Here is a 45,428-nt window from a genome sequence, read left to right as displayed (position 1 = left end):
GGATAGGGTTCATCCGCAGGAATTATGTACTCGGAAACTAACGAACAACGATCCGCAAGACACTTTCGAGAGTTTAACCAATCTTTCCGTTCCGAGAGCGCGTAATTATAAACGCTTTTGCAAACATCAAGAATGTGGATTATCTCCCGTTCCTGTCGCCTGTTTACCTTTAGTTTGTACTGGTAGGTAAGCGTTATCACTGTCGTTCGTTTCGTGATGTACAATTAGATTATAACACTTACCGCCTAATATGTCAACTGATTACAATCATGAATTTCGCTCTGTTTATAAACTTACCGCTCACGTCGTATTCGTCATCAAATACCGGCCATTGCTATTAACAATGAAATCTTAGCCCGACTTAAAGAAATTTTTGTGTCAACGCTCACGAAATGGGACAGCACATTACTTGATTTCAACGGTGAATCGGATTACGTTCACCTGATTATCGATGACAAACCTGACATTGCTTTATCCAAACTAATCGCTAACCTTAAAACAGTTAGTAGTCGCTTAATTAGAAAAGAATTTCTGGATTTGGCGGCAAAGTATTTCGACAATAAACCTTATTTTTGGACGGGAGGTTATTTCGTGGCTAGTTGTGGCGGCGTTACCATCGAACAACTAAAAAAATACGTCGAGAACCAAAACTCCCCAAAAGTGGAAACGCTACCGCGTTAGTTTCATTCCGGTGGCGATTTATCTCCCGTTAACCGCTACGCGGTTTAACGGGAGTCCTCTCGCTCCATTGAGATAGAGCTTCTAGGATAAAAAACCATTGAAAAGACGTGATCAACGGTTTTTTTGAGCTTAAAGCTTATCCCTATATGGGTTTAAAGCTATTTTTGTTCTAGGTTTTGTTGAGGTTCCACTAAGAGGGATGTCTAATTATATCAATTCTCCAAAATCCGGCTACAAGAGTTCGATCCCCCTGCCTTCGTCTCCCTTAAAATGGGAAAAAGGGGAAATGGGAACTTAAATTCGATAATTCGATCTGTAGTTTTGATGGGTGAGAATTGGTATTAATTAACTTTTACCCAAATACTGCGGAAATATTTTTCGGGACTATTTTTATCGATAATATCTTTACAGGGAGTATTACCAACTCGCTCGATTGTACCATCATCGCTTAAAATCTGAAAGCGATCTGGGAAATGGGGATAAAACAACAAAGCTTCTGGACGAAAACCGTCAGGGAATTGCAGTGATTCTATCTTTTCCGGTGCATCTTCTTTTTTTCCTGACCAAGTATAGAAAACAAATTGATCGCCTCCATGAAATTCTCCGGCAATAATTAAATATACTTCTAAAGCTGGCCAAAATTCAATGCTACGAATTCCTAATCCTCCCAAATCTAACAGGATAGGATCACCAAAATCAGACCGAGCATTGCTGGAATTATTAACTAAACTGTAAGGATTTTTTAGAGTTAATAAAAGAGCTTTATCGTTGGGGACAGGATTACGAAAACCGATTAAGATATTTCCGTCTGGAGTTGCCGTTAAACCTTCAATATTTAATCCACCTTTAGCTTTGGGAGCTTTGGTTTCTGCTGTTTTGAAATCAAATATTTCAGCCAATTGAGAGTCTTCGATAATATCGCGCAAGACTAACTGAGTATAAGACTCACCCACTTGAACTATACTAGAGCCGTCATCGGTAATTTTACTAGCAAAAAATTGATGACGAGGGAGTTTTCGTTCAGCATTTTTATTGCGGCCATGGGAAGTAATCCAATAGATTATGTCATTGAGTACAGTTACCCCCTCCAAGTCGATTTCTTTATTTTTAGGATTGTTTTTCAGCCAACCATTAATGTCAATTGTTTCCAGTGCTTTTCCCGACTCTTGAGAGGAATAAATCCAGAGAATATTACCTAATTCTGGATCCGCCTCATCATTACCAACAACAAATTTATTTTCTCCTAAAGCAGTGGCTGCAGAAGCATCACAAATTCCTTGATGTTTGATTTCTTGGATAATAGAAAAGTTGAGAGATTGCATGATTGTATTCTCCTTGTTAATGAGAAAAGTGAGGAAAATTATAGGCAATAAAAGACAAAAAGACAAGAAATCACCAGAAATAATCTAATAAAGAACTGGTTTGAATAACTAATTTCTCCTAAGTTCAAAAGTTTGTCGCGTGTCATAATTTATGTTAGTCCCTCCAAGACCCGATGATTCCTCCCATTGACCTAACGTCAAGGCAAAAGGTTTTGAGATCAAAGATTGGTTAGTTGGGGAAATAATTGGGGAACACTTTAACTCATTCAATAATAACTATAGATAGGCAAAAAATACTTAAATGTAACAAAAAAATACATAAGTGGGGAGGTGTAATTAAATATCAGACTTATCGAGGTTGAATTGAGCCACGAACCCCACAACTGGCATAGGTGATCAACTAAAGATGAAGTGTAATACTAAATCCGGTTATTAAAGAATGATTATTTATTCCCCCTTTTGCCTATTGCAAGAGTGCATGAGTGCCTGTCCTCATAAGTAGCCTATGCTCAACGGATTTAGTGTAACCTAATTTGGTATCGACGACCGACTCCCCAAAACCAAAAATTCGTACCTCACCATTAAGATAACTGCTATAAAAACGCGGATATCACTGCCAATAGAGTTCGGTTTTACCGTTATGGGATGAGCATTAACGGGGGTAATATTCTAGGTAAGGAATTTGTATCTAGTCAGTGATGAAGACGATGTTAAAGGGGTCTTTACCGAAATTAAGCGATATTTTCCCGCCGACTGACCATCAGGACCGGGAAACTTTCACCCCCAATGCTTTTTATCCTAATTTATCGGAATGGCTCAAGCGAGCGCAACTGAAAGCGGAAAGTGAATGGTTCGCAGCGATCGCCGCTTTAGAAAATATCTTATTACAAAACCAAAATAATGCTGCCGCCGGTCGGGGTTTAATTCTCTCCGGTCCGACGGCTTTAGTTAGAGAAAGCAAGGCTTTAACGGGTTTTGAATTTGGTGTTTTTACTGTTAAAGCTTTAAAACATTTACAATGGCCGGGTTTTCAATTGCCTTCTCAGGAAAAATCCGCCGCCGATGTTTCCCCGACGGAGATTCATGAATTGCCTCTCTTGCCAACGGATCCGATTGCTAATGAAAGATTTTGTCTGGTTTTTAGCGAAAGTTTCGCTCTTTTGCTGGTTTTAGGCGAGGATCAGTGGGGTTTGTCCTCTTTTCAATTTTCCTTTGATCCCGTCCTCACTCAGCAAGCCTGGCAGCAGTTGCGGCAACGATTAGTTAATCTGCGTTATCCGCAAATCGGGACTTTAGAGGCAATTATCGAGGCTAATGGCAGTCCCTCGCCAGATTATCGTCTAGTTAGCCAATTTAGTCGCCAATTACTGCAAAATTTACCCAACCAGCCTAATTTAGACCTGAAAAAAACGAAATCGCCTATCAATGCCGAAATCACTCCGCCAAAGGAAGATAATTCTAATTTAGAATCGGGTTGTGATTTGGAATTATTGCGCGCTTTAACCCACGAAATTCGCACCCCTTTAACCACCATTCGCACCATTACCCGATTATTATTAAAACGGGCAAAAGTAACGGAAGATGTGCAGAAATATTTAGAAACAATCGATTTAGAATGTAGTGAACAAATTCAGCGCATGGAATTAATTTTCCGAGCCGCAGAATTGGGTATTAATCCTCTGGGGGATAAACCGATTCAATTAATTCCAATTGCTCTAGAAAAAGTCTTTCAAGATAGTATTCCCCGGTGGCAAAAACAAGCTAAAAGGCGCAATGTCAATTTAGAAGTTAATGTACCGAAAAAATTGCCTTCGGTAATTAGTGATCCGAATTTATTGGATCAAATGTTAAATGGAGTCGTGGAAAAATGTACTCGCAGTATGGCTAGTGGTGGCCTGTTGCAAGTACATATATCAACGGCAGGAAATCAATTAAAAATGCAGTTTCAAACTCAAATAAAATCACCTAATCTTACCCTCAAAGCTTTGGGAAAAGTCCTAATGTTTCAACCAGAAACCGGTAGTTTAAGTCTGAATATGAAGGTGACTAAAAACCTTTTTCAAGCTTTGGGAGGTAAATTGATTGTGCGTGAAAAACCCGAAGAAGGTGAGATTTTAACCATTTTCTTGCCCCTCGGACGCATTAAATAAGTTGTGATTATTCTCAATTTTTCATCTTGTAAAATAGGCAAAATTGCCAAGAGGATGCTATACTAGGGCAACAAATATTATTGATAGTTGCCATGGAAAAAACTGTTTTAATTTTAGGTGGCACTGGTCGCATTGGTCAAAGTGTAGCCCTAGATATTATTAATCATACTGCAGCTAAAATTATTATCACAGGACGCAAGGAAAAAGCCATTAAATTACTGCCAAGAATGCAGTTTTTGGCTTTAGATTTAGAAGAAATAGACAAGCTTAGACAGGCAATTAAAAATAGTGATTTAGTCGTTCATTGTGCCGGTCCCTTTCATTATCGCGATGGCAGGGTAGTAAAAATTTGCATCGAAGAAAAAGTCAATTATATTGATGTTAGTGATCATCGTTCTTTTTATCAAAAGTTAATCCCCTATCGAGAATTAGCGATAAAAGCGGGAATAACTGCCGTGGTTAATACGGGAATTTTTCCCGGTATTTCTAATAGTATAGTGCGAGAGGGAGTCGAACAGTTAGATAGGGTAGAAACGATCCGTTTAAATTATGCCGTAGCCGGTTCCGGAGGTGCGGGATTAACTGTGATGCGGACTACTTTTCTCGGCTTAAAAAAGCCTTTTTTAGCTTGGATTGAGGGACAATGGCAAGAGATTAAACCCTATACTGCTAGAGAAGTAATTGACTTTCCCGCTCCTTTGGGTAAAACTGGTGTTTATTGGTTTGATATGCCAGAAACCTATACTTTTGCTGAATCTTTTCAAGTGCAAAATGTGATCACAAAATTTGGTTCTATTCCCGATTTTTATAATCATTTAACTTGGATTACTGCCCATATTTTTCCCGATGCTTGGGTAGAAAGTTCTCGGGGAATTGAGTTTTTTTCCCAAGTTAGTTATCGCATGACAGAAGTAACCGATAAATTTTCGGGAATTGGGGTAGCAATGTTAGCCAAAGTGGCCGGATGGCAAGGGCAGCAAAAAGCAGTTTATCAAGCAACTATGCTTCACGAGAACACTGCCCAAGCAGCCGGCTGGGGAACTGGCAGCGTGGCAGAATTAATCTTAGCGGCAAAACTCCAAAAAGCCGGGATTTATCCCGTGGAACAGGTGTTATCCACAGAACTATTCCATGCTACGATGAAAAAAAGAGGTATTAAACTCGATCGCTCCTGTACAATTGTGGCTTAGAAGATGAAAAAAATCTGGCGTTACCTAGGACTGTTTTGTTTAGTTTTGTTACTGACTTTATCCCCCATCTTCATGATAGCAGCCCAGAATAATCCTGCTAAACAAGGACAGGAAACACCCCTGGAAACTTTGGGAGAAGTTTTTCCCGTCATGCTTGATAATCAAGAACTTTTTACGATTCGGCAGGGAATAGGTTCTTTTTCAGCGCAAGAAAGAGCGAAATCGATTACAGACAGAATTGAAAAAATTGCCGATGACGATGCTCTTTCTCCTGAAGATTTAACTATAAAAATTGATCCTGAAGACAAAAACCCTTCGATTATTTTGGGAGATACGGTTATTGCTACTATTACTTCTAAAGATGCCAAATTACACGCGGTCAGTCAAGAAGTATTGGCCGAACGAGCTTTGGCAAAGATGAAAGCAGCCATTGTCCGTTATCGTCAAGAACGTCAACCAGATAACCTCTTCAAAGATGCAGTTTTGACGGTAAGTGCTACCTTGGCCACGGTCTTAATTTTCTGGGTAATAATTTTTATATCTTCGCGGGTTTTTCCCCAGATTCAGAGATTAATCACCTCCCTAGTTCCTGGGGTCGTATTCCAAAATTTTGAGATTATTAGTTCCCAGACAATAGGAATTTTTTCCCTAAGAGTTTTGCAATTTATCCGAACTCTAATTATTTTAACTATTCTCTATTTTTATTTAACTTTTGTCCTTCGTCTTTTTCCCTGGACTAGAAAATTTGGTGATGGTTTTCTGCAATACTTTTTTAGTGCTTTAGAAGTTGTTTCCCAAGAGATAGCAAAATATTTACCCAGTATTTTTATTATACTGATAATTGTTTTTATAACTCACTATCTGTTGAGAGCAATTAAACCATTTTTCACTGGATTGGAAAGAGAAAATTTAGTAATTAATGGTTTCTATCCCGATTGGGCAAAACCAACCTATAATCTACTGTCACTGCTGATAATTGCCTTAGCTATAGTCATCGCTTTTCCCTATCTACCCGGATTTAATTCTCCTGCTTTTCAGGGGGTGTCGGTATTTTTAGGGGTACTATTTTCCTTGGGTTCCACCTCTGCTATCGCTAACGTGGTGGGGGGAATTATCCTCATCTATACCCGCTCTTTTCAACTAGGAGATAAAATTTCTATTGGTGATGTTATTGGAGATGTGATTGAAAAAGGATTATTAGTCACCCGTATTCGCACACCAGCTAATAGAATTATCACGATTCCTAATTCATCGCTGTTAAACACCAATGTGATTAACTTTAGCGTCTCTCAACGGGAATTCAAACAGCCTTTAATTTTGCAAACCACGGTCACTCTTGGTTATGATTTACCTTGGCGTAAAGTTCACACAACCCTGAAAGAAGCAGCCCTAGCAACTAAATTTATTGTCTCAGAACCTGCTCCTTTTGTCTTGCAAACCAGTCTCGATGATTTTTATGTCAGCTATCAGCTAAATGCCTACACTGATCATCCTAGCAAAATGGTGTATATTTATTCTGAATTACATCAAAATATTCAGGATAAATGTAACGAAGTCGGTATCGAAATTATGTCTCCTCACTACAAGGCTCTCCGGGATGGCAATCACAGCACTATTCCTGAAAATTATCTGCCGGAAGATTATCAAAGTCCGGCTTTTGGTATTCAGTCAAATCCTCAGAAGTAATAATTTTCCTAATAGCTTTAATCGCTTTTGTCAAGCCCTTTTGAGTTATTGTTGATAATTCTTCACCAAATTCACAATTAATAGCAGGAATAAATATTCCCCAGGCCCTGGGAGTTTGTTGATAAATTGCTTGAGTTAATGCTAATAAAGAAGCGGGACTTTCTGCATGACCGAAATTATTCCATTCGGTAACTGCCGCTAATTTTTCTATTCGGATATCGGTTTGATTAGATAATACCGCATCAACAAAAATAACTAGGGAAGCATCAGCTATATCGGCTGCTAACTCAGGAGTCAATTGATGGGTAGCGATGACTTGCACATTAGGCAAATTCTCCTCGGCAATAATTTCGGCTATTCTCACTCCCACTCCGTCATCATTTCTTAAAGTATTACCGTAACCGATGAGCAGTATTTTAAAATTATTCATGGTTATAGCAGTTATCTTAATGATGAGGTACAAAGTGTAATTAAATATAAGATGAACGTAGGTTGGGTTGAAGCGTGAAACCCAACGCCCGCTCATGTTACGCTACCGCTAACCCATCCTACAAATAATTGTGCCTCCCTACTTATAAAAATCTTCGAGATGTTGTTTTAGTTGCCGAATTGCCATACTACTATTGCGATTGTCGGCAATTTCTCCACAGAAAGAAACTAAATTTTGTAGGTTAAAGTTAGGAAAATATTGACTTTGATGGCGAGGGATATACTCTTGATTCTCTAGCCAATAAATATAGAGATTTTTCTGACGATACAACCAAATTTCAGGCACTTGATAAGGCAGATAATCATCCACATTCGAGTAACTGGTGACATCAATTTCTAATACTAAATCGGGGGGAGGATCATTTACCCAGTCAATTCTGGCTTTCCCTGCTATAGCCGGCCAATGGTCAATATAAAAACTATAATCTGGTTCAATACCACTTGTTTCTGGTAATTCCATGGTTACGGGAGTAAAAGCCTCGTACTCACGCCCCAGATAATCCAATAAGGTGATGATAATATTAGCAATTAAATGGGCATCCCGCCCATGCTTGGGAAGTGGAGACATAAGCAAGACTTCTCCATTGTGATATTTGATTTTAGGTCGAGAATTGTCGCCCCTTTGCCGAGACAAAGTTTGATAATCTAGCCAAGTGGCAGGTAATCTCACTAAGGATCCCGCTGGTAGATCGATTTTATCTGGTGAAACTAAGGCAAACATGGCGCAAGGTTCCAGGTAAATGATGAGAAACGCTGTAAAATAAGTATAGGATATCTTCGATGCTCTCGATACCCAGCTTAACCTAATCGATAAATTAACTGAGTCTGGTAAGAAAACTTAAGCCTTGATAGTAGTTTCTTGATGAGCCAAAAATTATGCTATCGACTAACACAGTTTCCCCCCATATTATTCCCCCTCTCGAAAATGGCGATAGATTAACCCGTCCCGAATTCGAGCGCCGTTATCAAGCAATGACACAGCTAAAAAAAGCTGAATTAATCGCAGGAGTTGTTTATATGGCATCCCCCGTCCGCATCAAAAATCATGGCAATCCTCACGCTCGTATTATCACTTGGTTAGGATACTATTGGTCTGTTACACCGGGGGTAGAATTAGCAGATAATACTACTGTGCGACTGGATGGGGATAATGAACCACAACCGGATGCTTTATTAAGAATAGAAACCGGTGGACAATCAAGCATTACCGAGGATGGTTATCTGGAAGGCGCGCCGGAATTAATCGTGGAAATTGCTGCTTCTACCGCTTCCTACGATTTACACGAAAAACTCAAAGTTTATCGTCGCCATGGAGTGCAAGAGTATATTATCTGGCGAGTAGATGACCAAGAATTGGATTGGTTTCGCTTAACTGATGGGGAATATTTGCCCCTAGAATCAAATCAAGATAAGATATTTTGCTCCCAAGTCTTCCCTGGATTATGGCTGGATAAAAATGCTTTATTATCGGGTAATTTAGCCGAAGTTTTAGAGGTGTTAAAGCAAGGAATAGCTAGTCAAGAATATCAAATATTTCGAGAAAATTTGCTCAATGCTAATTCCATCTAGCGAGGGAAAAATTTCAACTATCGGTAAACATTATGAGCTTATCTACTTCGATAATTTCCCCTGTATCTATTCCCCCTCTCGAAAATGGGGATAGATTAACTCGTCCCGAATTCGAGCGCCGTTATCAAGCAATGACACAGCTAAAAAAAGCTGAATTAATCGCAGGAGTTGTTTATATGGCAGCCGCGGTGAGAGCCAAAAACCACGGTAAACCCCACGCTAATATTATCGGTTGGTTAACTGCCTACGAAGTGGCGACACCGGGAGTAGAAACACTGGATAATACTACTGTGCGACTGGATGGGGATAGTCAACCACAACCAGATGCTTTATTAAGAATAGAAACCGGTGGACAATCAAGCATTAGTGAAGATGATTATGTAGAAGGCGCGCCGGAATTAATCGTAGAAATTGCCGCTTCTACTGCTTCCTACGATTTACACGAAAAACTCAAAGTTTATCGTCGCCAGGGAGTGCAAGAGTATATTATCTGGCGAGTTTATGATGTTCAATTGGATTGGTTTCGCTTAACTGATGGGGAATATTTGCCCCTAGAATCTAATCAAAATAACATCTTTTGCTCCCAAGTATTCCCTGGATTATGGCTGGATAAAAATGCTTTATTATCGGGTAATTTAGCCGAAGTTTTGGCAATGTTACAGCAAGGAATAGTTAGTCAAGAACACCAAGATTTTTGTCAAACTTTGGCTAATAAATAACCCAGATAAACTTGATTTTTTTCTGAGAACGTAGGTTGGGTTGAAGCAGGAAACCCAACGCTAATAAATAACCCAGATAAACTTAATTTTTTTCTTAGTTGCCTAGGGATAGACCAGAAAGATTAGCAGATTTTTCTTGCCAATCTTGACCGATTTTAATCGTCACATCAGAAGCGAGATTCCCCGTACTTTCCACCAAAACTTCCCCGACACCAAGGCTATTATGCAGGGCAGCAGCCAGGGAATTATCTCCTTTTTGAGCAATAATTTTGGTAGTTTCTAGAATTGGCGATGAAGACTTAGAGACAAAAACATTTTCATAACCCAATGAGCGCAGATAGCTGACTAGAGTTTGCACCGCTTCTGGATTATCGATGCTATCCTCCACAGCTATGCGAGTCGTTCGCATGGTTTCCTCAATGTCAGCCATAAAAAAGCCGTGGTTAAAATGTTGAGCCACTAGCTCTTGAATTTTACTTTGATTGGGTAGCCAATAACTGATCCCTTGCCGACCATCACCATTAAAGTCTCCGGGTAGTAGTAGCATTTGCACATCAGTGCGCTGAGTTTTGGAGGCAAAGCCAGCTAGGGCGAGTAACTCCTCTAAACTGAGATTAGTATCGATATTATTGCGGATAACCTCGATAATATCGGGAATTTTCAATAAAGTTGCTGGTTTTAGGGTTTGTTCCACTAAAGACCGCATTAATTGCTGTTGTCGTTGGATACGACCGATATCGCCGTTAGCATCGTGACGAAAACGGGCAAACTGGAGGAATTTCTCGCCGTTGAGGTGTTGTTCCCCTTTTTTCAGGTCAATGTAGAGGTGTTGACTAAAATCTTGATACTTCATGTCTTTGGGAACATATACCGTCACCCCCCCCAAAGCATCAATTAATTTTTCCACACCCTGCACATTAATGCGAATATAGCGATCGATAGCCACTCCGTCCAAAAGATGACTAACCGTTTCCGCCGTTAAAGCAGGTCCACCGAGGGCGTTAGCTTCATTGATTTTTTTCTCCCCGTAACCCTCGATATCGGTGCGGGTATCCCGGGGGATGGAAAGCATGGTTAACTTCTGTCTTTGGGGGTCAAAACGCAGTAACAGCATGGTATCGGTTAAACCATCCAAGGAATTAACCGGGGCATGATAACCCAGATCTGGGGTTTGTGCCTCCTTGACATCGGATGTCAACACTTTCGCGCCAACTACCAGAATATTAACGGGACGGTTGAGGGCGGGAAGTTGCAGATTTTGATAGGATATGGCCTGCTGATTGTTAAAAGCGGCGGCTTCTTCGGGACTAAGAGCAGCTTGTCGCAAGGGTGTGGAGGAGAGAGACACGGCCAACATAGCACCCGCCGTAGCGGAAACTAGGGCGCAGCCGGTTAAGCCTAGGGCTGTCAGGAACCATGTACTGGATAATCGCCGCTTTTTAACAGGTTTAGCCGCTAATTTCCCTGATTTTCCGCTTTTAAGTCTTGATTTTGTCTTATTAACCACAAATTGCCTCACACGGTCACTAAATATCTCCCTAAAACCATATTTAAAGAGATAAACTATTTGTTTTCTCAGATACCCGGAAAAGATTATTAAACTAATTGGGTTTTTTAGAGAGTTAGCAGATAATATAGCAGAATTTTTCCTTATCGTTGTTCTCCATCGCAATTTTGTCGAAATATCTATACTAGGGGTTGCTGGTGGGGAAGTGGGGTGTGGGGTGTGGGGTGTGGGGAGAAGGGAGAATAAATAAAAATAATCTCCTGACGACCGGCTCCTGACTCCTGAATCCTGACTCCTGAATCCTGTCTCCTATCTCCTCATTGGCTGATTTTTTTGTGCAGAAATAACTTTTGTGGTCGATTAAATAACCAATTGATCAACCAACCGTCGGTTTTTTGCAGACGATAACCGCTACTTAAGTACAGTGACTGGGCCGCTAGATTATTATCGAGAACATGGAGGGAAAGTTCCTCAAAACCCCATTCTCTAGCGATCTGATCACACTTGAGCAGCAATCTCCGGGCCAGACCGGCACGCCGGCGATCGGGACTAACGGCTAAATTAGAGATATAAGGAATGGGAACAGCTAAAAAAGAACTGGATTTTAAGCCGATTTCCGCCGTAGCAACAATAATTTCCTGAGGACCCGTGACGGTGACGCTGGTGTGACTGACTACCAGACAGTGATAGTAAGGGGTATCGGCGCGCAATCGTCCCCGTAAGTCCTCGTAAATGCCTAATTTAAAGATAGGACGCAGAAAAGACCAATAATTGGCCGTGGGGAAAAAACTATCGGTGAGAATTTCCGCCAAGCTTTTGAGATCTTGGCTTTGGGCCAAACGCACCTCGACGGCAATGGTGGCATTGTCACCGGTCGCTTCCGAGTCGGAGGGATTAGACAATAGGTATGAGATAAAACAGGAGTCCACTTTAATCACAGGAGTCGGCAGGGAAGGTGGGGATGGCAGTCCTTATCTGGGAAAGGTAAATAGGGGTAGGAGCTAGTTGGGAGAATCAAGCATCTATCTTAAGGAGAATACCGCAATTTTTCAAGACTACTGAATCAAAATCTCATCCATTCTACTGCCTATAGCCCCAGTTGGGGGAAAGACCGCTATTTTTCGGGAATTTTTTTTGATCGCCGGGCCATGGTTAAGATGGGACGATGCCGGTCAGAACTAATTTCTTTCTTTTTGGGTCAATTAACTATATTCTTTAATCTAATCTATCCTCCTATCCCCTCCATGATCAAAGAAATTTCCGCTTATTTGCAAGTGTTCCGCAGTCAAAAAATGGCGGCTTTGTTATTCTTAGGTTTCGCTTCTGGATTGCCCTTGTTGCTCACCAGTCGCACCCTGCAAGCTTGGATGACCACCGAAGGAGTTGATCTGAAATCGATCGGTTTATTTAGTTTAGTCGCTCTCCCCTACTCTCTCAAATTTCTTTGGTCTCCCTTACTCGATCGCTATGTTCCCCCGCTGCTTGGTCGTCGTCGCGGTTGGATTTTAATCGCTCAAATTTGTTTAACTTTAGCGATTGCAGCCATGGCTTTTCAACAACCGCAACGATCTTTAGAATTATTGGCAATTAATGCTTTACTGATTGCTTTTTTTAGTGCCAGCCAAGATATTGCCTACGATGCCTATCGCACAGATATTTTAGAAAAATGGGAGATGGGGGCTGGGGTAGCGATCGGGGTTTTAGGTTATCGTTTGGCTTTAATTTTAACTGGTTCGATCGCTTTAATTTTAGCCGATCACTTTCCCTGGCCTCTCGTCTATCTTTTCCTAGCTGGATTGATGGCTTTAACGATTATTTGGTCTTTTTTCGCCCCAGCTACTCCCCCTAGAGATGATACTCCTCAAACTCTTTTAGAGGCAGTTTGGTTGCCTTTCCAAGAGTTTTTTCAACGCTATCGATTAGGTCAAGGAATGGGCATTCTCGCCTTTATTGTTCTCTATCGTTTAGGGGATGCTTTAGTTAATAATATGGTGACTCCTTTTCTCTTAAAAACTGGTTTCAGTCAAACCGATATCGGAGCGATCCAAGGGGGCATGGGCATGATAGCAACTATGGTGGGAGTTTTATTAGGTGGTTCCCTGTTAAGTCGTTGGGGAATTAATCGATCGCTCTGGATATTTGGTCTGTTGCAAGCTGTTAGTAATTTAGCCTATTTTATTTTAGCAAATTTAGGGCAAAATTATCCTTTTATGGTCTTGGCTATTAATATTGAAAACTTCTGCGGTGGCTTAGTAACTGCCGCTTTTGTGGCTTTTTTAATGAGTCTTTGTAATGCTCGTTTTACCGCTACTCAGTTCGCCCTTTTATCGAGTTTAATGGCCTTTAGTCGCGATATTTTGGTGGCTCCCGCCGGAGTTTTAGCTGAGGCGATCGGTTGGCAGTGGTTCTTTTTAATCACGGTAATCGCCGCTTTACCCGGGTTAGCGTTATTGCCTTTATTCGCTCCTTGGCAAGAGCAGGATTAAGCTAATTTATGAGCTAGGAAGTGATGATTTATTCCTCCGATTTCACTCGCATAACTACTAAAGTCATATCGTCGCTACTGTCATTTCCCAACCCAGTAAAAGCGGCAACTTTCCCAAATAAATATTCTAGAATCTGTTCGGGATCGGTGTACTTTTGACAGGCTTCTTTAACTGCCGATAGCCAATTTTTCTGATCAAATCTTTCCCCTTTCGAGTTAACTGCATCGGTAAAGCCATCGGTGTAATAGATCAGCGTATCTCCCGCTTCTAATTGCACTTGGGCATCGTCATAGATAGAATCGGCCTCTAAACCAACTAATGTCCCTTCCGTGTCGAGAGACTCTAACTCTCCCCGTTTAGCTCGCCACCAGAGGGTGGGATAATGGGCAGCATTACTGTAGCCAAGACGGCGCGTCAGGGGATCATACTCGGAATAAAATAATGTCACGAAACGATGAGAATTATCGAGATCGGCATACATAACCCGATTGAGATGACGCAAAATCTGGGCCGGGGAGTGACGATTTAACACTTCCGCTCGCAACATTCCCCGGGTCATGGTCATCAATAATCCTGCTGGGACACCTTTTCCCATGACATCACCGATGACTATACTCCAAGGAGCGGCACTGGCTTCCCTTTCCGCCTCCCTTGCCGGTTTAAATTGATCGTAGTTGCAGGGGATAAAATCATAATAATCGCCACCAACGCGATTAGCCGTTTTGCAGTGGGCTGCTAATTCTACCCCCTGAATTTTCGGACATTGCCGGGGTAAAAGACGATTTTGGATTTCCGCAGCGATTTCTAACTCTCGATCCTGACGTTCCTTAGAACGTAATTCGATCGTTAATTCATTATTAGCTATAGCCACCGCCGTTTGATCGGCCACTAGCTGCAACAGTTTACGACGGGTGGGTGTCCAACCATAATCGGGATCGCGACTGAAAACGTATAAACGCCCCCGCTCACTATTTTTTACCAAAACAGGTGTACTATAAACCTGCGTACCCTGTCCGAGAGTTTGCCGGATTTTATGGTCGAGACTATCGAGAAGCGATCGACTATTTTTATTCTCAAGTGCCGCTTCTTGGTTTAATTGTCGGATAATTGCCTCTAATTGTCGGCGTAGTTCCCCATTAATTTGATTATCTTGGCAATGGAGTTGATCAAGCGCCACTTGACCGTTATTTTTGCTCAAAATCAATGCCCCTCCCTCCGCGTCTGCCACTCGTGCGGCCATCAAGGGGGTAAGATCGAGGAATTGGTTTAAATTATTGAAACTCCGCAGGGCAAAACCGAGGGAACTTAAGAGATTTTGAACTTTGTTTTGTTCGCGATATAAACTAGCGACCAACTCTTTTAAGGCTAAAATTGGCTTGATATCGGTACTTTGATCGCCCATATTGACTGTGGCAGTGGTGAGGGTGTCGCTCGGTTCCGGCTCAGAAAGCATAAAATGATCTTTGTGGCGGTGACATGATTATAGCTAGATGGTCATTGGGTTATGACCTGTTTAAGTCTAACAGTATAGTTGATCTTTTCCTGACCGCCACAATTTAATCCTGATGTTTTACTATTTCTGTGGGTGCATCTCATTTTTGTCAATCTACTAAGTTGGGATTTTTCAGGGGAAACTCTCTTTTAAAATTGGGCATTACTTGCGATTTTATCACTCAATCCCAGCTTTTGGTGGGTTCTACCCCCCAAAAGCTGGAGCGCATTAGTTTTTCGGTGGGATGCTTACAGACAGCTGCTGATACATTTGTCATCATTTAAGTCACTGATAATTGCTGATTGTCGGTATTTCTGCAAATGTGAGATGCACCCCATTTCTGTTTTGTCACACCGAAGTCTGAGGCTGATAGCTTGACCCTATAATAATTAGGAATATGTAACTCAATCCATTGACTTTATGACCTTGCCTCTCGATGTTCCCACGGCGATCAATCAACGTCGTTCTATTAAAAATTTTACCACCGATCCGATCGCCCCAGAACTGCTGAAAACCCTAGTAGAATTAACCGTTGCCGCACCTAGTAGTTTCAACATCCAAGATTGGCGAATTATTTTAGTACAAGATGAGGCACAAAAGGCCGCTTTAGCCGAGGCCGCTTGGGGACAAAAGCAAATTATCCAAGCGCCGGTTACTTTTGTTTTCGCTGCCGATGCTGCCGCAGGAGGAGGAGATCTAACTCCTATCTATGAACAGGCTCTCAGTACAGGTGCCTGGAACGAAGGCACGGTAAAATATTTTCAACAGGCAATCCCGGGATTTCACCAGGATTTGGGCGAAAAAACCCGGGAATACGCGATTAAAGATGCCATGATCGCCGCTACTCATCTGGTTTTGGCTGCCGAAAGTCTCGGTTTATCTAGTTGTTTTCTCAACGGTTGGATCGAGGACAAGGTAAAAGCTGTCATTGGTGCTGCCGATCATCCCCATCTGGCGATCGCTGTTGTCGTTCCCATCGGTTACGCGGCGGAACCACGGCTTAATCCGGGGCGTTTACCCTTAGATTACAATGTTTTTGTGGATCGCTTGGGTAATCCCTATCAAATCTAAACTTTAGCGATGACTTTCTCTCCCTCAGCTTGGTTAACGCCCTTTTTTAACACTCCCCTTTGGCGCGCTGGGGGTGTGTCCATCACTCTCGGTTGGATTATTGGTACTCTTATACTGTTTATTCTTGTCACCTGTCTGACGATCGCTTTTAAAAGTTTACTAAAAAATCGTCTGCTGAAAAGTATCGGTTTTGATGAAGGTAATCGAGAAGCGATCGCAACTCTGGCTAGTTTCGCTTTTGGGGCTTTTGGTTATATTATCGCCCTACAATTGACTGGATTCAATCTCGCTTCGATCGCTGTTTTAGCCGGTGGTTTGGGGGTGGGTATCGGTTTCGGTTTGCAGGAGTTAACCAAAAATCTCACCAGTGGTTTAACTTTGTTGGTGGAACGCAAGTTAAAAGTGGGCGATTTTATCGAATTTGAGCAAACAAAGGGTTATATCCAGGAAATATCGATTCGTTCCACCACCATTCGCACTGTGGATGGTGCAGAGTTAATCGTTCCTAACACAATCTTAACTAGCAATCGCGTCCAGAATTGGCATTATCCCGACTCGCGCATTCGAGTCATTGTGCCAGTGGGAGTTGCCTACGGTACAGATCCTTTGATAGTGACGGAAATTCTGCTGCAATCAGCCTATATGTCGGTAGAAATTGCCTTTAATCCGCTTCCCAAGGTGATTTTTAACGGTTTTGGTGATAGTGCTTTAAATTTTGAGTTGTGGGTATGGGTGGAAAAAGTCGAACGGGCCGTTTTTATGAGAAGTTCCCTACACTTCATTATCGAGCATAATCTGCGTCATCGGGGCATAACGATTCCTTTTCCCCAGCGAGAGTTATGGTTGCATAATACCGACAGTTTTGAGGCAGTTAAGGAACAGGATCAGGAGATAGTTAAACCTTCAAAACCGCTATCGTTAAAAGAAATGTTATTGGAGGTGAGTTACTTTAAACATTTTAACGATCTGCAATTGCGTGTATTAATTGAAATGGGTTGTCGTAAACATCTCCAGGACGGGGATATTTTAATTAGACAGGGAGAAAGAACTAATTATTTCTGTATTGTTTTGCAGGGACAAATGGATGCTTTTTATGAAAACGATAAAATCAGTCGTAAAATTTTTACTTTTAATAAAGGTCAATATTTTGGGGAATTACCGTTAATATTAGAGGTTCCCTATCCCACCACTATGCAAGCAGTGGGGGAAACCTTGTTATTTTTGCTCGATCGTCAGGGGTTTCAGCATCTTATCACTACTTATCCGGCTCTAGCGGAGGAATTCACTCAGGCACTCACCCAACGTCAAGAGGAATTGCGCGAATGTCAGCAGAAATTGCGAGAAATGGGGCTTTTAGACTCGGAAGACCTGAAAAATCCCGTCTCTTGGCTGCGACAACGGTTAAAGAGCTTTTTTGCGACTTAAAAGGGAATGACAACAGATTTACAGCCTTTTTTCTCTAGCAGTTATCTTAATGATGAGGTACGAAGCTGAGAATAGGGAGTCGCTACCTGCGGACAACTGATCAGATATCCCTGTTGTTTTCAGGGATGAGAAGATGTGGACTTCCAAACCCCCTCATACTCCCAGTCAAACCAAAATTTAAGTTATACTTCATCTATTTTAGCTTTTAATAGCAGGCTAGGGAAAAATCCTAAAATCCGAAAGAATAACCGATTTTTAACTTTAATTGACTTTGATCATTGCCATTAGTGGCAATATATCCCTCGATACCCCAATCGATCACACCTTGGCGATTAATTTGCTGACCAATTCCCATACCAGTGCGAATTAAAACCCCACCATTACTATTATCGCTGGTAATTACGCCCAATTCTGCTAAAAAAGTGCGATCAAAACGTTTCGGATAACCAATTGGTCGCGAGTAACCGAGAATTGCTGCCGGTAAAAAAGATTGATCGCCGTCATCGGGGTCAGTGTTTATGTTTAAATCGAGATTAAGATGCACGCGATGGAATTGACCAACAGTTTTACTGGCAATTCCCCGCAGACGAAAATCTAATCCCCTAGCATTATTTCCCGTCGGTAATCCTAAATCGGTACGAATGGCAAAAGCGGGAACATTATCGTATTCACGATTGAAATTATAGAAAAAACCTACAGATAAATTTCCCACATCAAAATCCGTATCATCACTATTAACTCGACCTCCCACCTGCGGATCGATGCCGATAATAATATGACCATTGCGAATAATACCGTTGAGGTATTCAAGATCAAACTCACCCCCAAGATTACTATTTTCAGGAAAGACTAGACTTCCTCCAAATTCTATCGATTGTTCCCCAAAACCAAGACTTTCAGCATCATCAAAAGAAAGGGGACGACCGGAATCAAGATTGTTATGATCGTTGGCAAAAACTGGATTAGTAAAACTGGCAACTAAACCCACAGCAATTAATAAAAATCTTCTCATTTTTTCAGTTCCTCTTGATCATTGCTGTCGTCAGGTTTTTTCTCCGTATTAGGAGGGTTTTCTGGAGAGTAATTTTCGTGGTTATGGTGTTGGTGATCTCCTCCCTCATCTACTTGAGAATCATCAGGTTTTTTCTCAGAATTATCATGATTATCGTGATTATGACCTTCGTGAGAAATATCTGTTGGCATTAATCCCATACCCGGAATTCCTGACTCAAAACGATGATCATGTAGTCCTTCACCACCATAATTTTTTCCCGCTGCCATTCCTTGATGATTAGCAGCCATTACTAACCAAATAGCGCGGGTAATTTGTTCGTCTTTTTGTTGGGGAGTTAGCCAATCTGATGCCAGAATATCATTAACCATATCGTGCAACATATGGAGGTTATCGAAGGTGTTAGATATTGCGGGAAAACGTCGGGCAAACTTGGGACTAAGTTCGGCAAACATCGGCATAAAAGCTCGATCGGTGCGATACAATTCCTGACTATGGTATTGTTTTCCTACCTGTTTATAAGCTTGTTTTTGTTCTTCTAGCGTCTTCTCATAGAGCAAGTCATACATTGTTCCTTGTAACCAATGGTAGCCCCAAAATAAGCCATTAACTTTCGGATATTTCTGGCGAAAGGCTTTAGAATAAGGCTGGGAATCCAGATAACCCATATTCATGGGTAATCCCGTAATCGCATAGGGAACTTTTGTCAAGTAAAATTGATATAATTTTTCAATTTCCGCCTCTTTTTCCTTGTTGGTTAATTTGCTGCTGGCTAAAACATCAACGGTTTGAGCATGGAAAATATGCGCCCACTCGAAAACCTGTTCTAAAACACCGTATTTTCTGCCAAAAGTTGGGGAAATATTACCCTCATCGGGCATAAATTTAGGCGGATTTTTTAAAACCCAATTAATTTTTTGGTATGTCTTAGTTTCTAAATCTTTCGCTTTTCCTGTTACGATATCTTCGTAGGCAAAGGCATGACCAACAGCGATCGCATTCAAGTCTAAAGCTAAATCTCTGACATTATAAATGGCATTGTTATAAACCCCTCTTTGGGGATAAATATGATTACGTTGCTTGTTATACATCCAAGCTGGTATATTATCAGGAATTGCTTGTAAAGTCTGAGTTTGAGGTGAATCAAGATGTAAATGTTGAGCAATGACAGGAGTAGAAATCATTGCTACAGTTACCAATAAAATTAACTTTTTCATGATAGTTAAACCTTGAGATTAGGGCAAATAAATTGATCGTCTTTTACTGGTGTATCCGTCCATCCTTGCAGGGTTTCGGTTAATTGTTGACGCAATAAAAGCAATTGTTCCACTTGTTGATCGATCTCAGCAATATGTTTAATTAATTTTTCTTGAATATCTCCACAGGGTAACTCACCATGGTCATGAATTACTAAACATTCGCGGATCTCTTGCAGACTTAAACCCAAAGATTGTAATCTTTTGACAAACAGCAAGCGATGGACAGTATCGGGAGTAAATAGGCGAAATTGTCCCTCTGTCCTCTCAGGGGACTGAATTAGTCCTAATTCCTCGTAATAACGAATCGTTTTAATTGAAACACCACTTTCTAGGGAAAGTTGACCGATTTTGAGCATTATTTTTGCTCCTTAATCCTATCGTTACCCTATTATAAAATCTCCCCCTGACTGGAGAATCAAGGGGGGGGAAAGAAATATTTTTTTAACTGACTTTACACTCAACTCCAAAACCGACCAAGAGAACTTTTTCCAAGGGTTCCCCCTCCTTGGGACGTTGATAGTTAATAATTTTGCGAATTCGCAGGTCTGGATTGATTAAAGTAATTGAATCCACGGAAACACTGCGAGTATAATTGGTGGTCATTAATAACTCTCTGGTAGTGGAATCAAAGCGAAAAGCGGAGATAATTGGTCTTGCTTCTTCGTAGGCGCGATCACGAAGATAATCCCCTTCTAAATAACCGTTATTTTCTGCTTTAACCACAAATAAAAGATTAAGATTTTGTCGCACTTCTTCCCCTTTTTCCGAGATGGTATAGAAACCTAAATTAAACCCGGGGATACTTTCTAAATCCGCAATATCAGGATAGTTATTATCTGTCAGAACTTTCTGTTTAATCTCCCTAGTCAGGGGTTGAATGAGGAATTCAGTACGGGAACGTTCCACTTCTTGATCGGCTAGATAATGATAGGTTCTTTCCGTTTGCCAACTACCGACACAATAGGCAAAAAATTGCTGAAAAACTTCGGTATTCATAGACTTCATTCTCCTCTTGTCAGTATTTTAATTTTGAGTTATTTTATCAGTAACTTGTTCCCGATTTTCAAAACCATAACAATCTCGAACCAGATAAAGTGGTCGGCCCTTTACTTCCTCATAAACCCTGCCAATATATTCGCCAATAATACCAAGAGTCAGTAATTGAATTCCTCCTAAAAATAAGATAGCAACCATCAGAGAAGCGTACCCGGGTACATCGATTCCTAAAATGATAGTCCTAAGAATTAAAAAACTAGCATAAACAAGACTAACAAGTGCAATGATAAATCCTACATAGGTCCAGACTTTCAGAGGTAAAAAACTAAAAGAGGTAATACCATCGATGGCAAAATTCCATAATTTCCAGTAATTCCATTTAGTTTGTCCTTGATACCGGGGTTCTCGATCGAATAAAATTGATGTCTGTTTATATCCCACCCAAGCAAATATTCCTTTCATAAATCTTTGACGTTCGGGCATCTTTTTAATTGATTCTACCACTCGGCGATCAATCAAGCGAAAATCTCCCGTATTAGGGGGAATAGGAACCCGACTTAATTTATTAATGACTTGATAGAAACCTTCTGCGGTGAAACGTTTCAACCAACTTTCGCCAATTCTAACCCGACGGGACGCATAAACCACATCATAACCCTGCTGCCATTTTTCGATCATTTCGGCAATTAATTCGGGGGGATCTTGTAAATCAGCATCAATAGGAATGACTGCCATTCCTTGACTGTAATCAATTCCTGCTGACATGGCAATATCTTTACCAAAATTCCGGGATAAATTAACCACTTTAATTTGTGGGTAACGTTGATGATATTCCAGGAGATTTTTGAGAGTATTGTCACGACTACCATCATTGACGCAAACGATCTCATAACTGGTATTTAGTGCCTCTAAAACCGCTAAAAGTCGCCTAAAGAGAGCATCGATGTTTTCTTCTTCGTTATAAAGAGGAACAACAACAGATATTTTCACGGGTATTTGATTTGATAGCATATTAATTTACAAAAAAATTAGAGAAATTTTCTAACAAATGTCAGCAATCAAAACTTGTTCGTACTTAGCTGCCGCTTGCTGCCAAGTATAATTATCTTCGATTAATTTGCGAGCATTTCTAGATAATTTTTCTCGCAACTCTGCCGATTCAAAAAGACTACTAACCGCCGTACAATATTCCTCAATACTATTAGCCCTTAAGGCTGCTAAAGGAACATTATTTCCTTCAACTGTTAATCCTTCTAAACCTCGATCGCTGGCTACCACTGGCACCCCCGCAGCCATAGATTCTAGGGTTTTAAACTTCATTCCAAAACCTGTTCTTAGGGGAATAACTGCCACAGTTGCCTGATGAAGATAGGTAGTCATTGATGGTACTCGTCCCGTCACAATTACTCCTTTTAACTTAGTTAATTCTTGCACTTCTAGGGATGGATTAGCACCGACTAGAGTTAAAGTAGTCTCGGGATAAGTAATTTGAATACGAGGTAAAATTTCCCTAGCTAAAAAACAGGCCGCATCGATATTAACCCAATAATCTAACCCACCGATAAAAACTAAATTATGTCCAGCAGGCTCCTCGGGACGATAGGGAAATAAATCTAAATCGACTGCATTAGGAATTAAATAAATCTCTCCATTGGGGGCAAATTCTTCCATTTGTTTTTGATCATCATCGGTAGTGACGACAATTTTTGAGAATTTCTGCACAGTTTTTTGTTCGTAGCGACCCATGAGAGGAAGGTAGAGACGATCCCGTAATTCTTGACTAGAAACCCCAATTTCTAATTGACTTTTGCAGGTTTGATAGAGGGAACTATGCACATCAATTACTGTCCTAATTTGCTGTTGCCATTGGGGACGAATATAAATTTCATTAACACTATGTTCACTGGTAATTACTGAGAATTTTTGACTATTAACTGCCCTATCTATCCAGTTCTGCATCTCTTGAGAATAGCCAAAAAGTACATTGGGAGGGGTTCCCGTTTGCAGGAATTGAGCTAATCTTTGCAGTTTAGCAATTATTCCAGTTTTGGCATCTCGAGGACGGGGAAAAACTACCAATTCACTAACAAAGTTACCTAACTTTTCTACCTCCTCATCGCTGACATCAGCAGTACGCTGAACGATGAGAGTAATATCATGATTTTTGCTGAGATACTTGAGTAAATTAAAAGTTCTGCCCTGAGTTCCCCCTCTGGTTGGTGGATAGGGGAAGGCGGAACTAATCATTAAGATATTCATAGCTATTCCTCTAAACGATTTTCTACCATCATGCGGACAATATCGGTCATTTTGTATCGTGCTTGCCAACCTAATTTTTCCTTAGCTTTGTTGGGATTGCCGCGACTAATGGCTAAATCTGTTGGTCTTAATAAACTTTGATCGGAAATTACATGATCTGGCCAATTTAAGCCCACAGTAGCAAAAGCTGTGGCGACAAAATCCTCCAGTTTTGAACTTTCTCCCGTGGCAATGACGTAATCATCGGGTTGCTCCTGTTGCAGCATTAAATACATCGCTTCAACGTACTCCGGTGCCCAACCCCAATCCCTTTGAATATCCATATTTCCTAAGTGTAAAGTCTCGATACTTCCCCGGGCAATTTTAGCCACGGCAGCGATAATTTTTTGGGTAACAAAGCGCTCGGGACGCAGGGGAGATTCATGATTGAAAAGTATGCCTGAACAGGCAAAAATTCCGTAGGCTTCTCGATAATTAGCCACTTCCCAAAAAGCCGCCGATTTGGCCACAGCGTAGGGACTGCGAGGACGAAAAGGGGTATTTTCGTCGGCAGAATTATCGCCGATATCCCCGAAACATTCACTCGATCCTGCATTATATAATTTAATTTTTGCTCCGGTAAATCGAATTGCTTCTAAGAGATTTAAGGTTCCCGTGGCAATACTTTCTAAGGTTTCCACCGGCTGCTCGAAGGATAAACCCACAGAACTTTGTCCAGCCAAATTATAGACCTCATCGGGCTGAATTTTAATTAAGACTTGTAGGACACTGCGAAAGTCGTTCAGTGCCATCGATTCTAGTTTTACCTGTTCCTTGATTCCCAAACGTTTCAGGTTACTAAAAGAGGACATTTGGGCATCCCGGGAGGTGCCACAAACTGTATAGCCAGCTTTTAACAGTAATTCGGCTAGGTAGGCTCCATCCTGGCCCGATATACCACAAATTAACGCTTTTTTACCCATTTATTTACAATAATTTACTTTTGAGGGGTTAACATCGCCTTGGCGGCCTCGCTTAAATAACCGATTTGTCCGTAGGCATAGAGAAGATTCTCAAACCTTTTAGCGGGATCATTGATAAATTTGACAGATTTAACCAATCCTCTCACCAAACGCTCACCTCCTCGCCTAAATTGAGCCAATCCCGTTCTTCCTGCCACTTCTTCCCGGTAGTGTTCGCTGATGCCTTGCCACCAACTACGACGCATAAACCATTGACGATTGATTCTTTCCGGGGCAACATTGTGTTCCACCAATGCTGCGGGAAAATAGCCTACTTGCCATCCCTGGGCGAGTGCTAGTTCTGTAGTGTATAATTCCTCGTTAGAAAGAAGTTTTTTACCAATTCTTCCCAAATTAGGGTCAAAACCGCCAATCTTCTCCCAGAAATCTCGCCGGATTGAGTAATTAACCCCTCGCGGAGTTAAATCCGCTTGGCTGATGTATACCACATTGTCGCCCAAATCGAAAGCCCCTAAACCCGCTGCTAACTCATCGGATAACCAATTGGGTTGACTGTAGCCTTGCGGCCAAATTAAGGTGACTTTTCCCCCCGCTACTGCCAGTTTGTCGTTATTTTCGTAGGCATTTAACAGAATTTGCAACCATTGAGGACTAGCGATCGCATCGTCATCCAAATAGGCTAAAATCGGCGCTCTAGTTTCCTTCGCCCCGCGATTTCTGGCGGTAGATAGCCCTAAAATAGGTTCGTAAACGTATTTTAGCCGCCCATCTCCCAGACGCGACTGGGCCACTTGACGGGTTTTATCGGTAGATGCGTTATCAACCACTAAAATCTCACAATCTGGGCAGGTTTGCCCTAAAAGACTATCGATCGCTCCTTCTAGGTAGTGATCGCGGTTGTGGGTACAGATAATCCCTGCTATTTTAGGAGCCATGGCTATCAAGGTTACTCATTCAATACCCTAAAACTTAACATTCCTTTGCAAAAATGTAAAAATACTTTTTTAACCTGGAGACAGGAGACAGGAGACTCCGAGACTCCGAGATTGCTTTTTACTTATAGCGTTTCTCGTAAAGATGAAGTATAACCTAATTTGGTATTGACGACCGACTCCCCAAAAGGAAAACTTCCTATCTCACCATGAAGATAACTGCTATAACACTCTCCACTCGACCAATCTAAAACCTAATTTGTTAAGCTAAAAGCTTTGATGTACTTAGTTTATAACCTTCTTTTTAGGTAGGAGAATTGCCAGATACTGTCTTGTGCCTTTTGCCTGTTGCCTCTTGCCTTCAGAAGCTGATTACTGATTACTGATTACTGATTACTGAAAATATTATGCCGAAAGTAACTGTTTGTATTCCCACCTATAACCGCGCCGATTATCTCAGCTATTCGATTAATAGTGTCTTGCGGCAGACTTATGAAGATTTTGAGTTAATTGTTTGTGATGATGGTTCTTCTGATCATACCCCAGAAGTGGTGGCAGCATTTCAGGATTCGAGAATAATTTATCTGCGTCATCCCCAAAATCTTGGTAGAAGTTTAAATATGCGATCGGGTTTTACGGCTGCTCGGGGAGAATATTTTATTAAATTCGATGATGACGATGGACTAACTCCTGAATTTTTAGCGAAAACTGTCCCTATTTTAGATCAAGAAAAAAACGTTGATTTTGTCTGTACAGATCACTGGATTATTGATAGATTTGGACAAAGAGTTGCATCAGCAACAAAAAAAAATTCAGCGAAATGGGGCAAAGATAGATTACAACAAGGGATTATTCCTGATTTAGAAAGACAAACTTTTTCCTGTAAAAGTTTACAGGTGGGTTCGACTCTTTTTCGTTATCAATCTTTAGCCGATGTGGATTATATGCGCCCTCAGGCGGATGGTTGTGAAGATTTTGATTTATTAGTGCGTTTAGCTTTAGCGGGAAAACAAGCTTATTTTCTGCCAGAATTATTAATGGAATATCGTTTCCATGGGGGGCAAACTAGCTTAAAACAAGCGGTTCACTTTTTGCAAGCAAACTTGTTTTGTACAGAAGGTTATCACTTTAATGATGTAAAATTAGAAGAAGAAAGAGTGAAAAGGACGGCTTTTTTACAGGAATGTTTGGGGATAAAATTAATTGAAAAGGGAGAAACCGAAGCCGGGCGAGTTTTAATAGAAAAAGCCTCGAAATTGTCAGGAAAATCCCGACGGGCCAGACTGGGTTTACTGCTTTCCTATTTACCTCTAAACTTGAGACAATTGGCTTTTCAAGGTTTCCGTCAACTACGTCCCAAAGATTACGCCGAACAGGTGAGAGCCGTGTAAACGATAACTTATAAGTAGGTAGGTGTTAAAAATTGTCAGACACCCCCCTTATCAAGGGGGGATTAAGGGGGTATCGAAGGCAAAATCTATCTTCTATTTAATTAGAACCACTTACTTAGCAGTTATCTTAATGGTGACAAGATAGGAAGTTTTCCTTTTGGGGAGTGGGTCGTCGATACCAAATTAGGTTACACTTCATCTTTGTGGGAAAAGCCGCCAGTTTTTTAATTTAACTATCTATGGATACTATTCACGTTACAGGAATTCGGGCCTACGGTTACACAGGATATCTGGCCGAAGAACAGGTTTTAGGTCAATGGTTTGAGGTGGATTTATCCCTAGAAGTTGATATCAGCATTGCTGGCAAAAGTGACGCGATTGAAGATACTCTAGATTATCGACAGGCGATCAAAATTGTCAAACACCAGATTGAAACCGGCAAATTTGCCCTAGTGGAAAAATTGGCCACGGTTATCGCTGAGGATATCCTAGAACTCGATCGAGTGCGACAGGTAAGAGTACAATTATCGAAACCTGCCGCCCCAATTCCCCATTTCACCGGTAAAATCACCATCGATATTACTAGATCCCGTTGAGTTTACGGGTATTATCGACTAAACTTCGCGCAAAAGCGTCAAAACGTTGGGAAAGCTTCTCGTCAAGGATTTTTCCGTCTTCGTTGAAGACTTTCCACGCTTGTCCTAAGCTAATTTGTTCGGGAATTACCCAAGCATGAACCCAACGGAGAATGATTCTTAAGTCATTTAGGGCGTTACTATTGGATTGGCCGCCTAAAACACTGATTAATCCAGCAACCTTTCCCGATAACTCCTCAAAACTCATTAAATCTAGGGCATTCTTCATCACACCACTGACACTGCCATGATACTCCGGTGTCGCCAAAATTAATCCCGCTGCCGATTTAACCGTTTGCTGCATTTTGGCCACATCGGGATAGTCAGAATAGTCATCTCCCCCGTTACAGAAGGGTAAAGAGAGTTTTCTCAGGTCAATTATCTCCGTTTCTACTCCTAACGCCTGTACTCGACTGATAAGCTAAACGGCGCTTAACCTGCATGATCCAACAGCTATAACCCTTTTGGAGTCTATATCGGTGATCCGAAGTAAAAGCCGTTTAGCTTAGCAACTTCTAACGCCATCGCACTATAGGATCCTGGGCGTAAACTGCCATTAATACCAACAATTTTGATCATAGAACTTATACAAACTCATAACGACTACATATAAGCTAACAAAAAAAGAGACAATTGGGGAAGCTTAGTTAAAAAAATATGTCGATGGGGCGGAGGGGGCGATCGATCTAAGTTTTAATAGGAGTAGAAAGAAAGATTTATTCCATTTCCCCTCATTGCCATGCCAGAATTTCTCGATTTTCTCAAACATAAATATGCCTATGTGGCTATTGGTGAATTTAAACCGGGGTGTTTTTCCGAAGCCCAAAAACTCTACGAAAAAGCCGTTTCCACCTATTCCACGGGATTCCAGGGAGCTTTTCTGTTGCAAAAACCCGGAACCGACGAAGGAATTGCCGTGATCATCTGGGATAAAATCGATGATATGGAGGCAAATAAAAGCGAAGCCCACGAATTATTGCTGAAATCCATGGCTCCTCTGTTTGCGAAACCGCCTGTCACCGATTTTTATGAAGTATGTAGCGAGATAGAAGGTTCCCCCATTTAGGGATAATGTTTCTTTTCGGTGGCGATTAATTTGGCGGCTAAAACCCCGCCTAGGAAACCAAATAAATGTCCTTGCCAAGAAATCCCCGGACGGGAAGGCAAAACGCCCCAAATTGTGCCACCGTAGAGTAAGAAGACTAGAATTGACAAGAGTATAGAAGGAATATTTCTCTGGAAATAGCCCCGCAGTAATAAAAAACCTAAATAGCCAAAAATCAAGATACTTGCTCCGATATGGATGGATCCGGGAGCAGCAAATAACCAGACTCCTAACCCCCCCACCAGCATAGTTAACCCAGTCACAATAAAAAAGTCACTGGTTTCCTGTAACATCACCAACCAACCAAGAATCAGGAAAGGAACGGTATTAGCGATAAGATGGGGAAAGTCACCGTGTAGGAAAGGTGCGAAAAGAATACCCCGCAATCCGATGACTTGATGCGGAATAATCCCGAAAATGTCTAAACTGCCCCGAAAAACAAATTGATCTAAAATCTCTAACAGCCAAAAAATCGCCACAAAGGTAGCGAGGATTATTGCTTGGGTTTTTATTTCTTGCCGAGATCCTTGACTCATAAGATTGATGGATGAGTTATTTTTTCCCATTATAGCCCCCCACATCAGTTATCAGTTATCAGTTATCAGTTATCAGTGATTCAGTTACCAGTGATTCAGTTACCAGTTAAGTAGGTGGGTGGAATTAAATATAAGATGAACGTAGGTTGGGTTGAAGCATGAAACCCAACGCCCGATTGTGTTACGCTACCGCTAACCCATCCTACAAATAATTTTGCCTCCCTACTTATCAGGTGTGAGTTATCAGTTTACTGTTTACTGTTTGCTGCGGGACAAAGAGGGGCTAATTGACAGGAAAAACAAGCGGGATTTCTTGCTTTACAAACTGCCCGGCCGTGGTAAATAATACTAATAGAAAAAGTTTCCCAATCTGGTTGAGGTAGTAAAGCCATTAAATCCCGTTCAATTTTCACTGGATCGTTATTAGTAGTTAAACCCAAACGATTACTTAAGCGCTTAACGTGGGTATCTACTGTCACCCCCTCAATAATCCCGTAAGCGTGAGCAAGTACCACATTAGCCGTTTTTCTAGCTACCCCGGGTAACGTTAATAATTCCGCCATTGTCTTGGGTACTTCCCCCTGAAAATCCTTGAGGATTTTTTGACAAGCACCCTGAATATTTTTAGCTTTATTGCGATAGAATCCCGTGGAACGAATGAGAGTTTCTAACTCCTCTCGCTCGGCAAAAGCTAAGGATTTAGCATCGGGAAAACGAGCGAATAAAGCAGGAGTTACCTTATTTACCCGCTCATCAGTGCATTGTGCCGAGAGAATCACTGCCACCAATAACTGCACGGGAGTTTGATAATTTAAGCTACAGGTTGCCTCTGGATATAATCGCTTTAAGTTGCTTAAAATTTCTAGGGCGCGCAGTTGAGGTTCAGTTTTTTTTCGAGAGTCCATCACTGGAATAAATCCTGAAAAACTGCTAGGTTAGCCGTGTCGCGCACGATTAAGAAAACTCCTAATCCTAAGAGTAAAACTAGACCTGTTTGCATGATGTTATCTTGCAGTTTAGTCGGGAGAGGTTTACCTACCAAAGCCTCGATTAATAAAAATACCAACTGACCACCATCAAGAGCAGGTAAAGGCAGAATATTAATCACCGCTAAGTTAATACTAATTAGGGCGGCAAATTGAAAAAGATTACCCGCATCATTACGAGCGATTGCGGCTCCGTATTCGACAATTTTAACCGGTCCTGCTACCTGTTGAACACTGTCTTTAAAGTTACTAACTAACTGCCCAAAACCTTGCACGGTTAATAGGGTTAATCGTTGAAATTCACCCGCACCTAAGCTAAAAGCTTGGCCAAAACTATCGGCTTTCAGGCGAGTTTCTTGACCGTTGGGAGCCAATCTAACCCCAATTTTACCCTGACCATCACTTCCCAATTCAGGAGTAACAATTAAATCGAGAGTTTCTGTCGGGCGTTTGATGGTTAATTTTAGGGGTTGATTGGGGGAAGATTGAATAATGTCACGGAAGTCAATAATGGCATTTTGAGAAGCACCAAGGGGCTGATCATTGATAGCGAGGACGATATCACCCGCTTGTATTCCCGCTTGTTTAGCGACGGAATTTTCAGCCGTAAAAACCTCTGGAATAATTACCCCTTCTTGATAGTTAATTTGGGGAAAACCCACCGTAGCGACTTGGGTAACAAGCAAAAAATAGGCAAAAATTAAATTAGCAATTACTCCCGCACTAATGACGATAGCTCGATCGAAAACAGGACGATTGCGTAATAAATCAGGATCGTTATTGGGAATTTGACTATCGGGATCGTCATCGGGAAAACCAACGTAACCCCCTAAAGGAATGGCGCGGAGGGCGTATTCCGTTTCTTTACCTTGATATTTAGCTAAAGCTGGACCAAAACCGATGGAAAAGCGATTAACATGGATAGATTGCCAACGAGCAGCGGCAAAATGACCCAATTCGTGAACGACAATTAATAGGGCAAGTACACCGATCGCTATTAAAACTGACATGATGATCAAATTATAATGACTTAGCTTTTGTTTATTGTAAGCGATCCTCTTGGACAGATTTCAAAAAATCTGGAGTTATCGCTAATTTTTCGATCATTTATGATAGAAGTGATCTTAACTGCCTAATCTGACCTAACGGAGAGCGATCGATGCCTTTGAGTGAGCGCACCCAGCAATTGATCCCAAAAGCGAGAATCATCAGTTTCGCTAATTGGCCCTATCAGCAATCAGCGATCGCTATTTGGCAACAAGCGGATGATCAAACTTGCTATCTCAGCGATAGCGATTTAGATACTATCGTCAATTTAGAGCCTGATTTACTTGTTTATAGTCAACAAGCTCGAAAACTGCGGGATAATTCTAATAGTATCGTTGATAACGATCGGGCGATTATTTCGGGGTTAGAAGCTTTAAAATAATACAGCTTAGAGTATTTTAGCGACTCAGAAAAAAACGCAATTACTTCCTATTTCGATCATTTAATTACGGTTATGAAAAAGTTTTAAAACCGAGGCATTTAATCTGTGTTAAAATAATCAAGTCAACAGTTGAAAATGCCGCTCACCGAGGTTAAAACCCCGTTGAAACTCTCAAATCATCGGCGCAGGTGAGCCTCTTGGGATCAGCAAAAACCTTGAGCGAGTACCTAGCGGGTCGAGGCAGTTTATAAAAGTAAGGGAGATTAAACCTCTTGCATAATTAGTTTTGAGGGTTCAAAAACGGCACAAATAACGATTAAATTGTATAAAATCTGTAAATAGACTATTTAATTGATTATTATTCATTCTTAATTCTCCTAGCTACTGATTCCTAACCCTAACAACAATTTTTGATTTTTACAGGAGGTCTATTCTATGGATGCCAAAGCGAAATTATTAGAATTGATCGCTGGTAGAAATCGCGGACTCCTGGCGACAGAAAGCGACCGCGTGCGGATTTTAGCGGCGATCGAACAATTGGAGGATCACAATCCCCATCCCCATCCCCTCGAAGTTAAACAACTATTAGGGGGCAATTGGCGTTTGCTATTCACCAGCAGCCGCAACATTCTGGGAATAGATCGCCTACCTTTTTTTCAATTAGGGCAAATTTATCAATATCTCGACCTGAACAAGGCCAAACTCTACAATATCGCCGAAATTATCGGACTACCTTGGCTAGAAGGGGTAGTAATCGTCTCCGCTACCTTTGAACCCACATCCGAGCGCCGGGTAATGGTCAAATTTGAGCGCTCGATCCTCGGTCTGCAACGTCTTCTCAATTATCATTCTCCCCAAGAATTTATCGATGCGATCGAGAGTGGCAAAAAATTTCCTCCCCTCGATTTTTCTTTCAATAATCGCCAACAAACAGGTTGGCTCGATATCACCTATCTCGATGAAGATCTCCGCATCGGCCGCGGCAGCGAGGGCAGCGTCTTTATTCTCGCTAAGGAAAAAACCTAACTTACAGAGCTATTCAGGAGACTCCGAGACTCCGAGACAGCTTTTATGTATTCTCCCCACTACCCCACTACCCCACTACCCCACCTCCCCACTACCCCACACCCGACACCCCACTACCCCACTACCCCACCTCCCCACTTGCTCCCCCAGATGAATGCCCCGATCGGTTAGAATCAAAATATGGGAAAAAAATTATTTATTTTCGGGAACCTTTACTGAATTCTCCCGTCCTCAAGCTCTGAGTGAGGAGTTTATATCCTTAGAGGAAATCCCATGAGTCAATCGATTCCAGCATCTTGGTCACTTGAGGCCAAAAAGTCTCAAAACCCCGTGTCCCCTGACAAACTCTCCAACTACGATCTAATTGCACGCTGTCAGGAAGGGTGCCAGCCCGATCGAGCAGCTTTTGCGGAACTGCTGCGGCGCTATCAAGCTCATATTGATAAATTACTCTATCATTTGGCTCCCGATTGGCAAGATCGCGCTGATTTGGCTCAAGAGGTCTGGATTCGCGTCTATCGCAATATTAACCGTCTCCATGAACCCCTCAAGTTCCGCGGTTGGTTAAGTCGCATTGCCACTAATCTTTTTTACGACGAATTGCGGAAACGCAAGCGGGTTAATCACCCCATTTCCCTCGATGCTCCCCGGCGCGTGGAAGATGGCGAAATCGATTGGGATATCGAGTCCGATTACCCCAGTCCCGATGAACATCTCACCACCCACGAATTCTACGATCAATTACAGGCGGCGATCGCTGATTTACCAGAAGCTTTTCGGACAACTATTATTCTGCGAGAAATTGAAGGCATGGCCTACGAAGAAATTGCCGAGATGACGGGAGTTTCTTTAGGAACTGTTAAATCCCGCATTGCTCGCGCTCGCGCTAAATTACAATCTGTTTTACAGCCCTATTTTACGGAAGGCTAAATAAAATTGTGGTGATTCGGCACTAACGGCCGAAGTGAGGAGTCGTTAAATTTAACTAGCTCCGTGCTGGTGAAAAGTGATTGCATACCGATCGCTTCTGGTCGAGGTCAACCATGAATAATTATCAACCCGAAGACGTTCAATGGATCAAGTCTTTGTTACGTCACGATGACAGCGATGGCAACTCCGCAACCGAGGATATTTTATTCTTAGATGAGGATAACGAAGAAGCTCATCGTTTCGATTTAATTAGCGCCTATATTGATAACGAAGTAACGGTAGAGGAACGGAAGCTAGTTCAGCATTGGTTAGACCATGATGCTGCCGCTAAAAAACTCTATCAGCAGCTCTTGGGATTACAAACTAATTTAAAGCAAATTCCCGTACCGGCTACTATGGCCAGCGACCGATTGGCAGAACAGGTGTTCAGAAAAGTCGATGGTCAGCGTCGTCGGCAATATTATGTTTATGGTGGCGCAATTTTCACCGCTATGGCGATCGCTGTTGGCTCCTACTTCGTCTCGGGACGCAATGATCCCCTCTCCCAAATGGCGAGCAGTCCGAGCAGTATTAGCCAAGAGGGAGACCATTTGATGATTGCTCTTAACCATCCGATTATGGAGATTCCCGCAACGGAACAGCCAAAAGAGAATGGCCAAAGGTAAGGTCTATGGAGATAAATGCCAGCATTCTCGTGCGATCGCCCAATCTTCCGCCGTAGCAATTACCATCACTCGCACTTTAGATGTCTCGCTGGCGATATCCTCATCCCGGGGACGAGCGGCATTTTTAGCTAAATCTAACTCTAAACCCAAAAAAGGCCAGCCTTGACTGGCTTTTTCCCGTACTAAAGCTGAATTTTCGCCGATTCCTGCCGTAAATACCAACACATCCAACCCCTCTAGAGAAGCGATCATCGATCCGATTAAACCTTTCAGACGATGAATATACATCTCAAATGCTAATTTTGCCCTCTCGTTGCCTTCGGCCATCGCCGTCGTAATTGCCCGCATATCCCCAGAAATACCCGAAATTCCCTTTAAACCCGATTCTTTATTGAGTAAACTATTTAAACTATCGGGATTATATTGATATTCTCGCTCTAGATAAATCAGAATCCCTGGATCGATCGAACCGCTGCGGGTTCCCATCATCAATCCCTCTAGGGGAGTAAATCCCATAGTAGTATCGATACTTTTACCCCCCTTGACTGCCGATAGGGAAGCACCATTGCCCAGATGACAGATCACCATTTTCAAGGATTCCAGGGGTTTTCCTAACAATTCGGCGGCTCGTTGGGAGCAGTACTGATGACTGGTGCCATGAAAACCATAGCGACGGATTCCCAGTTCACTCCATTGGTAGGGAATGGGATAAAGAGAAGATTCGGGAGGGATAGAACGATGAAAAGCGGTGTCAAACACTGCTACTTGAGGAACATCGCCGAAAACTTGCTCGATCGCTTCAATTCCTTCTAAATGAGCGGGATTATGACTAGGAGCCAGGGGAATCAGCTTTTTAATCGTTTCTTTGACTTGGGGAGTGATCATAGTTGCCTGGGAATATTCCGTGCCACCATGGACAACTCGATGACCGACTATACTAATGTCTGCGAGGTTGGCTACTACCTTAGTTTCGCCAGTGACTAAGGTATCTAACATCCGAGCAATTCCTGCCGGACGATCCTGACTAGAAAGATTAATTTCCTGTTTAATTCCCTGAGCTTTTACCGTTAAAACCGCGTAATCAGGGTTAACTGTCCAATCGATCCCCGCTGCCCAAATTGGTTGGGGAGGATGGGAGGGGAGAATATCTAAATCGTATAAACAACTTTTTTGACTGCTCGATCCCGCATTTAAGACCAGAATTTTCATAGAAAAGCTCAATTAGGAGGTGGCCTATGGCGATCATAATCAAACTCAGGTTAAGTCTAGATAAAATCGCTGACTTTTCGGGTTTTTCTTCAAGAAAATTTTATCCGGCTGTGATCACCCATCCCTGACTCGGGCAATATTACAAAACTTTATCAAAAAAAAGTCAAAATAGAGCCTCTAGGGTTATAAAATAGAAGAATACCCCTTGTGAAATTAATCCAAGAAGCTACCTCTGATGCAAGTTAAGGCCTCTATAGTGGATTTAGAGCTAGTTCTCGTCCTTTTCACCAGTGGAATGTCAACATCGCACCACGAATCTCTAGAACGGAATTTTTGCGTATTCTAGATAACCGTGATTACTAGAGGATTTCTTAAGTATGTCAGAGGTTACTGCCGTTACAGATGCCACCTTTAAAGATGAAGTTTTAGATAGTGCCGACCTTGTCCTAGTGGATTTCTGGGCTCCTTGGTGCGGCCCCTGTCGAATGGTGGCTCCCGTTGTGGGAGAAATTGCCGCACAGTTCGAAGGGCAAGTCAAGGTGGTGAAACTCAACACCGACGAAAACCCCATTATCGCTAGTCAGTATGGGATTCGCAGTATTCCCACTCTGATGATCTTCAAAGGAGGTCAAAAAGTTGATATGGTGGTCGGGGCTGTACCGAAAACCACTTTAGCTACCACCATAGATAAACACCTGTAGAGGAGTTGACTAGGTTTTCTGGTAACGCATACCGGGTAACTGAGTCACTAAACCGATTAATTCTAATTCCAATAAGATCCCCGCCACTTCTGAGGTGGGGATTTGCATTTTTTGAACAATAATGTCAAACAACAGGGCATCTCTGTCAAATAACTGATAGACTTGTGCTAGTCTAGGTTCTAGATTGACTGGAGGAGCAGCATTAACGACCGGGGATGTCTCTAGAGGGAGTGAAGGGGAGAGATTAACCGGTGCGGATTGGTTCGTGGTGGGAATTGCCCCCAACATTTCTAATAATTTCTCCTCAGAAACGATAATTTCTGCCCCCTGATGAATCAGTTGTAAACAGCCCCTAGCGGCGGCAATATCGGGAGAATTGGGTAAAGCATAGATATCGCCGCCGAATTCGTTAGCATAACTGGCCGTAATCAGGGAGCCAGACCTTTCGGGGGCCTCGATAACAATAGTCGCGCGACTTAAACCGGCGATAATGCGATTACGACTGGGAAAATGGGCTTTATTCGGTTGAGTTGCCGCAGGATGTTCACTAATGACTAAACCCTGCTTTTGGATGTCCGCGTGTAGCTGCCGATGACGACTAGGATAAACCACATCGACCCCCGTTCCCAAGACGGCAATCGTCCTTCCCCCCGCTTTTAAACAGCTTTGGTGTGCCTCGCCATCAATTCCTTCGGCCATACCAGAAACAATAGTAAATCCCTGTTGGGCCAAAAGGGTACTTAAGCGCCGCGCCCAGCGCCGGCCGTGATCCGTGGGGTTACGAGTACCCACAATGGCGACGGTGGGGATATTTCCCTGATTTTCCTCTAAATTGACCTTTCCTTGATAGTAAAGTAAGGGGGGAGGACTGGGAATTTCCCAGAGAAAGCGGGGATATTCTGGGTCGCTAGGAGTCCAAAAAAGGGGGTTTTTCTGGATATGTTCGGCGAAAAGAGCTTCTGGGTCAATTTGCGATCGCCCTTCCCGTACCGCTACCATTAACTTTTTGCCAAATCCCGCCACTTCTGCGATCGCAGTATCGGTGGCATTCCAGGCCACAGCGACACTGCCAAAATGCTGATAGAGTCGCTTCAGGGAAATTGGCCCAACTCCAGCAATACTTGACCATGCTAACCAATAAACGCGATCGTCTGTCAATTTGAAAAAGCTCCTCAGACCAAGTAATATTTTCAGTCGGTTAAAACTGACTGCGGCCAGATGACCTTAATTTATTTTAATCTTGCCGGAATCCCTTCCATTAGTTGTTGAGGTATTGTTGAGCCTCGTCAATGTCTTTCACTTTTTTAAAATGTGAATAAGTTGTTCTTGATCTTTTCGGGGAAGTTGTTCAGTTGCTTCTAGTATTTCTGCAAAAGTGGCTTGAGTCATGGTTTTAGTTGGTTATAGTGGTCTTTGGAGCCAATTGTAGCAGTAACGGTAGAATATTTTAGTATAGCGTAACGGATAATAATATGAAAATGTCTAAAATGTTTCACATTAAAAGGCACGTTAGGTAACGTATCCTAAAAGATCGGTGGTTGCGTTTTTTCAAGAAAAATGCTAGGATATCTAGAAGTAGAGTAAATGAGTTATTATGTCATCTTTAGTGCTTAAACAGCATATTGAAGTAACACCCGGTGTTTGTGGCGGTAAACCTCGTATTGCTGGACATCGTATTAAGGTACAAGACATTGTTATTTGGCATGAAAGAATGGCGATGTGTCCTGATGAAATTGTTTATAATTATCCAACGATTACTTTAGCTGATGTTTATGCAGCTTTAGCTTATTACCATGATCATCGAGAAGAAATTCGCCAAGATATTGAATCCAGCGAAAATTTTGCTAAACAGTTACAAGGGGATAAACCTTCATTGGTCGAAAAACTTTTAAAGGGAAATAATGGCCAATAAGCTTAAGTTTCACCTAGATGAAAGCGTCTCTAATGCGATCGCTAAAGGTTTAAGAATGCGAGGGATTGATGTTACAACTTCTCCAGAAAAAGGACTGATGGGGTCTTCCGATGAGGAACAATTAGCTTATGCTTTATCGCAAGGCCGAGTCATTTTTACTTTTGATGATGATTTTCTGGTTTTGTCTTCAATGGGATTAGAGCATTGGGGGATTATTTATTCACATCAACGTCAATCTATTGGCAAAATTATTAGTGATTTAGTTTTAATTTGGGAATGTTTAGAGCCTGATTATATGTATAAAAATGTTGAGTTTTTATAAAAATCATAATTCAGAGAAAAAAGGTAGGTTGGGTAACGCAATTTACAAGATTGAATCTTTACACTGTGATTATATTCATTACAATCCTGTGCGGCATGGGTTATGTTTAAAACCGTAGTATTGGCCTTTTCCTGGTGTTTATCGTTTCATTGATTGAGGGCTTTATCCGACCGATTGGGGAGTGACGGAAATACCCATTATTCCTGATAATATGGCCGATGAGTAACCGTAGAATGGGTTAGCATAGCGTAACGTATAAAGCGGATAAATTTATCGTAATTTAAAGCTAAAAACTGCGTTAAATAATGCCCCCGAAGAAATCAGTGATCGTATTTTTTTTAAGAACGTAGAATATCGGACAAAATATCTACAATTAAGGTTTGTGTTTTTAATGATAATGAGCCTAGTTCACGCTGAATCAGTGAAGAGCGAAGTGTTACTAAATGATCGAGTCTGATGGCTGACGATTGGCGAAGACCACTGATCATAAAATCTGGATTTTCTGGTCTCAGAATAATATCTGTATGAAGGGGATTTTCTGGAATACGACTGGTAATTAGGGCAAAGATAATGTGTTGATAGCCTCCAATTTGATTGGTTAGGCAATAAGCAGGACGAACCTTACTGGAAGATAAATCGTCGAAGGGAAATTGAATTAATACAATTTTACCCTTCATTAGTTACAGGTTGTCCATCGTTAAGGGTATAAATATCTTCTTCGGGATCTTGCAGAAAAGCAAAGCTAGGGTTATGGGAAACGGCATCTAGCCAGTTTTTTTCGTTCAGTTCATCCTCCGACATCAAAAGAATGACGCGCACAAACCGATCTTTTTCTTGGGGAATAGGATGATCAAGTTGAATTTGCCCTTGGGTATTGAGGATACCAGTGGTTTCAATCGCACGCATAGCAAAACCTAAAAGAAGTGATTCGATTCTAACATTAAAGTAACCTTGAAAAGCGGTGACGGGCAACTACAGCGATCTCCATTCTCAGGCTCGCCCTATGGCTCTCCTCGACTTTGTGTGATAATCAGTGCTGATTATTCCTTGTAGTTTTGCCAGACAAGGGTTTAAAGACTATATTTCCAGAAAATTATCGGCTGCATCTCCTATTTGTGACTTTCCCTCACCTATAGGTGAGCAGTAGAAGTTATTCAAAGAGGGCGAATGCAATTCGCCCCTACAATATTATTGCGCCAATGGTGGCTCCCAACTGATAACAGTTAACAGTTAACTGTTAACTGATTGGGGGAGATCGCACACAACACGAAAACCGATATCGTTGCGAATATCGGCAACGCTTTTGCCTCGATACGCTGAGCTATAGGCCAAAGGGTCGCGGCACCACGAACCGCCACGCCGTATTATTGATGACTTATTAGTTATATTGTTATCTCTCCATGCAAGACTGCCATTTTCTCTAATATTGTCTGGTTTGCGAGCATAACTTTCATGATTTTGATCAGCACACCATTCCCAAACATTGCCGTGCATATCATAGATTCCCCAAGGATTAGGCCGCTTTTCCCCAACAGGATGGGTTGTATTATTTGAATTACCATCAACCCAGGCATAATCTCCTAGTTGCTCTTTATCATCGCCAAAACTAAATCGGGTTTTTGTACCAGCGCGACAGGCATATTCCCATTCTGCTTCTGTAGGCAAACGGTAGTTTTTTCCGGTTAACTGGCTCAATTTTTCACAAAACTCTTGAGCATCAAACCAATTAATGGTTTCTACCGGGTTCTGGGGATTTCCTGAAAACCTGGAAGGATTATATCCCATCACCGCTTGATACTGTGCTTGGGTGATAGGATATTTGCCTATCTGAAATGCTGGCACAATTACTTCATGTATCGGTTTTTCATTCTCATTCTCATTAGAACCCATGTTAAATTTACCAGCGGGTATATCCACCATTTCTGGGTTAAAGTTTGGTAAAATTACAGTTTCAGGTTGCCGAATTATCTTGGGCGATACTTGTAATAATTTATCAACATTTATCTCTGCCAAGCTAAATTTAGAGTTAGCTGCCGATTTTTCATGACCGTAAGCCATTAAAGCTTTAAGCTTAGTATGACTAGCCCAATAGCGAATCGACTCTTCATATTCTTGGGTTTTTTCTTCATCTAGTGCAAATTTTTCTAATTTTGCTAAAATTTGCTTATCATTTTCCAAATCTGACAATAACAATGGCCATTTTAAACTAATGGCAGTAAATTTACCTAACTGTTCAAAAGTCAAAGAAGGCTCTAACAAATTATCATCCTTGTCTCGCTCCTCAAAAAATAAACCAGTTTCATTAGCGATATAAACCTTGAGACGAAAGACATTGATAAAGTGTTTAATCCGTCGCGGATTGTAATCCAATGCGGGAGCTACCATCATAATGACATTCCGCACTGTTTGGGAATCTCTATTATCAGATTTGTTGACTTGAATCGCTTCTAATCGCTTAATTACAGATGCTCGTGCTTTCTCTTTTTCGGTTTGTTCAGATTCTATCGAAGGATTATCTAGAGACAAGTTTTTTAAATCACTTGTCTGATTACTTGTTGGGGAAGTGAGATGCTTTTGCGAATTATTTCTCCAGGGTAAAGCTAACTTAAACTTACCCCAGAATGACTGAAAAAATGTAAAACGAGGTTTAGCTGGCTGTAAATTGGGAGGAGTTGAAGTAGCAAGCTGAATCAAAAAACGCTCAAAATCTGACCGGGATGGTTGGGGAACTAAAAAGGGAAGCTGGACAAACTTTTCAATAAAGGTATAACCATAAGCTAACCCTTTATTAGCACTACGTCTGGCCAAAATATCAGGATCAATTTCTGTGATTTCCGACGGTAAATACTTGAGAATGTTTTCGTATTTGACAGCTAAACTAGCGGCTACTTTTTCTCTGTCCATTCCTAAAATAAACACCACTGAAGGATCATCAGCAATCATCAAGTTAATCGCTTGCATCAAGTCCGCTGATTTTGGATGTTCACAACGATCTAAATCGTCAATAAATACATATACCCGATCATTGCCAATATAAGCATCGACAATTTTAGCAAAATCTTCATGAAATTCTTCTACAAATGCCGATTGTTTTTTATAATCTGGGGCTTCTATGTATTTAATTAGGTTGTTTTTAGGGTTTTGGAGTAACCTTTGAAAATTTCTCAATAAACTCTTAATACCAGCGAAAATCCCCGCTCCTGATAAGGTGACACCGACCGCAGTAAATAATAACTTAAAAACTGAATTAATTTTGCTCCAAAAAACATCTTGAGAGGTTGCTGCTCTGATTAATTCGTTAATTCCTTCAACTCCATAAATGATTAAAATAAAAGGAATGGCAATTGAGGCACAAATCACAAAAATTATTACTGGTAAAGCTTTAATTAATTCAAATAAGCCTTTTTCTAGGTTAAAACGCAATAATTGTAATTTAAAGTGTCCTAGGATAATTCGAGGCAAATCTCGCCAATTTTTGGGCGTAGAAATCTGCTTAATAAAAGACAGCGCAAAAGCTGCCCATACCGACTCCGCTTTATCGTGTCGCCAAGCATTAAACCAAACCGTCCGACCTCCCTTTTCTCGTAAATATTCCTCTAACATTTTCATAAAAGAAGACTTGCCACTACCCCACTCTCCCTCAACCGATAAAGTTAGGGGTGGTTGTGTCTGCTGATGCAACAAAAATTCAGCGATCGCTATTACATAAGGCTCAAATCCGAGAGCATCATTATTAGTCGCTTGATCGCTGACGCTAGTATTGCGGATAGATTCAGGAAAATCGGACATGGTAGTTATTTTTAGGTGACAGAGAACGGAGAAGAAAATAGATTACCTTAAGTAGCTGGTTATAATTAAATTAAAAATAGATTTTAGGTTCGATCCCCCCTGCCCCCCTTGATAAGGGGGGTGCCGATCCCCCCTTAGTCCCCCCTTTAATCCCCCCTTGATAAGGGGGGCATCTGATAATTTTTAACGCCTACCTACTTATCAATCCGAGAAACGCTGTATATAGCCTCCTATGCAACAAAAAAAGCAACGAAGAAAAGACATTTTTATAACATTATCTAAACCCTATAGGTTCTGTCAGGTAGGGGATAGAAGATTTAACTTAGTGTCTATAGAGTTATTGGGGTTTAGTTTTACTAGGAATCAGAATTAATGACCAGTAAGTAGCAGCCTCTGGATCGACTTCTGTAATCGGAATAATTTGCTGATTGGGTAAGGTTGCTCGTTCGATGTAGAGGGCGCGTTCTAATAATCCTAATTCATCGAGAATATCGCGAACTTTAGCGAAATGTCTGCCTAATTTAATAATCGCCGCTGCATCAATAAATACTAGGCGATCCCGCAATATTTCCGCCTCTAAAGTAGCGGGCATGATACTAAATACGTCATTTCGATAAGTGATAGGTACACCCAGCATTGCTGCACTTGCCATCACTGAAGAAATACCCGGCACGACTTCAATTGAAAAGCGATCACACAAGCGATTAAAGATATACATAAACGTGCCATACAACATCGGATCGCCCACACATAGCACCGCCACATCTAGACCTAAGTTTAACTGTTCGGCGATATTTTCGGCGGCAATATCATAATGAGGTTGAGAACTGCGCTCGACACTAAAAGGTAAAGGCATGGGAATTTCTATCTGCTCGGGACGGATAAAATCCGACACAATTGCCCGTGCCAAAACTTTGCCACTTTCTAAGGTAGGATAGGCAATTACCGGAACAGTTGTGAGAATCCGGTGTGCTTTTAGCGTCAACAATTCGGGATCGCCGGGCCCGATTCCTAATCCATAAAGTTTGCCTAATTTATTCATAATTCGTTCTCTTTTGCTAAAGCATTGACTGCTGCTGCCGCGATTGCGCTGCCTCCCCTACGTCCGTGCAGGGTAATAAATGGCACACCACGACTATTAGTTGCTAATTCTATTTTCGACTCTGCCGCTCCCACAAATCCCACGGGAAAGCCTAAAATCAAAGCTGGTTTATCTACATTTTGATCGAGCAATTCTAGTAGGCGAAAAAGTGCGGTTGGTGCATTACCAATGGCTACCACCGCTCCAGCTAAATGAGGTCGCCAAAGTTCTAAAGCGGCAGCGGATCGGGTATTATTAATTTGTCGTGCTAACTCGGTCACTTCTGGATGATTGAGGGTACAAATAATCGGATTATTTTTAGGTAAACGGGCTTTGGTAATGCCATTAGCGACCATTTGAGAATCACAGAGAATTGCTGCACCCCCAGCGAGGGCATTTCGTCCGATTTTAACCGCGTCCGGTGATGCTTCTAAATCTTTTGTTATGTCTGTCATCCCACAGGAATGAATTAGACGAACCGCCACATGAGCTAAATCATCGGGGAGATTTTTCCAGTTAGTTTCAGCCCGAATAATAGCAAAAGATTTGCGGTAAATTTCCTCACCATTCTTAATGTATTCCATTCTATTCATCTAAATTTTTCGATTTTTGGGAGCTTAAAATTTGGGCTATGAGCGGGGGAATCTTGGTAAATTCTCCCTCAAATATGGGTGTTTTTAAGAATTTTTGACTATCACCCACATAGACTTGATAAGCTTCCATTATTTGGCCATTTTCCTCGATGGTAGTTCCTAAAAGGGTAATTTCGGCTAGACCTGGTTGAGCGCAGGATTTAGCACAACCTGTCAAATGAATATTAACAGGAGAATTGCAGGTTAAGCGTTCTTTCAAATAATCTGCCAGGAGAGAAGCATGAATTTGAGTTGCAGTGGCCGCTGCTGCACAACCGGGTTTACCGCTACAGGCAACTATCCCCGCATCCCATCCGGGAGAAGCGGATAATCCTAGTGATGCCAGTTTTGGCAACAATTCTGACACTTTTTCATCGGGAATATCGGGTAATATAACAGTCTGCCAAGGGGTTAATCGTAACTGACCACTGCCAAAAGTTTCTGATAGTGCCGCTAATCCCCATAGTTGATTAGCCGTCAATTGTCCTAATCTTAATGATAGACCAATATAAGACAATCCGGGTTGCTTTTGAGGATGAATTCCTAGATGAAAATAGGGTTGAGTAGAATGGGCAGCCTGCTGGTATTCTTGCCCTTTTATTATGCCGGTAGAAGTCCGATGTAATTGGGAGTTAACTTGTTCGAGATATTTGGCCAATCCCCAATCTTTGAGCAGGTGTTTCATCCGAGGTTTTTTACCCTTGATATTGGGGGTTTGTTGAACATAATCGACATAAACCTTTACTAGAGCTTTGACCACAGCTAAACAGTTTTCTGGCTCAATTAATAAGTCCGTGTCATAGAATTGTTTATCTCCTCCGAGGGCTAATCGAAAGCAAACAAGAGAAGTTAAATTTGTCGGATTATTGACGGTAATTGCCGATAGCTGAATCTCGTTATAGCGGTGTTGCCAGGCCATAGTTGAACCAGTGCCAATTCCCACTGCACCACCGCCATCGATGCCGATACTAAATTTAGGACTTAGTTGGGCAATTGATGGATAATTTTGGATAAAATTATCTAATTCTTGGACTAATGGACGAGTATCGATCGATTCTTGACAGTCAATTCCAGCCGTGGGACTAGACATTATATTACGCAGATGATCGATACTGGGATTATGGGCAGCTAACCCTAATTTTTGCAGGGTTTGAAATTCTTCTAAACTGGGGGATTTTTGCAGTCCGCGAATTTGCAGATTTGCCCGATTGGTAACTTGTATTGTCGTCTGCCATTGTTCGAGCCAAGTGGCGATCGCTTTTCCCTGTGGAGAATTGAGCCATCCACCGGGGGTGCGGAGACGAATTAAAAACCCATCCTGGGCAGCAGTTCCATAAAATAAACCGGGACAAGCATTTGCTTCAACTAACCAATTCACCGTTGTTTGTTCTCCATGCGACGCAGAGAAGTAGTTAGAAAATTATTTGTCTATCTACCGATTAAAAACTTGTAATTGGCATTCTGACTCGCAAGGAAAAAGGGAAGATGTACTCTTTTTACTTTTTACTTGATTACAGCTGCGGCACAGTACCAGAATTGCACTGGACTTTCCCAAAGACAAGCTTAAATATTATACCACGTTTTCGGTTGAAACTCAGTATCGTTAAGAATCGCTACATTTTCACCCCTTTGTGCCAAGACAAATAAACCTTGACGATAAGCATATTTATCCGCTCCTTCTTCGATTTCAATGCCGGCTACTGCCCCATATAATTGTTTGTGGTTATATTCTGGGAAAAATTGCCTAAATTCGGTTAGATTCTTGATTAATTCTTTGACATCATCTACACTTAAACTACTTTTGACTTCCACTACTAGCACATGATTCTCATTAGTTACTAACACATCAATTTCTAGGGTTTTACCGTCGAG

At 41.6% G+C, this 45,428-nt stretch carries 46 protein-coding genes, 2 pseudogenes and 1 riboswitch; of the genes and pseudogenes, 20 read left to right on the top strand and 28 right to left on the bottom strand.

Going from position 1 to position 45,428, the window contains the following annotated elements; translation table 11 throughout:
- The coding region (locus PX482_RS01035) for a helix-turn-helix domain-containing protein (protein ID WP_288121966.1) at positions 1–200 on the bottom strand (200 nt) is incomplete at its 3' end.
- Positions 201–309: 109 nt separating this feature from the next.
- On the opposite strand from PX482_RS01035, the gene tnpA reads away from it, so the two are divergent.
- Entirely contained in the window at positions 310–681 is a 372-nt protein-coding gene (gene tnpA / locus PX482_RS01030; RefSeq protein WP_502888548.1) for an IS200/IS605 family transposase, read from the top strand.
- A 341-nt stretch (positions 682–1,022) separates the two neighbouring features.
- On the opposite strand, the gene PX482_RS01025 is transcribed toward tnpA, so the two are convergent.
- Entirely contained in the window at positions 1,023–2,003 is a 981-nt protein-coding gene (locus PX482_RS01025) for a DUF3616 domain-containing protein (protein ID WP_288026999.1), read from the bottom strand.
- Between the two features lie 707 nt (positions 2,004–2,710).
- Between PX482_RS01025 and PX482_RS01020 the strand changes: the two genes are divergently transcribed.
- From PX482_RS01020 to PX482_RS01010, 3 genes are all read left to right on the top strand, one after another.
- Positions 2,711–4,153 carry a sensor histidine kinase gene (locus tag PX482_RS01020; protein ID WP_002759833.1) on the top strand — a complete coding sequence of 481 codons (1,443 nt, stop codon included), beginning with the start codon at positions 2,711–2,713 and terminating at the stop codon, positions 4,151–4,153.
- A 92-nt stretch (positions 4,154–4,245) separates the two neighbouring features.
- Complete coding sequence (locus tag PX482_RS01015) at positions 4,246–5,343, top strand: saccharopine dehydrogenase family protein (RefSeq protein WP_002759832.1); 1,098 nt, start codon at positions 4,246–4,248, stop codon at positions 5,341–5,343.
- 3 nt (positions 5,344–5,346) lie between these two features.
- Positions 5,347–7,029 (top strand): mechanosensitive ion channel family protein, encoded by a 1,683-nt coding sequence (locus PX482_RS01010; RefSeq protein WP_288121963.1) that lies wholly within the window; start codon positions 5,347–5,349, stop codon positions 7,027–7,029.
- Here PX482_RS01010 and PX482_RS01005 read toward each other — a convergent pair.
- Together PX482_RS01005 and PX482_RS01000 are read right to left on the bottom strand one after the other, a co-directional pair.
- Positions 6,956–7,459, bottom strand: coding sequence for a hydrogenase maturation protease (locus PX482_RS01005; RefSeq protein ID WP_002759830.1), 504 nt, complete (start codon positions 7,457–7,459; stop codon positions 6,956–6,958). The two genes, PX482_RS01010 and PX482_RS01005, sit on opposite strands and share 74 nt — an antisense overlap.
- A 138-nt stretch (positions 7,460–7,597) precedes the next feature.
- Complete coding sequence (locus PX482_RS01000) at positions 7,598–8,239, bottom strand: Uma2 family endonuclease (protein WP_002759827.1); 642 nt, start codon at positions 8,237–8,239, stop codon at positions 7,598–7,600.
- Between the two features lie 155 nt (positions 8,240–8,394).
- Here PX482_RS01000 and PX482_RS00995 point away from each other — a divergent pair, with 155 nt between their 5' ends.
- On the top strand, positions 8,395–9,087 hold the full coding sequence (locus PX482_RS00995) for a Uma2 family endonuclease (RefSeq protein WP_002759825.1): 693 nt from the start codon (positions 8,395–8,397) through the stop codon (positions 9,085–9,087).
- A 32-nt stretch (positions 9,088–9,119) separates the two neighbouring features.
- Positions 9,120–9,806, top strand: a complete 687-nt coding sequence (locus PX482_RS00990) for a Uma2 family endonuclease (RefSeq protein ID WP_288027005.1) — start codon at positions 9,120–9,122, stop codon at positions 9,804–9,806.
- A gap of 94 nt (positions 9,807–9,900) precedes the next feature.
- Here the strand turns inward: PX482_RS00990 and PX482_RS00985 are convergent, their stop codons facing one another.
- Positions 9,901–11,313: an LCP family protein gene (locus PX482_RS00985; RefSeq protein WP_288027007.1), complete on the bottom strand. Its 1,413-nt coding sequence runs from the start codon at positions 11,311–11,313 to the stop codon at positions 9,901–9,903.
- A gap of 317 nt (positions 11,314–11,630) precedes the next feature.
- Complete coding sequence (locus PX482_RS00980; protein ID WP_002759819.1) at positions 11,631–12,251, bottom strand: GNAT family N-acetyltransferase; 621 nt, start codon at positions 12,249–12,251, stop codon at positions 11,631–11,633.
- A 306-nt stretch (positions 12,252–12,557) separates the two neighbouring features.
- Between PX482_RS00980 and PX482_RS00975 the strand changes: the two genes are divergently transcribed.
- Positions 12,558–13,799 (top strand): AmpG family muropeptide MFS transporter, encoded by a 1,242-nt coding sequence (locus PX482_RS00975; protein WP_223213006.1) that lies wholly within the window; start codon positions 12,558–12,560, stop codon positions 13,797–13,799.
- 28 nt (positions 13,800–13,827) lie between these two features.
- On the opposite strand, the gene PX482_RS00970 is transcribed toward PX482_RS00975, so the two are convergent.
- Positions 13,828–15,252, bottom strand: a complete 1,425-nt coding sequence (locus PX482_RS00970; protein WP_002759815.1) for a PP2C family protein-serine/threonine phosphatase — start codon at positions 15,250–15,252, stop codon at positions 13,828–13,830.
- 459 nt (positions 15,253–15,711) lie between these two features.
- On the opposite strand from PX482_RS00970, the gene PX482_RS00965 reads away from it, so the two are divergent.
- Positions 15,712–16,362, top strand: a complete 651-nt coding sequence (locus tag PX482_RS00965) for a nitroreductase family protein (protein WP_002759814.1) — start codon at positions 15,712–15,714, stop codon at positions 16,360–16,362.
- A 9-nt stretch (positions 16,363–16,371) separates the two neighbouring features.
- A complete protein-coding gene (locus PX482_RS00960; protein WP_288121961.1) occupies positions 16,372–17,787 on the top strand; it encodes a mechanosensitive ion channel domain-containing protein in 1,416 nt (471 codons plus the stop codon).
- Between the two features lie 229 nt (positions 17,788–18,016).
- Here PX482_RS00960 and PX482_RS00955 read toward each other — a convergent pair whose 3' ends face one another.
- From PX482_RS00955 to PX482_RS00920, 8 genes are all read right to left on the bottom strand, one after another.
- A complete protein-coding gene (locus tag PX482_RS00955; protein ID WP_288094540.1) occupies positions 18,017–18,799 on the bottom strand; it encodes a transporter in 783 nt (260 codons plus the stop codon).
- Positions 18,796–20,016 carry a hypothetical protein gene (locus PX482_RS00950; protein ID WP_190719413.1) on the bottom strand — a complete coding sequence of 407 codons (1,221 nt, stop codon included), beginning with the start codon at positions 20,014–20,016 and terminating at the stop codon, positions 18,796–18,798. Before PX482_RS00950 ends, PX482_RS00955 begins: the two co-directional genes overlap by 4 nt.
- A gap of 5 nt (positions 20,017–20,021) precedes the next feature.
- Complete coding sequence (locus PX482_RS00945; RefSeq protein ID WP_052275484.1) at positions 20,022–20,414, bottom strand: MerR family transcriptional regulator; 393 nt, start codon at positions 20,412–20,414, stop codon at positions 20,022–20,024.
- Positions 20,415–20,499: 85 nt separating this feature from the next.
- Positions 20,500–21,054 (bottom strand): phycobiliprotein lyase, encoded by a 555-nt coding sequence (locus PX482_RS00940; RefSeq protein ID WP_002759809.1) that lies wholly within the window; start codon positions 21,052–21,054, stop codon positions 20,500–20,502.
- Between the two features lie 27 nt (positions 21,055–21,081).
- Positions 21,082–22,065, bottom strand: a complete 984-nt coding sequence (locus tag PX482_RS00935; protein WP_002759808.1) for a glycosyltransferase family 2 protein — start codon at positions 22,063–22,065, stop codon at positions 21,082–21,084.
- A gap of 30 nt (positions 22,066–22,095) precedes the next feature.
- Complete coding sequence (locus tag PX482_RS00930; RefSeq protein WP_002759807.1) at positions 22,096–23,313, bottom strand: glycosyltransferase family 4 protein; 1,218 nt, start codon at positions 23,311–23,313, stop codon at positions 22,096–22,098.
- 2 nt (positions 23,314–23,315) lie between these two features.
- Entirely contained in the window at positions 23,316–24,275 is a 960-nt protein-coding gene (locus PX482_RS00925) for a GDP-mannose 4,6-dehydratase (RefSeq protein ID WP_002759805.1), read from the bottom strand.
- Between the two features lie 14 nt (positions 24,276–24,289).
- The gene (locus PX482_RS00920; protein WP_043999111.1) at positions 24,290–25,210 is read right to left on the bottom strand and encodes a glycosyltransferase family 2 protein; all 921 of its coding nucleotides are present in this window, start codon (positions 25,208–25,210) and stop codon (positions 24,290–24,292) included.
- Between the two features lie 404 nt (positions 25,211–25,614).
- On the opposite strand from PX482_RS00920, the gene PX482_RS00915 reads away from it, so the two are divergent.
- Together PX482_RS00915 and folB are read left to right on the top strand one after the other, a co-directional pair.
- The gene (locus PX482_RS00915) at positions 25,615–26,598 is read left to right on the top strand and encodes a glycosyltransferase family 2 protein (protein WP_002759797.1); all 984 of its coding nucleotides are present in this window, start codon (positions 25,615–25,617) and stop codon (positions 26,596–26,598) included.
- Between the two features lie 239 nt (positions 26,599–26,837).
- On the top strand, positions 26,838–27,194 hold the full coding sequence (gene folB / locus PX482_RS00910) for a dihydroneopterin aldolase (protein WP_002759795.1): 357 nt from the start codon (positions 26,838–26,840) through the stop codon (positions 27,192–27,194).
- On the opposite strand, the pseudogene PX482_RS00905 reads toward folB, so the two are convergent.
- A pseudogene (locus tag PX482_RS00905) lies at positions 27,181–27,812 on the bottom strand (NADPH-dependent FMN reductase). The gene folB and the pseudogene PX482_RS00905 overlap by 14 nt on opposite strands.
- Positions 27,813–27,972: 160 nt before the next feature.
- Between PX482_RS00905 and PX482_RS00900 the strand changes: the two are divergent.
- Positions 27,973–28,299 (top strand): antibiotic biosynthesis monooxygenase family protein, encoded by a 327-nt coding sequence (locus tag PX482_RS00900; RefSeq protein ID WP_002759792.1) that lies wholly within the window; start codon positions 27,973–27,975, stop codon positions 28,297–28,299.
- On the opposite strand, the gene PX482_RS00895 is transcribed toward PX482_RS00900, so the two are convergent.
- The 3 genes from PX482_RS00895 to rseP form a co-directional block, all read right to left on the bottom strand.
- A complete protein-coding gene (locus PX482_RS00895; protein WP_002759790.1) occupies positions 28,296–28,904 on the bottom strand; it encodes a rhomboid family intramembrane serine protease in 609 nt (202 codons plus the stop codon). The genes PX482_RS00900 and PX482_RS00895 overlap by 4 nt on opposite strands.
- Positions 28,905–29,122: 218 nt before the next feature.
- A complete protein-coding gene (gene nth / locus PX482_RS00890) occupies positions 29,123–29,779 on the bottom strand; it encodes an endonuclease III (RefSeq protein ID WP_002759789.1) in 657 nt (218 codons plus the stop codon).
- The gene (gene rseP / locus PX482_RS00885) at positions 29,779–30,870 is read right to left on the bottom strand and encodes an RIP metalloprotease RseP (RefSeq protein ID WP_002759781.1); all 1,092 of its coding nucleotides are present in this window, start codon (positions 30,868–30,870) and stop codon (positions 29,779–29,781) included. Before rseP ends, nth begins: the two co-directional genes overlap by 1 nt.
- A 149-nt stretch (positions 30,871–31,019) precedes the next feature.
- On the opposite strand from rseP, the gene PX482_RS00880 reads away from it, so the two are divergent.
- From PX482_RS00880 to PX482_RS00860, 5 genes are all read left to right on the top strand, one after another.
- A complete protein-coding gene (locus PX482_RS00880; protein ID WP_002759779.1) occupies positions 31,020–31,289 on the top strand; it encodes a globin family protein in 270 nt (89 codons plus the stop codon).
- A gap of 435 nt (positions 31,290–31,724) precedes the next feature.
- Positions 31,725–32,315, top strand: coding sequence for a PAP/fibrillin family protein (locus PX482_RS00875; protein WP_002759778.1), 591 nt, complete (start codon positions 31,725–31,727; stop codon positions 32,313–32,315).
- A gap of 45 nt (positions 32,316–32,360) precedes the next feature.
- On the top strand, positions 32,361–32,486 hold the full coding sequence (locus PX482_RS00870) for a hypothetical protein (RefSeq protein WP_288027017.1): 126 nt from the start codon (positions 32,361–32,363) through the stop codon (positions 32,484–32,486).
- Positions 32,487–32,588: 102 nt separating this feature from the next.
- Complete coding sequence (locus PX482_RS00865; RefSeq protein WP_002759776.1) at positions 32,589–33,245, top strand: sigma-70 family RNA polymerase sigma factor; 657 nt, start codon at positions 32,589–32,591, stop codon at positions 33,243–33,245.
- 113 nt (positions 33,246–33,358) lie between these two features.
- On the top strand, positions 33,359–33,910 hold the full coding sequence (locus PX482_RS00860) for an anti-sigma factor family protein (protein WP_002759775.1): 552 nt from the start codon (positions 33,359–33,361) through the stop codon (positions 33,908–33,910).
- Positions 33,911–33,913: 3 nt separating this feature from the next.
- Here PX482_RS00860 and PX482_RS00855 read toward each other — a convergent pair whose 3' ends face one another.
- Complete coding sequence (locus PX482_RS00855; RefSeq protein WP_288027020.1) at positions 33,914–35,119, bottom strand: acetate kinase; 1,206 nt, start codon at positions 35,117–35,119, stop codon at positions 33,914–33,916.
- Between the two features lie 377 nt (positions 35,120–35,496).
- On the opposite strand from PX482_RS00855, the gene trxA reads away from it, so the two are divergent.
- On the top strand, positions 35,497–35,820 hold the full coding sequence (trxA, locus tag PX482_RS00850; protein ID WP_002759773.1) for a thioredoxin: 324 nt from the start codon (positions 35,497–35,499) through the stop codon (positions 35,818–35,820).
- 9 nt (positions 35,821–35,829) lie between these two features.
- Here trxA and dprA read toward each other — a convergent pair whose 3' ends face one another.
- Positions 35,830–36,978 carry a DNA-processing protein DprA gene (dprA, locus tag PX482_RS00845; RefSeq protein ID WP_288027022.1) on the bottom strand — a complete coding sequence of 383 codons (1,149 nt, stop codon included), beginning with the start codon at positions 36,976–36,978 and terminating at the stop codon, positions 35,830–35,832.
- Between the two features lie 436 nt (positions 36,979–37,414).
- On the opposite strand from dprA, the gene PX482_RS00840 reads away from it, so the two are divergent.
- On the top strand, positions 37,415–37,732 hold the full coding sequence (locus PX482_RS00840) for a DUF433 domain-containing protein (RefSeq protein ID WP_002750425.1): 318 nt from the start codon (positions 37,415–37,417) through the stop codon (positions 37,730–37,732).
- Positions 37,722–38,054 carry a DUF5615 family PIN-like protein gene (locus tag PX482_RS00835; RefSeq protein ID WP_002736383.1) on the top strand — a complete coding sequence of 111 codons (333 nt, stop codon included), beginning with the start codon at positions 37,722–37,724 and terminating at the stop codon, positions 38,052–38,054. Before PX482_RS00840 ends, PX482_RS00835 begins: the two co-directional genes overlap by 11 nt.
- A 338-nt stretch (positions 38,055–38,392) precedes the next feature.
- Here the strand turns inward: PX482_RS00835 and PX482_RS00830 are convergent, their stop codons facing one another.
- The 7 genes and pseudogenes from PX482_RS00830 to PX482_RS00800 form a co-directional block, all read right to left on the bottom strand.
- Entirely contained in the window at positions 38,393–38,731 is a 339-nt protein-coding gene (locus PX482_RS00830; RefSeq protein WP_002759771.1) for a type II toxin-antitoxin system PemK/MazF family toxin, read from the bottom strand.
- A complete protein-coding gene (locus PX482_RS00825; RefSeq protein WP_002759770.1) occupies positions 38,721–39,026 on the bottom strand; it encodes a hypothetical protein in 306 nt (101 codons plus the stop codon). Before PX482_RS00825 ends, PX482_RS00830 begins: the two co-directional genes overlap by 11 nt.
- Positions 39,027–39,284: 258 nt before the next feature.
- Positions 39,285–41,843 carry an SUMF1/EgtB/PvdO family nonheme iron enzyme gene (locus tag PX482_RS00820; RefSeq protein ID WP_288095921.1) on the bottom strand — a complete coding sequence of 853 codons (2,559 nt, stop codon included), beginning with the start codon at positions 41,841–41,843 and terminating at the stop codon, positions 39,285–39,287.
- Between the two features lie 337 nt (positions 41,844–42,180).
- Positions 42,181–42,885, bottom strand: coding sequence for a precorrin-2 C(20)-methyltransferase (gene cobI, locus PX482_RS00815; protein ID WP_288095923.1), 705 nt, complete (start codon positions 42,883–42,885; stop codon positions 42,181–42,183).
- Entirely contained in the window at positions 42,882–43,508 is a 627-nt protein-coding gene (locus PX482_RS00810) for a precorrin-8X methylmutase (RefSeq protein WP_288121967.1), read from the bottom strand. Before PX482_RS00810 ends, cobI begins: the two co-directional genes overlap by 4 nt.
- Position 43,509: 1 nt before the next feature.
- A complete protein-coding gene (gene cobG, locus PX482_RS00805) occupies positions 43,510–44,934 on the bottom strand; it encodes a precorrin-3B synthase (protein ID WP_288121958.1) in 1,425 nt (474 codons plus the stop codon).
- A 56-nt stretch (positions 44,935–44,990) separates the two neighbouring features.
- Positions 44,991–45,149: riboswitch (cobalamin riboswitch) on the bottom strand.
- Positions 45,120–45,428 (bottom strand): annotated as a pseudogene (locus PX482_RS00800) (DUF3782 domain-containing protein); the annotation flags it as partial. It overlaps the preceding riboswitch by 30 nt.

Origin of the sequence: Microcystis sp. M53602_WE12 (assembly GCF_030065455.1) — a bacterium.
Lineage (GTDB): Bacteria > Cyanobacteriota > Cyanobacteriia > Cyanobacteriales > Microcystaceae > Microcystis > Microcystis aeruginosa.
The sequence above is the reverse complement of the archived record's forward strand: the minus strand, read 5'-3'. Positions and strand labels throughout refer to the sequence as shown.

What these genes read in the sequence shown, in the direction of transcription:
- PX482_RS01025 (WP_288026999.1), bottom strand. Translation starts at nt 2,003, where the DNA reads ATGCAATCTCTCAACTTTTCTATTATCCAAGAAATCAAACATCAAGGA.
- PX482_RS01020 (WP_002759833.1), top strand. Translation starts at nt 2,711, where the DNA reads ATGTTAAAGGGGTCTTTACCGAAATTAAGCGATATTTTCCCGCCGACT.
- PX482_RS01015 (WP_002759832.1), top strand. Translation starts at nt 4,246, where the DNA reads ATGGAAAAAACTGTTTTAATTTTAGGTGGCACTGGTCGCATTGGTCAA.
- PX482_RS01010 (WP_288121963.1), top strand. Translation starts at nt 5,347, where the DNA reads ATGAAAAAAATCTGGCGTTACCTAGGACTGTTTTGTTTAGTTTTGTTA.
- PX482_RS01005 (WP_002759830.1), bottom strand. Translation starts at nt 7,459, where the DNA reads ATGAATAATTTTAAAATACTGCTCATCGGTTACGGTAATACTTTAAGA.
- PX482_RS01000 (WP_002759827.1), bottom strand. Translation starts at nt 8,239, where the DNA reads ATGTTTGCCTTAGTTTCACCAGATAAAATCGATCTACCAGCGGGATCC.
- PX482_RS00995 (WP_002759825.1), top strand. Translation starts at nt 8,395, where the DNA reads ATGCTATCGACTAACACAGTTTCCCCCCATATTATTCCCCCTCTCGAA.
- PX482_RS00990 (WP_288027005.1), top strand. Translation starts at nt 9,120, where the DNA reads ATGAGCTTATCTACTTCGATAATTTCCCCTGTATCTATTCCCCCTCTC.
- PX482_RS00975 (WP_223213006.1), top strand. Translation starts at nt 12,558, where the DNA reads ATGATCAAAGAAATTTCCGCTTATTTGCAAGTGTTCCGCAGTCAAAAA.
- PX482_RS00970 (WP_002759815.1), bottom strand. Translation starts at nt 15,252, where the DNA reads ATGCTTTCTGAGCCGGAACCGAGCGACACCCTCACCACTGCCACAGTC.
- PX482_RS00965 (WP_002759814.1), top strand. Translation starts at nt 15,712, where the DNA reads ATGACCTTGCCTCTCGATGTTCCCACGGCGATCAATCAACGTCGTTCT.
- PX482_RS00960 (WP_288121961.1), top strand. Translation starts at nt 16,372, where the DNA reads ATGACTTTCTCTCCCTCAGCTTGGTTAACGCCCTTTTTTAACACTCCC.
- PX482_RS00955 (WP_288094540.1), bottom strand. Translation starts at nt 18,799, where the DNA reads ATGAGAAGATTTTTATTAATTGCTGTGGGTTTAGTTGCCAGTTTTACT.
- PX482_RS00950 (WP_190719413.1), bottom strand. Translation starts at nt 20,016, where the DNA reads ATGAAAAAGTTAATTTTATTGGTAACTGTAGCAATGATTTCTACTCCT.
- PX482_RS00945 (WP_052275484.1), bottom strand. Translation starts at nt 20,414, where the DNA reads ATGCTCAAAATCGGTCAACTTTCCCTAGAAAGTGGTGTTTCAATTAAA.
- PX482_RS00940 (WP_002759809.1), bottom strand. Translation starts at nt 21,054, where the DNA reads ATGAATACCGAAGTTTTTCAGCAATTTTTTGCCTATTGTGTCGGTAGT.
- PX482_RS00935 (WP_002759808.1), bottom strand. Translation starts at nt 22,065, where the DNA reads ATGCTATCAAATCAAATACCCGTGAAAATATCTGTTGTTGTTCCTCTT.
- PX482_RS00930 (WP_002759807.1), bottom strand. Translation starts at nt 23,313, where the DNA reads ATGAATATCTTAATGATTAGTTCCGCCTTCCCCTATCCACCAACCAGA.
- PX482_RS00925 (WP_002759805.1), bottom strand. Translation starts at nt 24,275, where the DNA reads ATGGGTAAAAAAGCGTTAATTTGTGGTATATCGGGCCAGGATGGAGCC.
- PX482_RS00920 (WP_043999111.1), bottom strand. Translation starts at nt 25,210, where the DNA reads ATGGCTCCTAAAATAGCAGGGATTATCTGTACCCACAACCGCGATCAC.
- PX482_RS00915 (WP_002759797.1), top strand. Translation starts at nt 25,615, where the DNA reads ATGCCGAAAGTAACTGTTTGTATTCCCACCTATAACCGCGCCGATTAT.
- folB (WP_002759795.1), top strand. Translation starts at nt 26,838, where the DNA reads ATGGATACTATTCACGTTACAGGAATTCGGGCCTACGGTTACACAGGA.
- PX482_RS00900 (WP_002759792.1), top strand. Translation starts at nt 27,973, where the DNA reads ATGCCAGAATTTCTCGATTTTCTCAAACATAAATATGCCTATGTGGCT.
- PX482_RS00895 (WP_002759790.1), bottom strand. Translation starts at nt 28,904, where the DNA reads ATGGGAAAAAATAACTCATCCATCAATCTTATGAGTCAAGGATCTCGG.
- nth (WP_002759789.1), bottom strand. Translation starts at nt 29,779, where the DNA reads ATGGACTCTCGAAAAAAAACTGAACCTCAACTGCGCGCCCTAGAAATT.
- rseP (WP_002759781.1), bottom strand. Translation starts at nt 30,870, where the DNA reads ATGTCAGTTTTAATAGCGATCGGTGTACTTGCCCTATTAATTGTCGTT.
- PX482_RS00880 (WP_002759779.1), top strand. Translation starts at nt 31,020, where the DNA reads ATGCCTTTGAGTGAGCGCACCCAGCAATTGATCCCAAAAGCGAGAATC.
- PX482_RS00875 (WP_002759778.1), top strand. Translation starts at nt 31,725, where the DNA reads ATGGATGCCAAAGCGAAATTATTAGAATTGATCGCTGGTAGAAATCGC.
- PX482_RS00870 (WP_288027017.1), top strand. Translation starts at nt 32,361, where the DNA reads ATGTATTCTCCCCACTACCCCACTACCCCACTACCCCACCTCCCCACT.
- PX482_RS00865 (WP_002759776.1), top strand. Translation starts at nt 32,589, where the DNA reads ATGAGTCAATCGATTCCAGCATCTTGGTCACTTGAGGCCAAAAAGTCT.
- PX482_RS00860 (WP_002759775.1), top strand. Translation starts at nt 33,359, where the DNA reads ATGAATAATTATCAACCCGAAGACGTTCAATGGATCAAGTCTTTGTTA.
- PX482_RS00855 (WP_288027020.1), bottom strand. Translation starts at nt 35,119, where the DNA reads ATGAAAATTCTGGTCTTAAATGCGGGATCGAGCAGTCAAAAAAGTTGT.
- trxA (WP_002759773.1), top strand. Translation starts at nt 35,497, where the DNA reads ATGTCAGAGGTTACTGCCGTTACAGATGCCACCTTTAAAGATGAAGTT.
- PX482_RS00840 (WP_002750425.1), top strand. Translation starts at nt 37,415, where the DNA reads ATGTCATCTTTAGTGCTTAAACAGCATATTGAAGTAACACCCGGTGTT.
- PX482_RS00835 (WP_002736383.1), top strand. Translation starts at nt 37,722, where the DNA reads ATGGCCAATAAGCTTAAGTTTCACCTAGATGAAAGCGTCTCTAATGCG.
- PX482_RS00830 (WP_002759771.1), bottom strand. Translation starts at nt 38,731, where the DNA reads ATGAAGGGTAAAATTGTATTAATTCAATTTCCCTTCGACGATTTATCT.
- PX482_RS00820 (WP_288095921.1), bottom strand. Translation starts at nt 41,843, where the DNA reads ATGTCCGATTTTCCTGAATCTATCCGCAATACTAGCGTCAGCGATCAA.
- cobI (WP_288095923.1), bottom strand. Translation starts at nt 42,885, where the DNA reads ATGAATAAATTAGGCAAACTTTATGGATTAGGAATCGGGCCCGGCGAT.
- PX482_RS00810 (WP_288121967.1), bottom strand. Translation starts at nt 43,508, where the DNA reads ATGGAATACATTAAGAATGGTGAGGAAATTTACCGCAAATCTTTTGCT.